General features: G+C 68.9%; 41 protein-coding genes and 1 pseudogene (1 of these 42 cut by a window edge). 26 read left to right on the forward strand and 16 right to left on the reverse strand.

Annotation, left to right across the window (positions count from 1 at the left end):
- The 4 genes from ABZ345_RS14460 to ABZ345_RS14475 all read left to right on the forward strand — a co-directional run.
- On the forward strand, positions 1 to 3,363 hold the final stretch of the coding sequence (locus ABZ345_RS14460; RefSeq protein ID WP_359847394.1) for an RHS repeat-associated core domain-containing protein. 5,535 nt of this gene lie to the left of the window's left edge; 3,363 of the gene's 8,898 nt are visible here — the last part of the coding sequence; the start codon falls outside the window, past its left edge; the stop codon is at positions 3,361 to 3,363.
- Between the two features lie 22 nt (positions 3,364 to 3,385).
- Entirely contained in the window at positions 3,386 to 3,730 is a 345-nt protein-coding gene (locus ABZ345_RS14465; protein WP_359847397.1) for a hypothetical protein, read from the forward strand.
- 29 nt (positions 3,731 to 3,759) lie between these two features.
- On the forward strand, positions 3,760 to 8,259 hold the full coding sequence (locus ABZ345_RS14470; RefSeq protein ID WP_359847400.1) for a ricin-type beta-trefoil lectin domain protein: 4,500 nt from the start codon (positions 3,760 to 3,762) through the stop codon (positions 8,257 to 8,259).
- Positions 8,260 to 8,848: 589 nt separating this feature from the next.
- Positions 8,849 to 13,321, forward strand: coding sequence for a ricin-type beta-trefoil lectin domain protein (locus ABZ345_RS14475; RefSeq protein ID WP_359847401.1), 4,473 nt, complete (start codon positions 8,849 to 8,851; stop codon positions 13,319 to 13,321).
- Between the two features lie 33 nt (positions 13,322 to 13,354).
- Here the strand turns inward: ABZ345_RS14475 and ABZ345_RS14480 are convergent, their stop codons facing one another.
- Positions 13,355 to 14,449, reverse strand: coding sequence for a YihY/virulence factor BrkB family protein (locus tag ABZ345_RS14480; protein WP_359847403.1), 1,095 nt, complete (start codon positions 14,447 to 14,449; stop codon positions 13,355 to 13,357).
- A gap of 156 nt (positions 14,450 to 14,605) precedes the next feature.
- Between ABZ345_RS14480 and ABZ345_RS14485 the strand changes: the two genes are divergently transcribed.
- Positions 14,606 to 16,291, forward strand: coding sequence for a DEAD/DEAH box helicase (locus tag ABZ345_RS14485; RefSeq protein ID WP_359847533.1), 1,686 nt, complete (start codon positions 14,606 to 14,608; stop codon positions 16,289 to 16,291).
- Positions 16,292 to 16,417: 126 nt separating this feature from the next.
- Here ABZ345_RS14485 and ABZ345_RS14490 read toward each other — a convergent pair.
- Positions 16,418 to 17,131: pseudogene (locus ABZ345_RS14490) on the reverse strand (class I SAM-dependent methyltransferase); the annotation flags it as partial.
- Between the two features lie 37 nt (positions 17,132 to 17,168).
- On the opposite strand from ABZ345_RS14490, the gene ABZ345_RS14495 reads away from it, so the two are divergent.
- The 6 genes from ABZ345_RS14495 to ABZ345_RS14520 all read left to right on the forward strand — a co-directional run bounded on the left by ABZ345_RS14495 (position 17,169) and on the right by ABZ345_RS14520 (position 22,684).
- Positions 17,169 to 17,324, forward strand: coding sequence for a pentapeptide repeat-containing protein (locus ABZ345_RS14495; RefSeq protein ID WP_359847535.1), 156 nt, complete (start codon positions 17,169 to 17,171; stop codon positions 17,322 to 17,324).
- A gap of 33 nt (positions 17,325 to 17,357) precedes the next feature.
- Positions 17,358 to 17,954, forward strand: coding sequence for a TetR/AcrR family transcriptional regulator (locus ABZ345_RS14500; RefSeq protein WP_359847405.1), 597 nt, complete (start codon positions 17,358 to 17,360; stop codon positions 17,952 to 17,954).
- A gap of 130 nt (positions 17,955 to 18,084) precedes the next feature.
- Positions 18,085 to 19,209, forward strand: a complete 1,125-nt coding sequence (locus ABZ345_RS14505; RefSeq protein WP_359847408.1) for a substrate-binding domain-containing protein — start codon at positions 18,085 to 18,087, stop codon at positions 19,207 to 19,209.
- A gap of 73 nt (positions 19,210 to 19,282) precedes the next feature.
- Positions 19,283 to 20,056 carry an ATP-binding cassette domain-containing protein gene (locus tag ABZ345_RS14510; protein WP_359847411.1) on the forward strand — a complete coding sequence of 258 codons (774 nt, stop codon included), beginning with the start codon at positions 19,283 to 19,285 and terminating at the stop codon, positions 20,054 to 20,056.
- A 20-nt stretch (positions 20,057 to 20,076) separates the two neighbouring features.
- Positions 20,077 to 21,522: an ABC transporter permease gene (locus tag ABZ345_RS14515; protein ID WP_359847414.1), complete on the forward strand. Its 1,446-nt coding sequence runs from the start codon at positions 20,077 to 20,079 to the stop codon at positions 21,520 to 21,522.
- A 4-nt stretch (positions 21,523 to 21,526) separates the two neighbouring features.
- Complete coding sequence (locus tag ABZ345_RS14520; protein ID WP_359847417.1) at positions 21,527 to 22,684, forward strand: ROK family protein; 1,158 nt, start codon at positions 21,527 to 21,529, stop codon at positions 22,682 to 22,684.
- A 70-nt stretch (positions 22,685 to 22,754) separates the two neighbouring features.
- On the opposite strand, the gene ABZ345_RS14525 is transcribed toward ABZ345_RS14520, so the two are convergent.
- The 4 genes from ABZ345_RS14525 to ppgK all read right to left on the reverse strand — a co-directional run bounded on the left by ABZ345_RS14525 (position 22,755) and on the right by ppgK (position 26,418).
- Complete coding sequence (locus ABZ345_RS14525) at positions 22,755 to 22,937, reverse strand: hypothetical protein (protein WP_045316573.1); 183 nt, start codon at positions 22,935 to 22,937, stop codon at positions 22,755 to 22,757.
- 413 nt (positions 22,938 to 23,350) lie between these two features.
- On the reverse strand, positions 23,351 to 23,893 hold the full coding sequence (locus ABZ345_RS14530; protein ID WP_052685410.1) for a helix-turn-helix domain-containing protein: 543 nt from the start codon (positions 23,891 to 23,893) through the stop codon (positions 23,351 to 23,353).
- Positions 23,894 to 24,122: 229 nt separating this feature from the next.
- The gene (locus ABZ345_RS14535; RefSeq protein ID WP_359847422.1) at positions 24,123 to 25,439 is read right to left on the reverse strand and encodes an RNA polymerase sigma factor; all 1,317 of its coding nucleotides are present in this window, start codon (positions 25,437 to 25,439) and stop codon (positions 24,123 to 24,125) included.
- Positions 25,440 to 25,656: 217 nt separating this feature from the next.
- Positions 25,657 to 26,418 carry a polyphosphate--glucose phosphotransferase gene (ppgK, locus tag ABZ345_RS14540; RefSeq protein WP_359847424.1) on the reverse strand — a complete coding sequence of 254 codons (762 nt, stop codon included), beginning with the start codon at positions 26,416 to 26,418 and terminating at the stop codon, positions 25,657 to 25,659.
- 115 nt (positions 26,419 to 26,533) lie between these two features.
- On the opposite strand from ppgK, the gene ABZ345_RS14545 reads away from it, so the two are divergent.
- Entirely contained in the window at positions 26,534 to 27,337 is an 804-nt protein-coding gene (locus tag ABZ345_RS14545) for an inositol monophosphatase family protein (protein WP_359847427.1), read from the forward strand.
- Between the two features lie 272 nt (positions 27,338 to 27,609).
- Here ABZ345_RS14545 and cei read toward each other — a convergent pair whose 3' ends face one another.
- Positions 27,610 to 28,317: an envelope integrity protein Cei gene (gene cei / locus ABZ345_RS14550; protein WP_359847430.1), complete on the reverse strand. Its 708-nt coding sequence runs from the start codon at positions 28,315 to 28,317 to the stop codon at positions 27,610 to 27,612.
- Positions 28,318 to 28,739: 422 nt separating this feature from the next.
- On the opposite strand from cei, the gene ABZ345_RS14555 reads away from it, so the two are divergent.
- The gene (locus ABZ345_RS14555; protein WP_359847433.1) at positions 28,740 to 29,039 is read left to right on the forward strand and encodes a DUF4193 domain-containing protein; all 300 of its coding nucleotides are present in this window, start codon (positions 28,740 to 28,742) and stop codon (positions 29,037 to 29,039) included.
- A 75-nt stretch (positions 29,040 to 29,114) separates the two neighbouring features.
- On the opposite strand, the gene ABZ345_RS14560 is transcribed toward ABZ345_RS14555, so the two are convergent.
- Complete coding sequence (locus ABZ345_RS14560) at positions 29,115 to 29,576, reverse strand: DUF3093 domain-containing protein (protein WP_359847436.1); 462 nt, start codon at positions 29,574 to 29,576, stop codon at positions 29,115 to 29,117.
- A 24-nt stretch (positions 29,577 to 29,600) separates the two neighbouring features.
- Between ABZ345_RS14560 and dut the strand changes: the two genes are divergently transcribed.
- Both dut and ABZ345_RS14570 read left to right on the forward strand, forming a co-directional pair.
- On the forward strand, positions 29,601 to 30,074 hold the full coding sequence (dut, locus tag ABZ345_RS14565) for a dUTP diphosphatase (RefSeq protein ID WP_359847438.1): 474 nt from the start codon (positions 29,601 to 29,603) through the stop codon (positions 30,072 to 30,074).
- Between the two features lie 4 nt (positions 30,075 to 30,078).
- Positions 30,079 to 30,693, forward strand: a complete 615-nt coding sequence (locus tag ABZ345_RS14570; RefSeq protein WP_359847441.1) for a DUF3710 domain-containing protein — start codon at positions 30,079 to 30,081, stop codon at positions 30,691 to 30,693.
- Here ABZ345_RS14570 and ABZ345_RS14575 read toward each other — a convergent pair.
- Complete coding sequence (locus ABZ345_RS14575) at positions 30,690 to 31,346, reverse strand: alpha/beta hydrolase (protein WP_359847443.1); 657 nt, start codon at positions 31,344 to 31,346, stop codon at positions 30,690 to 30,692. The genes ABZ345_RS14570 and ABZ345_RS14575 overlap by 4 nt on opposite strands.
- Before the next feature lie 84 nt (positions 31,347 to 31,430).
- On the opposite strand from ABZ345_RS14575, the gene ABZ345_RS14580 reads away from it, so the two are divergent.
- The 3 genes from ABZ345_RS14580 to ABZ345_RS14590 all read left to right on the forward strand — a co-directional run bounded on the left by ABZ345_RS14580 (position 31,431) and on the right by ABZ345_RS14590 (position 33,098).
- Entirely contained in the window at positions 31,431 to 31,796 is a 366-nt protein-coding gene (locus tag ABZ345_RS14580) for an OB-fold nucleic acid binding domain-containing protein (RefSeq protein ID WP_231114856.1), read from the forward strand.
- Positions 31,793 to 32,545, forward strand: a complete 753-nt coding sequence (locus ABZ345_RS14585) for a DUF3159 domain-containing protein (RefSeq protein ID WP_359847447.1) — start codon at positions 31,793 to 31,795, stop codon at positions 32,543 to 32,545. Before ABZ345_RS14580 ends, ABZ345_RS14585 begins: the two co-directional genes overlap by 4 nt.
- A gap of 304 nt (positions 32,546 to 32,849) precedes the next feature.
- Complete coding sequence (locus ABZ345_RS14590; RefSeq protein ID WP_359847450.1) at positions 32,850 to 33,098, forward strand: hypothetical protein; 249 nt, start codon at positions 32,850 to 32,852, stop codon at positions 33,096 to 33,098.
- Here the strand turns inward: ABZ345_RS14590 and ABZ345_RS14595 are convergent.
- Together ABZ345_RS14595 and ABZ345_RS14600 are read right to left on the reverse strand one after the other, a co-directional pair.
- Positions 33,091 to 35,655 (reverse strand): LuxR C-terminal-related transcriptional regulator, encoded by a 2,565-nt coding sequence (locus tag ABZ345_RS14595; RefSeq protein ID WP_359847453.1) that lies wholly within the window; start codon positions 35,653 to 35,655, stop codon positions 33,091 to 33,093. The genes ABZ345_RS14590 and ABZ345_RS14595 overlap by 8 nt on opposite strands.
- 95 nt (positions 35,656 to 35,750) lie before the next feature.
- A complete protein-coding gene (locus ABZ345_RS14600; RefSeq protein ID WP_359847456.1) occupies positions 35,751 to 38,303 on the reverse strand; it encodes an AAA family ATPase in 2,553 nt (850 codons plus the stop codon).
- Positions 38,304 to 38,427: 124 nt separating this feature from the next.
- Here ABZ345_RS14600 and ABZ345_RS14605 point away from each other — a divergent pair, with 124 nt between their 5' ends.
- Both ABZ345_RS14605 and ABZ345_RS14610 read left to right on the forward strand, forming a co-directional pair.
- On the forward strand, positions 38,428 to 38,928 hold the full coding sequence (locus ABZ345_RS14605; RefSeq protein WP_359847459.1) for an RICIN domain-containing protein: 501 nt from the start codon (positions 38,428 to 38,430) through the stop codon (positions 38,926 to 38,928).
- Between the two features lie 55 nt (positions 38,929 to 38,983).
- Entirely contained in the window at positions 38,984 to 39,481 is a 498-nt protein-coding gene (locus tag ABZ345_RS14610) for an RICIN domain-containing protein (RefSeq protein WP_359847462.1), read from the forward strand.
- A gap of 64 nt (positions 39,482 to 39,545) precedes the next feature.
- On the opposite strand, the gene ABZ345_RS14615 is transcribed toward ABZ345_RS14610, so the two are convergent.
- From ABZ345_RS14615 to ABZ345_RS14630, 4 genes are all read right to left on the reverse strand, one after another.
- Complete coding sequence (locus tag ABZ345_RS14615) at positions 39,546 to 41,015, reverse strand: SPFH domain-containing protein (protein ID WP_359847465.1); 1,470 nt, start codon at positions 41,013 to 41,015, stop codon at positions 39,546 to 39,548.
- Between the two features lie 95 nt (positions 41,016 to 41,110).
- The gene (locus ABZ345_RS14620; protein ID WP_359847468.1) at positions 41,111 to 41,314 is read right to left on the reverse strand and encodes a hypothetical protein; all 204 of its coding nucleotides are present in this window, start codon (positions 41,312 to 41,314) and stop codon (positions 41,111 to 41,113) included.
- Complete coding sequence (locus ABZ345_RS14625) at positions 41,314 to 41,970, reverse strand: TrkA family potassium uptake protein (protein ID WP_359847471.1); 657 nt, start codon at positions 41,968 to 41,970, stop codon at positions 41,314 to 41,316. Before ABZ345_RS14625 ends, ABZ345_RS14620 begins: the two co-directional genes overlap by 1 nt.
- Positions 41,970 to 42,632: a TrkA family potassium uptake protein gene (locus ABZ345_RS14630; protein WP_359847474.1), complete on the reverse strand. Its 663-nt coding sequence runs from the start codon at positions 42,630 to 42,632 to the stop codon at positions 41,970 to 41,972. Before ABZ345_RS14630 ends, ABZ345_RS14625 begins: the two co-directional genes overlap by 1 nt.
- 82 nt (positions 42,633 to 42,714) lie before the next feature.
- Between ABZ345_RS14630 and ABZ345_RS14635 the strand changes: the two genes are divergently transcribed.
- The 4 genes from ABZ345_RS14635 to ABZ345_RS14650 all read left to right on the forward strand — a co-directional run bounded on the left by ABZ345_RS14635 (position 42,715) and on the right by ABZ345_RS14650 (position 48,755).
- Positions 42,715 to 44,700: an APC family permease gene (locus ABZ345_RS14635; RefSeq protein WP_359847477.1), complete on the forward strand. Its 1,986-nt coding sequence runs from the start codon at positions 42,715 to 42,717 to the stop codon at positions 44,698 to 44,700.
- Entirely contained in the window at positions 44,697 to 45,929 is a 1,233-nt protein-coding gene (locus tag ABZ345_RS14640) for a class I SAM-dependent RNA methyltransferase (RefSeq protein WP_359847480.1), read from the forward strand. The genes ABZ345_RS14635 and ABZ345_RS14640 overlap by 4 nt, the downstream gene beginning before the upstream one ends.
- A 35-nt stretch (positions 45,930 to 45,964) precedes the next feature.
- Entirely contained in the window at positions 45,965 to 47,869 is a 1,905-nt protein-coding gene (gene dxs, locus ABZ345_RS14645; protein ID WP_359847482.1) for a 1-deoxy-D-xylulose-5-phosphate synthase, read from the forward strand.
- A gap of 244 nt (positions 47,870 to 48,113) precedes the next feature.
- Complete coding sequence (locus tag ABZ345_RS14650; RefSeq protein WP_359847485.1) at positions 48,114 to 48,755, forward strand: SPFH domain-containing protein; 642 nt, start codon at positions 48,114 to 48,116, stop codon at positions 48,753 to 48,755.
- On the opposite strand, the gene ABZ345_RS14655 is transcribed toward ABZ345_RS14650, so the two are convergent.
- Positions 48,756 to 49,145 (reverse strand): nuclear transport factor 2 family protein, encoded by a 390-nt coding sequence (locus ABZ345_RS14655; RefSeq protein ID WP_359847488.1) that lies wholly within the window; start codon positions 49,143 to 49,145, stop codon positions 48,756 to 48,758. It lies immediately after the preceding gene.
- Between the two features lie 145 nt (positions 49,146 to 49,290).
- Here ABZ345_RS14655 and ABZ345_RS14660 point away from each other — a divergent pair, with 145 nt between their 5' ends.
- Together ABZ345_RS14660 and ABZ345_RS14665 are read left to right on the forward strand one after the other, a co-directional pair.
- Positions 49,291 to 49,974 carry a response regulator transcription factor gene (locus ABZ345_RS14660; protein ID WP_359847491.1) on the forward strand — a complete coding sequence of 228 codons (684 nt, stop codon included), beginning with the start codon at positions 49,291 to 49,293 and terminating at the stop codon, positions 49,972 to 49,974.
- 3 nt (positions 49,975 to 49,977) lie between these two features.
- Positions 49,978 to 51,105, forward strand: a complete 1,128-nt coding sequence (locus ABZ345_RS14665) for a HAMP domain-containing sensor histidine kinase (RefSeq protein ID WP_359847494.1) — start codon at positions 49,978 to 49,980, stop codon at positions 51,103 to 51,105.
- The last annotated feature ends 349 nt before the right edge of the window (positions 51,106 to 51,454 follow it).

A 51,454-nucleotide genomic window follows, 5' to 3' on the forward strand; every position in this document is an offset into this window, starting at 1 on the left:
AAGGTCAGCCTCCCCTCGTACACGCCGCCGGGCGGACAGCCCGTCGTGCACAGCAAGCGGATGGAGTACGACCACGGCGGCAGGCTGAAGAAGTCGATCGACGGGCTGAACCGGGTCACGAGCTACGACCACGACCCCTACGGCCGGGTGACCGCGACGACCCTGCCCCAGGTCGGCGAGACGTCGGCGGTGATCAGGGCGAACTACAACCGCGCGGGTGACCTGATCTCCAGCGTCGATCCGATGGGCATCGAGACCCGGAGCACCTACGACGAACTCGGCCGGCAGGTCAGCACGACCGAGGTCGACCGCTCGTCCGGTTCCACGCTCTACTTCACCACCACGACGAAGCACGACCTCGCGGGCAACGCGTTGTCGGTGACCAACTCGATGAACGCGACGTCGAGCGCCACCTACAACGCGGCGGGCGAGGTGCTCACCTCGACCGACCCGACCGACCGGGTGTCGAAGAGCACCTACGACATCTCGGGTCGCGTGGCGACGACCACCGATCCGTCGGGACTGGTCTCCAGCCAGACGTACGACCTGCTGGGCAGGCCGGTCCGGTCGGCGAACCTGGTCGACGGCACCGAACTGCGGGCGAGCACCGCGGAGTACGACCCGGCGGGCAACGTCCTGAAGCGCACCTCGCCGCAGGGTCGCGTGTCGAGCTACGCCTATGACGCGCTCGGCCGGCTGGTCACGCAGACGGAGAAGGCCGACACGACCAAGTCGATCGTCACGTCGTTCGGCTACGACAAGCTCGGCAACCGCAGCAGGTTCGTCGACGGCCGCGGCAACGCGACGATCTACACCTACACGGCGAGCGGCCTGCCCGAGTCGACGGTCGAACCGGCGACGGCCGCCACGCCGAACGCGGCGGACCGCACGTGGACCACGGTGTACGACGCCGCGGGTCAGACCACCCGCGAGCTGAAGCCCGGTGGCGTCACCGTCGATCGGGAGTTCGACGCGCAGGGACGTCTGAAGCTGGAGCGGGGCGCGGGCGCGGAGGCCACGACGGCAGACCGCACGTTCGGGTACGACCTCGCCGGCCGGATGATCAAGATCGGTGGCCCCGCCGGCGACAGCGGCTACACCTACGACGACCGCGGCAACCTGCTCACGTCGTACGGCGCGGGCGGCTCGGCGACCTACACCTACAACGGTGACGGCACTGTCGCCACCCGCAAGGACGTCACCGGCGACGCGTCGTTCACCTACGACAAGGCGGGCAGGCTGGTCAGCTCCGCCGACCCGTTGTCGGGCCGCACGGTCGACTACGGCTACGACGCCGCGGGACGGCTCGGCGTGGTCACCGACCGCGCGGTGAGCACGTGGGCGGCCCGCCGGCTGAGCTACGACCCGCTCGGGCGCCAGACGTCCGACCAGGTCCAGCAGACGGTGGAAGGCGGTCTGCGCGTCCTCGTCGGCGCGGAGTACGGCTACGACCTCGACGGCAAGGTGACCTCGAAGAAGATCACCGACACCTCGGGTTCCGCGACCAACACCTACGGCTACGACGGCGCGGGCAGGCTCACTTCGTGGACTGGCCCGGCGGGCACGACCGACTACCGCTGGGACGACTCGGGCAACCGCGTCGGCGCGGGCACGGCGACGTTCGACTACGACGAACGCAACCGGCTCAAGTCCGGCGGCGGTGCGACCTACACCTACACGCCGCGCGGCACCCGTGCCTCGGTCACCCAGAACGGTCAAACGACAGCGTCCTCGTTCGACGCCTTCGACCGCATGGCTTCCGCGGGCGCGGTCAGCTACCGCTACGACAGCCTGAACCGCGTCACCGACCGCAACGGTGTCGCGTTCAAGTACCAGGGCCAGACCAACGAAGCCGTCAGCGACGGCAGCAGACTGGTCAGCAGACTGCCCGACGGCACCGCGTTCTCCGACAAGGCGGCCGGCAGCACCCTCAAGGGCCGCATGCTGTTCGCCGACCTGCACGGCGACGTCATCGGCCGCTTCCTCGGCGGCGCCGTCGACGGCCTGCGTTCGTTCGACCCGTTCGGCACCGTCACCAGCTCGTCGGGTGATGCGTCTCCGCTCGGCTTCCAGGGCGACTGGACCGACGGGACGACCGGCTCGGTGAACATGGGCGCGCGCTGGTACTCGCCGGGCGCCGGCCAGTTCGTCAGCCGTGACGACTGGACGCTCGACCCGTCGCCGTCGTCGCGAGGGAACCGGTACGCCTACACGTGGAACGACCCGGTCAACGGCGCCGACCCGGACGGCCACGACAACATCCCGGTTCTCTGTCCGCAGGACTGGAAGTTCAACCCGCTCAACATCAGGGACTACCGCAAGCTCAATCCCGGCTGGCAGGCGTGGGAGTCGTTCTTCAAGCAGATGACCGGCACGTCGGAGTGTCTCGCTCAAACGGCCGGCACGTGCGTTGCGACGATCTACGACGACAACGGCAACCTCTGCCCCGGCTGGATGTACTGCAACGACGGATCCACGCAGAAGATCGGCCACTGCAAGGGCTACTGGGACGACGACGCTCTCCGTCCCGGTGACTGCAGGACCTTCAAGGAGGGGTGCAAGAAGACGTCGCCGAGCGTCAACCAGCCAGGCACGAACGGTCAACGCCCGACCGTGGTGGCACCGCGGCCGCCGCCTCCGCCGAAGTGGTGGCGGGACGCGCACCGGTACCTGCCGCGTCCGCAGTTCGACGTGAACCTCCTGCCGCGATCGCCCGATGTCGTGACTCTGCCGCCTGCGGACCAGGTCAAGGACGACCGGGATCAGGACACGACGGACTCCACGGATACGACGGAGGACGACCAGAGCAACGACGCTCCTGACACGCAGCCGACGAATGATCCGAATTCGACGCCGCCACCGAACGGGATTCCTAGGCCGCAGATCGGCCTGGACAACCAGATTCTCGTCTACTGGTACGACAGGGATCAGAGGTACGGGCACCTCAAGGACCAGATCGAAGATGCCGTGATGGGACACGATGTCGTCATCTCTCCGCAGGTCATGCGGGAGTTCATCTACCTCAACACGAACAGCGCTGACCGTGATCGGTACGAGTGGTTGGAAGAGAAGCTCGGGGACCGCTGGAGGATTGGGCACACCGAGCGCGAAGACGAGGTACGTGCTCTCACCGACCGAAATCCGGTCAGGGACCCGGCCACCAAGAACAATCTGAGGAAGCTCACCGATGAAGACGCACGCGTCTACGACTCCGCGCGCCAAGAAAATCCGCCGCTACTACTGTTCACGGCTGACATGGCGCTCTGCCAACACATGCGTTACGACGGGCATCCGTTCATCTACCTCCACCCTCAGCAACAGTCGAACGGGCAAGGCAGGATGTCGATGACTGAATGCAAGTAGACGTGAACTTCGGGAGGTCTTCGTGGGTGCGTTCAACATCCTTGTGATGCCGGAGTTGGAGTGGTGGTGTCCACGATGCGGCCTCGGAAAGACTCGCTTCGTTCAATTCAAGTACGGTGCTCAGATTCAAAAGGAGTACTACGTGGGCGACACCCTGGAATGGGGGACCCTGGATCGGGGAGAGCCTGGCCTTCGTCATGTCGCGGTACTCGGATTTGGCCTCAGCTGTGTCGACTGCGGTTACCAGGATGATCAGGACTATCGCATCGACATCAGGTCCGACGTCATCTCATCGGTTGTGCCCGACGATGGGGAGCTGGATTACCTGTCGCAGGGGAACCACTACTGGTTGGTGCTCGAAAGATAGTTTGCCCGGACTATTCGGAATGGAATGAAATGAGAAGATTGCGACGTACGGCCATCGCGGCCGTGTGTTTCACGCTGGGGGCGGCTGTCGTCGCAACACCAGGATGGGCGGCCGCGCCGCCCAGCGGTGCCAGACCGGACGTGGTGAACTCCGCGGACGACGCCAGAGCCGGCCAGACGGTGCCGAAGGACGCGAAGGGCCGCAGCCTCGTCTACGTCGAGGGCTCGCAGGCGAACCAGCTCCGCGCCGCCGTCGTCAAGGCGGGTGGCACGGTCAGCGGCTCCGGGAACGGCCGCGTCAAGGCCGCGGTGCCGAAGGACAAGCTGGACCTCGTGGCGAGCCAGCCCGGCGTGACCGAGGTGCGGCTGCCCGACCGGGCGGTTCCGATGGCCATCACGTCCGAGGGCGTGGCCGCGGCCAAGGCGAACCTGTGGCACGACGCCGGCAAGAAGGGCGCCGGCGTCAAGGTCGGCATCATCGACGTCGGCTTCGGTGACGTGGCGGCGTCGCAGGCATCCGGCGACCTGCCGGCGAACATCACCATCAACAACGACAACTGCCTCGACGCCGCCGAGAAGCCTCAGCACGGCACCGGTATCGCCGAGATCGTGCACGACATGGCTCCTGAAGCGCAGCTGTTCCTCGCGTGCATCGAGGACACGTTCAGCTTCGACCAGGCCGAGGTGTGGCTGCGGCAGCAGGGCGTGCAGGTGATCTCGTCGGCGATCGGGTTCCTGGCTCCGGCCGGAAGTCGTGGTGACGGCACGGGTGACCCGGGCAGCCCGGCCGAGGTCGTCAAGCGCAGCCGGCAGGCGGGCGTTCTGTGGAGTGTCGCCGCGGGCAACCAGGCGCGCCTGCACTACGGCGGCAAGGCGATCGACTCCAACGGCGACAGCTGGGTCGAGTTCGGCGTCTCCCGGCAGAACGGTTTCCCGCTGGACTCCGGCGCCACCGCCACGGTGGGGCTGCGCTGGGACGCGTGGCCCAAGACCAGGCAGGATCTCGACCTCTACATCTCGACGTCCGAGAACCCGCCGACCGGGCTGAACGACCCCAGCCTCGTCGCGGTGTCGACGCGGTCGCAGAAGGACACGCCTGAGGGGCTGGCGCCGACCGAGTCGGTCACCTTCCGCAACAACACGGGCGCCACGGTGACCTACTGGGTGTACGTGAAGAACCACAGCGCGAGCTTCGACACGCCGATCGAGCTCTTCGTCAACGGCCCCTCTTACGGCCAGCAGCTCCAGCAGTACACCGAGGCCGGCAGCGTCGTCGAACCCGCCACCTCGCCGCACGTGATGGCGGTCGGGGCGACCCAGCCCGCGTCGGGGCGGGTGCAGGACTACAGCGGTCGCGGTCCGACGGTCGACGGCAGGCAGAAGCCGGACATCACGGGCTACGACCAGATCTCGACCAGGGCGATGAAAATCATGCGGGGCACGTCCGCGGCTGCGGCGCACGTGGCCGGTGCGGCCGCGCTGTTCAAGTCCGCCAACCCGGCTCTCGACGCCGGGCAGTTGCAGACCGCACTGCAGAACGCCGCGAACCCGAAGCAGTCCAACAACAACTGGGGCAACGGTCCGCTCAGCGTCGGGGCGCCCGGCACGCCGCCCGCCGTGCCGGCCGGGTCCGGTTTCACGGTCTCCACGCAACAGGCTCGTGTGCATTCCGAGGCTTACGCGGCGAACGAGGTGAAGACCCTCGCTTTCCCCAGCCTGCCGAGTGACACCCAGTCCGTGGCGATCACCGTGTCCGCCAGGGCCACCGCCGCCGACATCGGCGACTTCGCCATCGAGGTCGCGCCCGGTGACCCGGCGCAGCTGGGTGGGAAGGCGCCGGCGTTGAACGCCCGCGGGGACGCCGGCCAGACGTGGCAGTCGCTCACGATGTTCGCTCCGCTGGACAGCGCGCGGTCGCTCAAGTTGCGCAACCGCGGCAACGGGAACGTGTTCGTGGTGGTCGAACTGCTCGGCTACTTCAGTCCCCAGGGGAGCACGGACACCTTCTTCGCCAACGACAAGCCCGCGCGCGTGCTCGACACGCGGGGGTTCCCGGTCGTCAACGGTGGAAGCACCCGCGCGACGTCGTTGAGCAGTGCCCCCGGAGCCGCCCCGGACTTCGTCGACCTGCCGATCCGCGGTGTCGCCAACGTGCCCCAGAGCGCGCGGGCGGTGGTGCTGAACGTGACCGCGTTCGAGGCCTCGGCGGAGTCGTACCTGGTGGCGCACAACCCCACCGCGCCGATGAGCTTCGTAACGATGGTGGTCTCTCCCGGTGACCGGCGAACGAACCTGGCCATCGTGCCGATCGGCGCGGACGGCAAGATCCGGTTGACCAACAACACCGCGACGGCCGTCGGTGCCGCGCTGGACGTCGTCGGCTGGTTCGGGCCGGACGCCGGTGGCGCGCGGTACGTGTCGCTGTCCGATGCGAGGCGTGTCGCGGACACGACCACGGGCAACGGCGTGCCCAAAGCCCCCATCGGGCACGGGCAGGTGGCCACGTTCCAGGCGAGCGGGGTGGCCGGGATCGAGTCCTCGGCCACGACGGCCGCCGTTCTGATGACCGGCAGGGACGACAACCTCGGAACCGAGCTCAGCGCTGTCGCGAGCGAGGTGGGGTGGATCTCCGCGAGCCAGGTGTCCACGCGCAAGATGGAGACCGCGACCGGGCTCGCCCTGGTGCCGCTCGGCAACAGCGGCAAGGTGGACGTGCGCAACGAACGCGGGCAGACACGGCTGACGGCCGACGTCACGGGCTACTTCGTCGGCGGCACCAAGGTCGCGGTACCGGCTGTCGCGGGCAACTGCGTCACGGCCAAGGACGGACCGGGCTTCTACAGCGCGTTCGACGGCCGGCGGGAGTCCGACCTCGGGGGCTGGCAGAGCACCGGCACCAAGATCGGCACCGAGGGCTGTGAGCTCGTGACCAGGGACGGCGCCGACGTCTCCTGGTACTCGACCCACACCTACGGCAACGACTACACGATGAAGGTCGACTGGAAGGCCACCACGGACAACTCCGGCTCCGGTGTCTTCGTGCTGATGACCAACCCCGGCACGAACAACGCCTCGCCGGGCGCGAGCGGGTACGAGGTGAACATCGGCCCGAAGAACGCCACGGGCACGCAGCAGACCGGTGCGTTCGCCGGGATCCAGGCGCCCAGCACCACCGCGCCGGTCAAGCCGACCGGTCAGTGGAACACCTTCGAGATCAAGGTCCGCTGGAACACCGCGACGGTGTTCCTCAACGGCCAGCAGGTCAACGAGTACACCTCTGCCGACTCGACAGGCGTGGGACGCAACACCTTCATCGGTCTGCAGAACGACGGCGCCAACGACAGCGTCCGGTTCCGCAACGTCCGGATCAAGCGGGACACTCCCGTGTTCTCCGGCACGTTGAAGGGCGTCAACGGCCGTTGCCTCGACATGAAGTACAACGACCCGTTCCAGCCTGTCGTGTGGATGTGGGACTGCCACGGCTTGTTCGCCCAGACGTGGACGTCGAACGAGGGCCTTCTCATGGCGGGTGGCCGGTGCCTCACGGCCAGCGACCCCGGCGGTGACGGTGCCTCGGTCGTGCTGGCCGGGTGCGCCGGCATCGACGGTCAGCAGTGGGTCCTGCGCACCGACGGACGACTGATCAGCCGTTACTCCGGGCGGTGTGCCACGCCTAACGACGGCAACCAGGGTTCCCAGCTGGTCCTGCGGGCCTGTGACAAGTCCCGCTCGGACCAGGTGTGGCAGGTGCCCGCGCAGAACGGGCGATCGGGCAAGGTCGTCGGCGTCTCCGGCAAGTGCCTGGACGTTCCGAACAATGACCCGACGCTGAACAAGGTCGTCCTGTGGCCGTGCAACGGCAGCCCGGCGCAGAGTTTCGCGGCTCCCGGAGACGGGACGCTGCGAGCCGGCGGCAAGTGCATCGACCTGACGAACTCCAACACCGCCGAAGGCAGCGCGGTGAGCCTCTGGGAGTGCAACGGAACCCAGGCTCAGCAGTGGTCCGCCCAGCCGGACGGCTCGCTGGTGAACCCGCTGTCGGGCCGCTGCCTCACGGCGGCGTCGTCCGCGGACAACGCGACCCTGTCGATCTCCAACTGCAGTGGCGCGCGCACGCAGACGTGGTCGCTGACCGCGGAATGGCTGTCTCGCGGCCCGATCGTCGGCGTCGCCACCAAGTGCATCGACGTCTACGGCAACGACCCGAACGCCAGCCGGCTGTGGCTGTGGGAATGCTTCGGCCCCACCGGGCAGCTGTGGTGGGCGCCGGGTGACGGCACGTTCCGCATCTACGGCAAGTGCCTCGACATCGGCGACACGGTGAACGGCACGGCCATCGTGAACGCGGGCTGCCACGGCGGCACGAGCCAGCAGTGGACGGCGCGACACGACGGGACACTGGTCAGCGCGCTCGCCGGTCGCTGTGTCGACGACGTCGGGTACAACGCCGACAACGGCAACCCCCTGGCGATCTACAACTGCACCAGTGACTGGAACCAGCGCTGGGCCACGTCGGTGAACCCGAGCTGAGTCCGGACGAGTCAGGGACAGCGGGGGTGGCTTCGGTCCCCCCGCTGTCCGGCCGGCTTTCCCGAGAACGAGCAGTACGGCGACAGACCCTGCCGCCGACAACAGAAACCCTGGGGGACGCGTGAAACACGCGTGGATCAATGGCGTGCCGAGACGGGTGCGTCAGCCCTACGGTCTCTCCGGCGCGCTCCCTCTCGGGGCCTCGACCACCGCACCCGAACAACGACGCTCCAGACACGCAACCGGTCGAGGACCCGTCCTCCAATCCGAACAGTCCGTTGCCGCCGCACGGGAGTTGTTGTGGGCGCGTTCAACATTCTGATGGTGCCGGATCCGGCGAGGTGTGCGAACTGTGGCCCGGAGACTTCCAGGTATGTCCAGTTTCATTTCGGAGAGCTGGCCGGCCTGGGGCACGTCGCGGTACACGGAGTGAATGTCGGCTGCCCGCGCTGGGTGATGGCGATGACCAGGAGTTTCGCATCGACATCAAGAGCGATGTGATCGTTTCGATGCGCCCGGATGACGACGACGGATTTCCTCGCTCAGGGCAACTACTACTGGGTTGTCCTCGAAGAATGAATGGAATGAAATGAGCAGATTGCGACGTGCGGCCGCTGCGGCCGTGTGCATGACGCTGGGGGCGGCTGTCGTCGCAACACCGGCATGGGCGGCCGCGCCGCCCGCCGGTGCCAGACCGGACGCGGTGAACTCCGCGGACGACGCCAGACCCGGCCAAACAGTCCCGAAGGACGCCAAGGGTCGACGGCTGGTCTACGTGGAGGGCCCGAGCCAGAACCAGCTCCGCGCCGCCGTCGTCAAGGCCGGCGGCACGGTCAGCGGCTCCGGCAACGGCCGGATCAAGGCCGCTGTGCCGCAGGAGAAGCTGGACCTGGTCGCGAGCCAGCCCGGCGTGACCGAGGTACGGCTCCCCGACCGTGCGGTGCCGATGGCCGTCACGTCCGAGGGCGTGGCCGCGGCCAAGGCCAACCTGTGGCACGACGCCGGCAAGAAGGGCGCGGGCGTCAAGGTCGGCATCATCGACGTCGGCTTCGGCGACGTGGCGGCGTCGCAGGCATCCGGTGACCTGCCGGCGAACATCACCATCAACAACGACAACTGCCTCGACGCGGCCGAGAAGTCGCCGCACGGCACCGGCATCGCCGAGATCGTGCACGACGTGGCCCCCGAGGCCCAGCTCTTCCTGGCGTGCATCGAGGACACGTTCAGCTTCGACCAGGCCGAGACGTGGCTGCGGGCGCAGGGTGTGCAGGTGATCTCGTCGGCGATCGGGTTCCTGGCCCCGGCCGGCAGCCGCGGCGACGGTACTGGCGATGCAGGTAGCCCCGCCGAGATCGTCAAGCGCAGCAAGGCCGCGAACATCCTGTGGAGCGTCGCGGCGGGCAACCAGGCGCGGCTGCACTACGGCGGCAACGCCATCGACGCCAACGCCGACGGCTGGGTCGAGTTCGGGGCCTCGCGGCAGAACGGTTTCCCACTCGACCCCGGTCGCTCCGCCACGGTGGGGCTGCGCTGGGACGCGTGGCCGAAGACCAAGCAGGACCTCGACCTCTACGTCATGAAGAGCACGAACCCGCCGAACGGGCCGAACGACCCGGAGATCGTGGCGCAGTCGACGCGGTCGCAGAAGGACAGCACCGACGGGTTGGCGCCGACCGAGTCGCTCACGTTCACCAACAACCTGGGCACCACGCAGACGTACTGGGTGTACGTGAAGAACCACAACGCGGCGCTCAACACGCCGATGGACCTGTTCGTCAGCGGCCCGGCCAACAACCAGCAGCTGCAGTACTACACCGAGGCCGGCAGTGTCGTCGAACCCGCCACCTCGCCGCACGTGATCGCGGTCGGCGCGACCGCGCCCGGTTCGGGGCGGGTTCAGGACTACAGCGGCCGCGGTCCGACGGTCGACGGCAGGACCAAGCCGGACATCACGGGCTACGACGAGGTCTCGACGAGTGCGATGGGCGTGCTGCGGGGCACCTCCGCCGCGGCCGGGCACGTGGCCGGTGCTGCCGCGCTGTTCAAGTCGGCGAACCCCTCGCTCGACGCGTCGCAGCTGCAGACCGCGCTGCTGAACGCCGCGAACCCCAAGCAGTCCAACAACAACTGGGGCAACGGTCCGCTCAGCGTCGGCACGCCGGGCACCCCCGCCGCTCCCGCCGGTGCCGGGTTCACGTCCGACGCGACGCCGACGCGCGTGTTCGACCAGGAGATCCCCGCGAACGAGACCAGGACGCTCGCGTTCCCGTCGCTGCCCGGTGACACGACCGCGGTCGCGATCACCGTGTCCGCGCAGGCGCACGCCAACGACATCGGCGACTTCGCCATCGAGGTCGGCACCGGTGACCTCGCGGCGAAGGGCGGTCGGGTGCCGACGTTGTACGCGCGTGGCGACAACGCGTGGACGTGGCAGACGTTGACGTTCTTCGCGCCACTGGACAGCGCGCGGTCGATCAAGCTGCGCAACCGCGGCAACGGACCGGCCGGGGTCGTGGTCGAGCGGCTGGGCTACTTCAGCCCGCAGCAGAGCACGGACACGTACGTCGCCCTGCCCGCGCCGGCCCGGTTGCTCGACACCCGCGGCTACCCGGTCGCCGCCGGGGGCAACCCGAGGAACACCTCGCTCGACGCCGGTGGTGACAAGACCGCCGAGGTGCAGATCCGCGGCGTCGCCGGGATCCCGCAGAACGCGCAGGCCGTGGTCGCGAACCTCACCGGCTTCGAGGCGACCGAGCAGCAGTTCCTGACCGCACACGGCACCACCGCGGTTCCGGGCGTCACGTCGGTCTCGGTCGCGCAGGGCGACCGGAGGACGAACACGGTCGTCGTGCCGATCGGGCCGGACGGCAAGATCCGCGTCACCAACAGCACCTGGCGCAGCGTCGTCGGCGCTTCGCTGGACGTCGTCGGGTACTTCGGCCCCGGCAACGGTGCGAAGTACGTGCCGCTGACCGACTCCAGCCGGGTCGCGGACACCGCCACCGGCAATGGCGTGCCCAGGGCGCAGATCGGGCACGGGCAGGTCGCCCAGTTCCAGGTGAGCGGGGTCGCGGGCGTGGCTGCCACGGCGACCACGGCGGCCGTGGTCCTCACGGGCAACGACAACAACATCGGCACCGAGCTCAGCGCGGTGGCGAGCGAGGTGGGCTGGACCGCCGCGAGCCAGGTGGTCACGCGCAAGCTGGAGACGGGGGCCGGGCTCGCGCTCGTGCCACTCGGCGACAGCGGCAAGGTCGACGTGCGCAATGAGCGCGGCCAGACCAGGTTGTCCGCTGACGTCACCGGCTACTTCGTCGGTGGCGGCAAGGTCGCGACCCCGGCGGTGGCGGGCAACTGCGTCACGTCCAGGGACGAGCCGGGCTTCGGCAGCGCGTTCGACGGCAGGACCGAGTCCGGGACCAGGGGGTGGCTGTCCACCGGTCAGGCGATGACGGCGGACGGCTGTGAGCTCCGCACCGCGGACAGCCCCGACGTCAACTGGTACACGCCGCACACCTACGGCAACGACTACACGCTCAAGCTCGACTGGAAGGCCGAGACCGAGAAGTCGGACTCGGGCGTGTACGTGCTGATGCCCAACCCCGGCAACGACGCGGGCAAGCCCAACGCGACCGGGTACGAGATCCAGATCAAGCAGGGCGGCGACCAGTGGGTGACCGGGTCCGTCGTGGGCAGGCAGGCGCCGACCACCACGAGCGCGGCGAAGCCGGTCGGTCAGTGGAACACCTACGAGATCAAGGTCAGCTGGAACAGCGTGACCGTGTACCTCAACGGCCAGCGCGTCAACGACTACACCTCGCCGGACGCGACCCAGACGGAGCGCAACACGTTCATCGGCTTGCAGAACGACAACACCGGTGACGCGGTCAAGTTCCGCAACGTGCGGATCAGGCAGGACACGCCGGTGTGGTCGGGCACGCTGAAGAGCGGCAACGGGCGTTGTCTCGACATCAAGTGGGCCGACCCGGCGCAGCAGGTCGCCTGGATGTTCGACTGCCACGGCCAGTTCGCGCAGACCTGGGCGTCGAACGAAGGAATGATCCAGGGCGCCGGACGTTGCCTCATGCCCGACACCAACAACGACGGCGCGCAGGTCCTGCTGGTCGACTGCGTCGGCGACGCCCGGTCGCAGTGGGTGCGGCGCACCGACGGGCGACTGGTCAACCGCGCGACAGGCCTGTGCGCCACACCGGCCGGCGCGTCCCAGGAGGCGCGGCTGGTCATGTCCGCCTGTGCGCCGTCGAGGACCGAGCAGGTCTGGACGGTGCCGGAGCAGCGTGGCCGGGTCGGCAAGGTGGTCGGTCCCGGTGGCAGGTGCCTGGACGTCTTCGGGCACAACCCGGCGGCGAACCAGGCGGTGCTGTGGGGGTGCAACAGCGCGGTGGCCCAGCAGTGGGTGGCGCCCGGTGACGGCACGTTGCGCGGCGAGGGCAAGTGCCTCAACGTCAACGGCGGCACGGCCGAAGGCACGGCCGTGGCCATCCTGGACTGCAACGCCCAGCCGGCCCAGCAGTGGGTCGCGCAGGCGGACGGCACGCTCCTGAACCCGATCTCGGGCCGCTGCCTCACCTCGGCGTCGACCGCGGACGGCGCGGCGCTGTCGATCACCAACTGTGCCGCCAGGAACACGCAGCTCTGGCGGCAGACGGCGGTGTGGGCGTCCCGCGGGCCGGTCGTCGGCCCTCAGACGAGGTGCCTTGACGTGTACGCCGCCAACCCGTCGGCCAACACGGTCGTCGTGTGGGGGTGCCACGGCGGCTTCGCCCAGGACTGGCGGATGTCCGGCGACGGCACGATCGAGGCGTACAACAACTGCCTCGACATCTCGGGCACCGGCAACAACGCCCCGGTCACCCTGCCGTCGAACTGTCAGCGCACCGGCGGGCAGGTGTGGGCGGTGCGGTCCGACGGCAGCATCGTGAACCCGGTGTCCGGCCGTTGTCTCGACGGCAAGCTCGGCGCCGACGGCGACAGGGCCATCGTCTTCGACTGCCACGGCGGCCTGCCGCAGCGGTTCGCGACGGCGGTCAACGGAAGCTGACCGGAAAGATCACGGCAGCGGGGGTGGCTTCGGCTACCCCCGCTGTTTTTCCTCCTCCGCCTCCGGCGAGGACCGCGGCTCCTGGATCTTCAGCGGCGCGGTCAGCTGCGTGTCGGCGGGGGAGGGCGCGGAGTACTCGGTGTTGCCGGATTCCTGCTTGGGCTGCGCGTTCTCCTCGCGGATGCGGGACGCCGCGCGTTCCATCTCAAGGCGGCGCCACCGGCGGCGCTGGCGCTGGGTCATGCGGGCTGGCCACGTTTCCTGGATGGCGCTGTTGAAGTACGCGCCGATGGTGATCGCCAGGCCGATGAAGAACACGAACAGCAGGAACGCGATCGGCGTCGCCAGGGCGCCGTAGGTGTAGCCCGTGGTGGTGATCCACTGGATGTACAGGCGCAGGCCGATGGACGACAGGATGAACACGGCCATGGCGAGGACCGCGCCGGGCAGCACGCGGTGGTACGGCAGCCTCCTCGGCAGCGCGACCTTGTAGAGCAGCGACAGCGAGAGCACGAGGAGCAGCGCGACGCCGGGGTAGTAGAAGCGGCCGACCCACGTCGTGATGTAGGGCTGCCACGACGCCGGGAAGAACTGCGGCAGGATGTCCGGGCCCAGCGCCAGCACCGGCAGGCCGACCACCAGCGCCACCAGCGAGATCATGTACAGCAGCAGGGCGAAGATGCGCTGCCAGAGCTCGTTGCGGACGCCGTACTGGCCGTGGGCGACCGTGATCGCGTCGACGAACGACGACATGGCCGACGAACCCGCCCACAGCGAGATCAGGAAGCCGACGGAGACGATCTCGCCCTTGCCGGTGGTGAGGATCTCCGCGACCGTCGGCTGGATCACGCCGTTGACCACGTCGGCGCTGAAGATCGTCCGGGTGAACCCGATGATCTTCTCCTGGACGGCGGAGACGACCTCCTGGCCGAACCAGTCGCCGAGATAACCCATGGCGCCCAGCACACCGAGCAGCAGTGGCGGGAATGAGAGGGTCTGCCAGAACGCCGCCTCGGCGGCTTCTGAGAAGATGTTGCCTTCCCAGGCTTTCGTCAGCGTGCGCGCGAGTAGACGCAGCGGCCCCTTGCGGCCGGACCTGCGTGCGTCGTTGTCGGTAGGCGCACCCATCGCAAAGACAAGCATGGTGCATGGCGCCACGTTTCGCGGCATCGGCGCCGAGAACAGGTAGAGTCACGGTGCCCTCGGCAACGGTCTGCCTGAGGGCATTACCATGTCTGACCTGCACAAATGAGGAGAAACACGTCTGTGACAGCGACAGCAGCAATGCGACCGCTGCGGGCCTGGCAGCGCCGCGCGCTGACCAAGTACCTCGCCGCGAAACCGCAGGACTTCCTCGCCGTCGCGACACCCGGCGCGGGCAAGACGACCTTCGGGCTTCGCGTGGCCGCCGAACTGCTGGCCGACCGCACGATCGAGGCCGTCACGATCGTCACGCCCACCGAGCACCTCAAGCACCAGTGGGCGAAGGCCGCCGCCGAGCAGGGCATCCACATCGACTCGAACTTCCGCAACACCAACGCGATGACCTCCCGCGACTACCACGGCGTGGCCGTCACGTACGCGCAGGTCGCCGCCCACCCGTCGCTGCACCGGGTGCGCACGGAGAACCGCAAGACGCTGGTGCTGCTCGACGAGATCCACCACGGTGGCGACGCCAAGTCGTGGGGTGACGCGATCCGCGAGGCGTTCACGCCCGCGGTCCGCCGTCTCTGCCTCACCGGCACGCCGTTCCGCTCGGACGACTCGCCGATCCCGTTCGTGCAGTACGAGGAGAGCTCCGGCGGCTTCAAGACGTCCAAGGCCGATCACACGTACGGGTACTCCGACGCGTTGCGCGACGGCGTGGTCCGGCCCGTGCTGTTCCTGGCGTACTCGGGCGAGGCGTCGTGGCGGACCAGCGCGGGCGAGGAGTACACCGCGCGCCTGGGTGAGCCGTTGACGCAGGAGCAGACCGCGCGGGCCTGGCGCACGGCCCTGGACCCGGCCGGCGACTGGATGGCCTCCGTGCTGCGCGCCGCCGACCAGCGGCTCACGCAGAAGCGCGAGAACGGCCTGCCCGACGCCGGCGGTCTGGTGATCGCGACCGACCAGACCGTGGCGAAGGCCTACGCGCAGGTGCTCCAGCGCGTCACGGGCCAGATCCCCACGCTGGTGCTGTCCGACGACCCGAAGGCGTCCGGCAAGATCGCCGAGTTCTCCGCGACGAACGAGCGCTGGATGATCGCCGTCCGGATGGTGTCCGAGGGCGTCGACGTGCCGCGGCTCGCCGTCGGCGTGTACGCGACGTCGTCGTCGACTCCGCTGTTCTTCGCCCAGGCCGTCGGCCGTTTCGTGCGCAACCGGAAACCCGGCGAGACCGCGACGGTGTTCCTGCCCTCGGTGCCGGTGCTGCTGCAGCTCGCGTCCGAGCTGGAGGCCGAGCGCGACCACGTCCTGGGCAAGCCGCACCGCGAAAAAGACGGCTGGGACGACGAGCTCATGGCCGCGGCGAACCAGACCAAGGACGAGCCCGGCGAGGACGAACGCGCCTTCACCGCGCTGGGCACCACCGCCGAACTCGACCAGGTGATCTTCGACGGCTCGTCGTTCGGCACCCCGACGCACGCGGGTTCGGCGGAGGAGCAGGAGTACCTCGGCCTGCCCGGTCTGCTGGAACCGGACCAGGTGCGCACGCTGCTGCTGCAGCGCCAGGAAGAGCAGTTGGCCTCCGCGGCCAAGCGCCCCAAGCCCGAGGTGGCGGTCCGGGAGGCCCGGCCGGTCGGCGTCCAGGAACGCCTCGCGTCACTGCGCAAGGAGCTCAACACCCTCGTCGCGATGCACCACCACCGCACCAAGAAGCCGCACGGCAAGATCCACAACCAGCTGCGCGAGTACTGCGGTGGTCCGCCGACCGCGATGGCCAGCATCGAACAGCTCGAGGAACGCATCGCCACCCTGCGCTCCTGGTAGCGCGCGCCCCGACCCCAAACCCCCTGGTAGGGCGCGCGTCCACCATTGCAATGAGTGTTTTGACTTCGTCCGCAAACGTTTTTTGCATCCGGCGAGGGCCCGGCGCGACCGCTGATATCCGATATATCAGTTGCGGGTGACGGCGACGGCGAGCGTCTCGTAGTGGGACGTGAAGCCGCCGCCGATCGCGTCGATCGCGGTGCCGACGCCGTCCATCAGCTCGGCGGCCTGCTCGGTCGTGAGCAGAGCCAGCGGGCTCATGGTGAGCATCAGGTCGAGGTACTCCGCGGTCGTGTAGGAGAGGTCCCAGGCGGCGCTCCACTGCTGAGGGCCGGAGAACTCGCCGGTGCCGACGAACTGGTCGGCGGTCCGCTCGCAGCCACCCCGATACGACGCGAGCGCCTCCTCGCGGGTGTGGCCGATGCGGAACGGCGTCTCCGGTGCGATCCGCTGGTAGACCTCGGCGAGCGCGTGCGCGACCGGGTCCGGCATCGCGAACACGTGCCACAACGCGACGAACACGCCGCCGGGACGCAGCACCCGTGCCGCCTGGCGGGGTCCTTGCTCGGCGTCGACCCAGTGCCACGCCTGGCCCGCGACGACGGCGTCGAACTCGCGGCCGGCCGGGTCCCAGGTCTCGAACTTCGACACCTCGACCGGCACACCGGTCTCGCGGGCGAACCGGGCCATCTGCTCGTCGTGCTCGACGCCGACGACCTCGAGCCCTGCGGCGATCAGCTGGCGGGACAGCTTGCCGGTGCCGCAGCCGACGTCGACCACACGCGGTCCGGGACTCGCCGTGACGATCCGCGCGACCAGTTCGTCGGGATAGGGCGGGCGGGTGCGGTCGTAGCGGGCGGCTTCCGCGCCGAACGAGGTGGCGAGCCGCTCGGCGAGTTCCGGGTCGAACTTCCCGGGGTCGGACTTCTCGGGGGCGAGATTATCTGGGGCGAGATTCTCTGGGGTGGACTTCTGCGCGTCGACCTTCTCCGGTTCTGGCTTCTCACCTAAAGTGGGCATGCGCCCACCCTAGTGGGCAAGTGCCCACTCAGCTAGGAGAACAGGCGTGCCCACCGGTGTGCATCTCCGTGACGTGCGAGGACAGCTCTTCGACGCCGCGGAACGCCTCCTGGTAGAGGGCGGCCCGAGTGCGCTCACCAGTCGTGCGGTGACGACCGAGGCCGACGTCGCCAAGGGTGTGCTGCACAGGCATTTCGACGACTTCGACGCGTTCCTCGCGGAGTTCGTCCTCGACCGCGTCGACAAGATGGACGCGCGCGCGAAGGCCCTCCTGGAATCGGCAGGTACGGGAGACGTCGTCGGCAACCTCGCGGAGGCGATCACCGCCGTCTTCACCGGAGTCGCCGTCGCGATCGTCGCCCTCGTGACCTTCCGCGACGACCTGCGCAGGCGGCTGCGCGAGACGTGGCCCGCGGGCGTGCCCGTGCTGACCGAGGCCGCGATCATGATCAAGGCCTACCTGGAGCGCGAACGGGAGCTGGGCCGCGTGAGCGACCTCGACGCCGACGGGGCCGCGCCGATGCTCATCGGCACCGGGCACCTGCTCTTCGCCGACCGGGACGCTCCGCCATCGGACAACGCGGTGCGCCGAATGGTCGCAAGTGTTGTAGCGCCGTGGTTACGCTCTCACGACTCTGGGTAGTCAAATGACGCGGAGGTTGCCGCATCGTTACGACTTAATCGATACAGTGTGGTTCCGGTCACGCATATGTCGGGCATACGTTGTGCGCCACAACATTCTCTGTGACACAGCGCAGTGAAAGGGATGGCGGATGCGCAGCAAGACTCTCGCTTCCATCGCCGTTACCGCGGGCCTCGCCCTGGCGGTCTCGGCGTGCGGCGCCAACACGTCCTCCGGCACCGGAGGAAGCACCGACACGAAATCTGGCAGCGGCAATGGCGCGAAGGTCGGCGTGATCCTTCCTGAGACCGCCTCCTCCGCTCGCTGGGAGGGCTTCGACAAGCCGCTGCTCAAGGCCGCTCTGGAGAAGGAGGGGCTCGTCCCCGACATCCAGAACGCGCAGGGTGACGTCCAGAAGTTCAGCACCCTGGCCGACGGCATGATCAACGCCGGCGTCAAGGTCCTGATCATCGCGACGCCCAACAGCGAGGTCGGCGCTTCCGTCGCCAAGAAGGCGCAGGCGCAGGGCATCCAGGTCATCGACTACGACCGCCTGAACACCGGTGGCTCCTCGTCCTACTACGTGTCGTTCGACAACGTGAAGGTCGGCGAGCTGCAGGGTCAGGGCTTCGCCGACGCGATGAAGGCCGCTCCGCAGAACGCGAACGTCATCGAGATCGAGGGCGCGCCGACGGACAACAACGCCACCCTGTTCGCTCAGGGCCAGCGCAAGGTCCTCGACCCGCTCTACAGCGCCGGCAAGCTCAAGCTGGTCCAGTCCCAGCCGATCGACAACTGGGACAACCAGAAGGGTGGCCAGGTCTTCGAGCAGATCCTGACCTCCAACGGCGGCAAGGTCGACGGCGTCGTCGCCGCGAACGACGGCCTCGCCGGCGCCGTGATCACGGTGCTGAAGAAGGTCGGCCTGAACGGCAAGGTGCCGGTCACCGGTCAGGACGCCACCCCGGACGGCCTGCAGGCCGTGCTCCGCGGTGACCAGTACATGACCGTGTTCAAGCCCATCAAGGACGAGGCCGAGGCCGCCGCGAAGCTGGCCGCAGCCCTCGCCAAGGGCGACACCGCCGCCGCCGACGCCCTCGCGACCGGCAAGACCAAGGACGACAAGGGCAACCGCGACGTCAAGTCCGTGCTGCTGACCGCTCAGCTGATCACCAAGGACAAGGTCAAGTCCGTTGTGGACGCGGCCTTCGTCAAGGCCGCGGACATCTGCGTCGCCGACACCCAGGCCGCCTGCACCGAGCTCGGCATCAAGTAGGACCGCTTGCGTCAAGGCGGGGTGCGGAACTGCGCACCCCGCCTCGGCGCGTGGTAACCACGGAGGAACCCCAGTGAGCGAGCCGATTCTCGAGCTGCGCGGCATCAACAAGAGCTTCGGTCCCGTGCACGTCCTGCACGACATCGACCTGACCGTCAACCCGGGCGAGGTCACCGCGCTCGTCGGCGACAACGGCGCGGGCAAGTCGACGTTGGTCAAGTGCATCGCGGGCATCCACCCGACCGATTCGGGAGAGGTCCTGTTCGAGGGACAGCCCACGCACATCAAGGGCCCGCGCGACGCCGCGGAGCTCGGGATCGAGGTCGTCTACCAGGACCTCGCGCTGGCCGACAACCTCGACATCGTCCAGAACATGTTCCTCGGCCGCGAACGCACCAAGGCCGGTCTGCTCGACGAGACCGACATGGAACAGGCGGCGCGCAAGACGCTGGCCTCGTTGTCGGTGCGCACGGTCAAGTCGGTGCGCACGCAGGTCGCGTCGCTGTCCGGTGGTCAGCGCCAGACCGTCGCGATCGCCAAGGCCGTGCTGTGGAACAGCAAGGTCGTGCTGCTCGACGAACCCACCGCCGCACTCGGCGTCGCCCAGACGCGGCAGGTGCTCGACCTGGTCCGCCGGCTTGCCGAGCAGGGCCTCGGGGTCGTCCTGATCAGCCACAACATGAACGACGTCTTCGAGGTCGCCGACAAGATCGCGTGCCTCTACCTCGGACGCATGGCCGCGGTCGTGGGGTCCAAGGACGTCACGCACGGCCAGGTGGTCGAGCTGATCACCGCCGGTCGTTCCGGTGACCTGGGCATCGCCCGCCCCGAGGCGGCGACGATCTGATGAGTTCCGAAGAGGCGAGCATGACCGACACCACCGAAACGCACGAACACGGGCACGATCACGACACCCCGCAGCAGCAGGGCGCGATCTCCGACTTCGGCATCGACACGACCTCCATGTCCACCGGCGAGGCGGTGCGCGACTACTGGGCCAGGGTCCGCGGCGGTGAGCTCGGCTCGCTGCCCGCGTTGCTCGGGCTCGTTGTGCTGCTCATCGTGTTCAGCTCGCTGTCCGACACGTTCTTCACCCTCGGCAACCTCGCCAACCTGCTCCAGCAGGGCGCCAGCATCACCATCATCGCGATGGGCCTGGTGTTCGTGCTGCTGCTCGGCGAGATCGACCTGTCGGCCGGTACCGCGTCCGGTGTGACGGCGGCGGTGATGGCACTGCACCTGATCCACAACGGCAACCTGCTCGGCGGCATGGGCGACACGGTGTTCTACGTGTTCTGCGGCCTGCTGGTGCTCGCGATCGTGCTCTCGGCGCTGATGAAGATCTGGGCGGGTACGGCGCTCTCGGCCGTCGCGCTGATCATCGCCGCGGTCGGCATACCGGCGAACGCCTGGCTGGAGATGCTGCTCGCGGTCTGCGTCGGCGCGGCCATCGGCTCCATCACCGGCTTCCTTGTCGCCAGGGTCGGCATCCCGTCGTTCGTCGTGACCCTGGCGCTGTTCCTCGTCTGGAACGGCGTGGTGCTGCAGTTCATCGGCCAGGGCGGCACGCTCGGCCTGCGTGACGACACGATCTTCAACGTCGCCAACGGCAACCTGAACTTCGTGGGCTCGTGGGCCCTGTTCGTCATCGCCGTCGGCGGCTACGCGGCGATCGTGCTCACGCGGCACTTCTCCCGGCTCCGCAAGGGACTCGTGGCCCAGCCCACCTCGCTGGTGCTGGCCAAGATCGGTGCCCTCGCACTGCTGGCCGCGGTGATCACCTACGCGCTCTCGCTCAACCGGGCGCCGAGCAACCTCGTGATCATCGAAGGCGTGCCGTACGTGGTGCCGGTGGTGCTCGTGCTGCTGGTGATCGGCACGTTCGTGCTCGACCGCACCAGCTACGGCCGGCACATCTACGCCGTCGGTGGCAACAAGGAAGCCGCCCGCCGCGCCGGTATCAACGTCGAGCGCATCCGGATGAGCGTCTTCGTGATCGCGTCCTCCGCGGCCGCGATCGGCGCGATCGTGTACTCGTCCAAGGTCGGCTCGGTCGACCCGAACGCCGGTGGCGGCAACACGCTGCTGCTGTCGGTCGGTGCGGCCGTCATCGGCGGCACGTCGCTGTTCGGCGGCAAGGGCCGGCTGCGCGACGCGGTCATCGGTGGCGCGGTGCTCGCGATCATCCAGAACGGCATGGGCCTGCTCAAGCAGCCCGCCGCCGTCGTGTTCATCGTGACCGGCCTGGTCCTGCTGCTCGCCGCGAGCGTCGACGCGTTGTCCCGCCGCCGGGCGGCCAACGCGGCTCGCTGACGAGGTGACAGGACCTACGTCCGGCACTCGTCCCGACGAGATCCGCAGGCACAACAGGACGGCGCTGCTGCGTCGCCTGCACATCGACGGACCGTCCACCAGGGCGTCGCTCGCGGCTGAGCTCGGGCTCAACCGCAGCACCATCAAGGCCCTGGTGGACGGCCTCGCCGAAGCCGGTGTGGTGGCCGAACGCGTGCCCGCTCAGCGCAGCGGTGCCGGCCGCCCCTCGCTGCTCGTCCTGCCCCAGCCGCACGCCGCGGTCGTCATCGCGATCGACGTGCGGGTGGAGCAGGTGGCGATGGGCTTCGTGGGCCTGGGCGGGGAGATCCTCGGGCGCGACAGCTGGAACCTGCACAACCGGACGCGTGATCCGGGAGAGGTCATCACGCACATCGTCGAGTCGGCGCGCCTCATGGCCGACGACCTCGACGTCACCGCGGTCGGGGTCGGCGTGTCGGTGCCGGGTGTCGTGCGGCGCTCGGACGGCCAGGTGCACGAGGCACCGAACCTGCACTGGACGGGCGTCGCGCTCGGCAAGCGCCTGGAGGCGGTGCTGAAGCTGCCGGTCCAGGTCGGCAACGACGCGGAGCTCGGAGCGCTGGCGGAGCACGTGCGCGGTGCGGCCCAGGCGTCCTCGGACATGGTCTACATCTCCGCGGACGTCGGCGTCGGCGGCGGTGTGATCCTGTCCGGGCAGCCGTTGCGCGGCGCGGGCGGTTACGTCGGCGAGCTCGGGCACATGGTCGTGCGTCCTGGCGGCCGTCGCTGCTACTGCGGCTGCGACGGGTGCTGGGAGACCGAGGTCGGCGAACCGGCGCTGTGCCGGGCTCTGGGGCTGCCGGACGACGCCCCTCGTGGCGCCGTCGTGGCGGCGCTGAAGGCGTTGGACGACCCGTCGCTGCTGGAGGAGTTCGCGGACTGGCTGGCACTGGGCCTCGCGAACATCGTCAACATCCTCGGCCCGGAACTGGTGGTGCTGGGCGATCTCTACACCGCGCTGCCACCGTCGCTCGTGGACTCCGTGGGAACCGTGGTGCAGCGGCGCAGTCTCGTCTCGCGCGCGGTCGGCGGGACGCAGATCGTGACGTCGCCGCTGGGCAGGGACGCGAAGCTGATCGGCGCGGCCGAGCTCGCGTTCGAACCGGTGCTGGACGCGCTGTAGGACGCCGTAGAAGCGAAGGGGGCGGAGATCCGTGAGGATCTCCGCCCCGAGCGGCGAGGTGGGGTGGAAGTCAGCCCTGCTGAATTTCAGCAGCGAGTTCGCGCAATTTCTCACTGTGCGCCCGGGCGTGGTGCCCGCAGAACAGCAGCTCGCCCCCGGACGGGAGCAAAGCGCGAACCTGGGCAGCAGCCCCGCAGCGGTCGCAGCGGTCGGCAGCGGTCAACTCGGGGCGGGTGAGTGCTGCAGTCATGATGAATCTCCCTCCGTCCCGGCAACGGAACTGGAGTGTTCCGGTGCCCTCTTACCAAGCTGCGACCACAGCGCCCCTGGCCGGTGCGCGGTGCTCGCTGGCTCCACTCTGACAGACGTTCTGGCGATAGTCAGTGTTCCCGTGTGCGTGGCGACTCGCGTCACTATGCGATTTACCCGACTGCAGCAGGCTTACACATGCATTTGCCACCGGTTCACCGTCTTGACACGCACGGAGCGCAACCGTAAACCCGCTGGTGGAGCAGCGAATTACGGCTGTTCGGTCTGTTGCGTGCGACCGGGAGTGTGATATCGGTTGCCCTTGTCCGCCCGCAGCGAACAGGTCACGAACGTCCCACGATTCGGACGCGGCACCGTGATCAAAATCCCGGTCGTGCGGCCGTTCGGAGTAGTGGATCAGCTCGCGAGGGCCGCGCTGATCGCTCGCGCGGCGTGCCCCACGGCCTCCCTCAGCGCCGTGGCGCTGCGGCCGCTGTCGAGCACAGCGGACACGGTGCCGATGACGCTGCTGGACGGTGTGCGCACCGGAGCGCTCACGAACTCCATGCCCGCCGGAACCGTGGCACCGGGACGCAGCCGCGCCACGTCCTCGGCGCGCACGATGCTCGCCGCGGCGACGAGCACCCGGTCGCGCCGGGGTACCGCGAGGATTGTCGACGTCCTGATCGTCGCGGACAACGCGCGCAACGGCTGCCGTGCCACCCGCAGAATGCCGGGGGCGGGTTCCCACGCCTGCCCGAGCCGGAACATCTGCGCGCCGATGCGGTAGCGGCCGCGGACGTTCTCGACCGCGCCGAGCACCTCCATCTGGTCCAGAAGGCGGTGCACCGTCGTCTTCGGCATCTCGCAGCGGTCGGCGAGTTGCGTGAGCCCCAGCTCACCCTCGTCCATCAGCTTGTCCAGCAGCGAGAAAGCCCCTTCGAGTACTGACCTGCCCATTTTTTCAGCCCCCCTCGTTCCGGTGTCCGGAACTGTCCCTGTGCACCCTCCGGCACAGCCACACACTGATGCTGTCGCGGATGCATAGGCGGCACATGAGTACATGGGTACTCATCTTTTGCATGCGTCCGATCACGCCTGGTCACGGCACGCGGGCGAGAAACCGGAACAAAAAAGATCCCCGCACCGAACCGGTGCGGGGATCTCTGCGTATGTCTGAATGAAAGGACTAGTCGAGGTAGTCGCGCAGCACCTGCGAGCGCGACGGGTGACGCAGCTTCGACATCGTCTTGGACTCGATCTGGCGGATGCGCTCACGCGTGACGCCGTAGACCTGGCCGATCTCGTCCAGCGTGCGCGGCTGGCCGTCGGTCAGGCCGAAGCGCAGCCGGACGACGCCCGCCTCGCGCTCGGACAGCGTCGCGAGCACGGACTGGAGCTGGTCCTGCAGCAGCGTGAACGAGACGGCGTCGACAGCGACGACGGCCTCGGAGTCCTCGATGAAGTCGCCGAGCTGGCTGTCGCCCTCGTCGCCGATCGTCTGGTCCAGCGAGATGGGCTCACGCGCGTACTGCTGGATCTCCAGCACCTTCTCGGGCGTGATGTCCATTTCCTTGGCGAGCTCTTCGGGCGTGGGCTCGCGGCCCAGGTCCTGGAGCAGCTCGCGCTGGATGCGACCGAGCTTGTTGATGACCTCGACCATGTGCACCGGGATGCGGATGGTGCGGGCCTGGTCGGCCATCGCGCGGGTGATCGCCTGCCGGATCCACCAGGTGGCGTACGTGGAGAACTTGTAGCCCTTGGTGTAGTCGAACTTCTCGACGGCGCGGATCAGACCCAGGTTGCCCTCCTGGATCAGGTCCAGGAACGCCATGCCGCGGCCGGTGTAGCGCTTGGCCAGCGACACGACGAGACGCAGGTTCGCCTCGAGCAGGTGGTTCTTGGCGCGCTCGCCGTCACGGACGATCCAGCGCAGGTCGCGACGGAGCTGCGGGGTGAGCTTCTCCGCCTCCTCCTCGGAACGGCGCACGCGCTCGGCGGCGTAGAGACCCGCCTCGATGCGCTTGGCGAGCTCGACCTCCTCCTCGGCGTTGAGGAGGGCGACCTTGCCGATCTGCTTGAGGTAGGCGCGAACGGAGTCGGCCGACGCGGTGAGCTCCGCGTCCTTGCGCGCCTGGCGCAGGGCCTCGGACTCTTCCTCGTCCCAGACGAAGTCGCCCTTGTTCTCGGGGTCCTCCGCCTCCTCCGGCTCGTCCACGACCGGCTCGTCGACGATCTCGACGTCCTCGACCAGGTCCTCGGCGCCGGGAGCGCCTTCGATGTCCTCGGGCTCATCGCCGCTCTTGGCGGTGCCCTTCGCGGCAGGATCGGCCTTGCCGGCCGTCTTGCGCGGCGCCTTGGCGGCGGCTGCGGGCTTCTTCGCTGCCGCAGCGGTCGTCTTGCGCTTCGGCTTCTCCTCGGCCTCGCCGGCCGCGGTCGCCTTGGTCGTCTTGGCGGCGCTCGCGGCGGAGCTGGAGCGTCGGGTTGCGGTTTCTGCGGCTGCCACGTACGCCCTTTCGCGACGGTCGTTCAAGGCAAACCAGAGGGCGCGAAACCTCGGTCGCCAGAGTTCAGGGGATCTCCCCGCCGATCTTGCTTGGCGGGTGTGCGTTCCATTGTAACGACGTCGGTGACGCGGTGTTGCGCCCCGAGGTCGTTCGGGGCGCTCTCACCTGCGTTCTCGCAGCTAGAACGCGTCGGACACGTTTCGGTGTCGACCAGTTCTACGGGCGCACACCGTGTGCGGCGGCCCAGGCGGCACCGACGATGCCCGCGTCGTTCTTCAGTGCGGCCGCAACTACCTCGGTGCGCACCTCGAGCAACGGCAACCACTTGTGCGCCTTCTTGCTCACACCGCCACCGGCGATCACCAGGTCGGGCCAGATGAGGTCCTCGAGCACGTTGATGTACCGCGAGACACGAGGGGTCCACTCCTCCCAGGACAGGCCCTTCTCCTCCTTCACGGAGGCGGCCGCGCGCGACTCGGCGTCGTGCCCGTCGACCTGGAGGTGCCCGAACTCGGTGTTCGGGACCAGCTTGCCGTCGAGGAACACCGCGCTGCCGATGCCCGTGCCGAACGTCAGCAGCACCACGGTCCCGTCCTTGCCAACGCCCGCGCCGAACGACATCTCCGCGATGCCGGCCGCGTCCGCGTCGTTCATCACGACGATGTCCTCGGGCTTGCGCTTGAGGCGTTCCGCGAAGAGCCGCTGCGCGTCGCAGTTGATCCAGCTCTTGTCCACGTTCGCCGCGCTCAGAGCCACTCCGTGCTTGACCACGCAGGGGAGCGTGACGCCGACCGGCCCGTCCCACTGGAACTTCTCGACGATCTCGGCGACAACCTCGGCCACCGCCTCCGGCGTCGAAGGCTGGGGCGTGGGGATCCGCATGCGTTCGCCGTCCAGTGCTCCTGCTTCGAGGTCGACCAGACCGCCCTTGACGCCGGAACCGCCGATGTCCACACCGAACCCGCGGGTGATGCCCATCCCCGTGGTCCTTCCTACTCGATCCTGCTGGTTTCGATTCAGTACTGGTGGTGCGCAGACATTAGCCTGACGTTGTCCGATAGTCCCGTGCTAGTGACGCAGGAGGGAACCGGTCGTGTTCGATCCCCGGCCACTCGTCGACATCGCCACAGCCATCGGACGGGAAGCGGGCGCTCTTGTTCAGCGCATGCGCGCTTCCGCCGTCGTCTCGTTCGACACCAAGAGCACCTCCACCGACGTCGTGACCGCCGCCGACCGCGCCTCGGAACAACTCGTCCGGACGCGTCTGTCCGAGTTGCGCCCCGGCGAGCCGATCCTCGGCGAGGAGGAAGGCGGCCCGGATGGCGGTATCGCCGAGGGACTGACCTGGGTCGTCGACCCGATCGACGGCACCGTCAACTATCTCTACGGAATCCCCTGGTACTCGGTGTCGATCGCAGCGCAGCTCGACGGCGAGTCCGTCGCGGGGGCGGTGGTCGAGCCTTCGACCGGCCGCGTGTGGACCGCCGCGCGTGGCCACGGCGCGTTCCTGGACGGCACGCCGCTGCACGTCTCCGCCACGACCGACCTGTCGTTGTCCTTGCTGGGCTACGGCTTCGCGTACCGGCCGGAGCGGCGTCAACGTCAGGCCGACACGTGGGCCGCGATGTCGACCCGCGTCCGCGACCTGCGCCGGGCCGGTGCGGCCTCGCTCGATCTGTGCTCGGTCGCCGCTGGACGGCTCGACGCCTACGCCGAGCACGGCCTGGGCCGCTGGGACTGGGCGGCCGGTGGGTTGATCGCCTCGGAGGCCGGTGCCGTCGTGCGGCTGCCCGGCTCGTCGCCGGAACTGGGGGAGGACGCGACGTTCGCGGCGGCTCCCGGCATCGCCGACGCCATGCACGACGCGCTCGTCGAGTCGGGCTTCGGCAAGGTCTGAATCAACGTCGCGGATCAACGTCGAGGTTGACTGAATCAACATCGACGTTGACTCAGTCAATGTTGACGGGTGCCCGTTCAGTCAACGTGGACAGCAGGGTGACGACTTCACGCACCTCAGGCACGTGGATCAGCTCTGCCGCCGAGGCTGAACCGCATCCATCCCAGATCCCGGCGCAGGAACACGGACCGACGCATCGGCATGCCACGCCACGCCACAGGACGCGCTTGTCCGGAAGAAGATCGACCCCATGGGGCCGAGGTAACTAGACGTCAGCCGCAGGTCACGTCGCGCGCGCCGGCCAGGTTGTCCGGGTTCAGCGTCGGCCGGGTGGCCGCCGAGGCCTGCCCGCCCTGCTGCTCCGGCTGCTGCTCCGCCCACTCCTTGAGCTGGTCGAGCACCTTGCGGGCGTCGCTGTTCGGCTTGACCTCGTCGAACTTCTTGCCGACCGCGATGTCGACGGTGGCGTCCTGGCGGTCGTCGCGCACCAGTTCCAGGCACGGTTCGAGCAGCGACAGCGTGCGGGCCGCCTCGGAGCCGGGCGCGCCGAAGCGGATCTGACCGCGGCAGCTCATGTCGCCCGCCGGGTAGATCGGGTCGTTGTCAGGCTCGGCCGCCTGCTTCAGGCCCAGTTCGGTGAACTGGGTCGCCACGGTCTTGGCGTGGTTGCGCTGGGTGGAGGCGTTGACGACCTTGAAGTTGACCTCGCCGAGCGGGACCGGGCTGGTGCGGTCGAGCGCGTCGTGGTCGAGCACGGTGCCCAGCGGTGGCGGCGGCGCCGTCGAATCGGCCTCCGGAGTGGCCGAGGTGGTGACGTGACCTGGCGCGTTGCACTTGATCGCCGCGTCCACGTCGCCCGCGCTGCCGAGCACCTTCACCCACACGAACACGGAACTGACCAACAGCACCGCGAACAGGACGAGCGCGGGCACGGGCCGACGCCGCTTGTAAGGCGACAAACTTCCCGATACGGATCCCACGTCCGAGGCCCTCCCCGTGTCCGTCCTCTGCTGATCAGCCTAGGCCCTGCCCGGCTGTCGCGCGCCCCGGCATGCGTGACCCACCGCACCGGCCTGATTGCTCACAGTCAGGACGGTACCGGCCCCGCGCCGGGTTGCACGCTGTGCCGCACGCGCTCCCGCACAGGGTATCGGTCCAGCGTACAAAGGTTGTGTCACCCGTCCGGTCGGTAAGGGGTAACCCGATGTCGAGTCACTCGGGCAATGAGCTACCCTCTGCGCGCTCCGCACACATGTGGATCAAGCCGGACGGTCACGTCACGGGGGTTGGCTTGACTCACGGGTGTGAGAGACCTACGTCACCTTGACGTGGGGCACAAAAGACGTCGCTGGAGCGTTAACCAGCGACACGAACAGTCTCCGTAGACCGCAGGGGTGAAAAGATGGCGACCGACTACGACGCGCCGCGTCGCAGCGAGGCGGACGAACTCGCTGAGGACTCCCTCGAGGAGTTGAAGGCCCGGCGGAACGAGACGCAGTCCGGCGTCGTGGACGTCGACGAGGACGCGAGCGCGGAGAACTTCGAGCTGCCCGGTGCGGATCTGTCCGGCGAGGAGCTCACGTTCAAGGTCCTGCCCAAGCAGGCCGACGAGTTCACGTGCTCGAAGTGCTTCCTGGTGCACCACCGCAGCAGGCTCGCCGAGGACCACAACGGCGTGTACATCTGCCGCGACTGCGCCTGAGCGAGAATCCGCCGATCAAGACTGGGCGCTCACCCGCACGGGTGGCGCCCAGTTGTGTTTTTCCGGACTGCTTTTTCAGGACTTGATCGCGGCGACGAGCTCTTCCGGACGCCGGGTGCTGATCATCCAGTACGGCGTCGGGTCCTCCGGGTCGTTCACCAGCACCCGCACGACCGGCTTGACCCAGCCGCGGTGCAGGACGTACGCGGCGGGGTCGAGGAACGGGCCCATGGCCTTGCGCCGGTCCTGCGGCGCGATGATCTCGGCGTCGCCCAGCAGGTCCAGCGGGATGTGGGCGTCGCCGGCCCTGAGCTCACCGCCGGACACCTCGACCTTCGTCGAGCTCCACTTCACGAGGAGCGCGACCGTCAGCGGCAGCAGGATCACGTACGGCAGCCAGGAACGGACGCCGGGGAAGCCCATGTGCACCTCGGCGGCCAGCAGCCCCGCGGCCAGCAGCATCAGCAGCCAGAACCACGGCGTCACGTACAGGCGCTCGCGGAAGGTCGTAGTGGCGGTCACGGCAGTCTCACTCACGTCGTCAGGGTAATCTCGCCCGCCGTGTCCAGCGTCGAGGTGTTGCTGACCCGGCTCGATCCGGGGGTTCCCGTGCCCGCCTACGCCCGTCCCGGCGACGCGGGCGCCGATCTGGTCACCACGTCGGACGTGGTCATTGCACCAGGCGAGCGCGCGGTCGTCGGCACCGGTGTCGCGATCGCGCTCCCGGCCGGGTACGCGGGGTTCGTGCACCCTCGTTCCGGACTGGCCGCGCGGGTCGGGCTGAGCGTGGTCAACACGCCCGGCACGATCGACTCCGGCTACCGCGGTGAGATCCGGGTTTGCCTCGTGAACCATGATCTCCGTGAGCCGATCGCGCTGTCTCGCGGCGACCGGATCGCCCAGCTCGTCGTGCAACGCGTCGAGCACGCGGTGTTCCACGAGGTCACCGAGTTGCCGGAGACGGAACGCGGTGCGGGAGGCTATGGCTCGACCGGCGGGCACGTGGTGCTCGCCCGTACGCAAGCAGAGGGGTAAGGGCATGTTCGGAAGGCGCCGCAAGCGCGGTCGTCACTCCGCGGGGGCCGTGGAGACGGGTTCGGAGCACGACGAGGTTTTCGACGACGTCGACGGCCCGTGGGACTCGACGGTGGCGCCCCATGACGACGTGCAGCGGCTCGACCTGGGATCGGTGCAGCTGCCGATGCCGGACGAGGCCCAGCTGCAGGTCGAGATGGACCAGCAGAACGGTGCCGTGCGCGCGGTGCACGTCCTCACGTCCGTTGGGCAGCTGACGGTCAGCGCGTTCGCCGCGCCGAAGTCCGGTGGCCTCTGGAAGGAGGTCGGCGCCGAGCTGATCGACGGCCTCAAGGAGGACGGCGCCCGCATCAACCGCGAGAACGGCGAGTGGGGCGAGGAGATCACCGCGCGCAACCAGGGCGTGCAGATCCTCTTCGTCGGCGTCGACGGACCGCGCTGGATGCTGCGCGGTGTCGCGGCCGGTCCCGAGGAGCACTTCGCGCAGAACTCCGAGGCGTTGCGGGAGATGCTGCGCGGCACCGTGGTCGTGCGCGGTGACCAGCCGATGCCGCCCCGCACCCCGCTGCCGGTCGAGCTGCCCGAAGCGATCGCCCGGCACATCCAGCAACAGGACTAACGCGCCCGCTGCCACGCCTGCACCGCGCGCCCCAGAGCGTGCGGGTAGGCGTCCAGCGTCGTCGTGGTCAGCACGGCCCGCGGGATGGCGTTCGCCCACTGTTCCGCGATCTCGATCGGGTGGATCGGGTCGTCGGTGCACCCGACGATTCCCGTTGGCACGTCCAAGGTCTTCAGCTCCTCGAGCGTGGGCGCCGCCGACGTGGCGGCTTCTTCGAGGTGCGGCACCAGTTGGTCACCGTAGCCGCGCCAAGCCCTCGTCAGCTCGTTGCGCAGCCAGCCGGTCGTGCCCTGAAGGGCCGTTTCGAGACCCTGGTTCGCGACGATCTCCGCGCTGATCTTCGCGGCCTGCGCTGCCGGTGCGTGCTCGGGAGTGCCCGTCCACGCGGGCAGAGCGAGGATCAACCCCGCGCACTTGCCCGGATTCCGCACTGCCCACGCGGCGGCGACGTGCGCGCCCAGTGAGACGCCACCCACCACGATCGGGTGGCCTGTGAAGGCATTTTCGAGGGCCGTCAACCGTTCACTGAGTGTGCGGACGCGCGGAGCGGTCAGAACAGCGCCGACCTGCGACAACGGGTCGGCGAACACGGATCGGACAAACACCTCGTCGGAGGCGGTTCCGGGCAGCAGGAGGACAGTCTCGGCAGGCACGCCCGAGATTGTCGGCCCTCGTGCGTACCCTCACTCTCAGACGGTCCACACCACGGGGCCACCAGAGCACTGCAGGAGTCGGGGATGAGCGGCTATTGGCGCCGCTTGGTGAAGCGCTTGACCAGCGACGTCACCGAGCTCGACGCGGATGATCTCTCGCGGAAAGCGGAGGCCGTCGGCGCGGTGAAGGCCTGCGACTGCAAGTCCGGTGAGGAGGTCACCGTCCTCGGCAGGCTCCGCAGCGTGGAGCTCTGTCCCCGGGACGCGGCCGCCACACTGGAAGCCGAGCTCTACGACGGCACCGAGGGCGTCACCCTCGTCTGGCTCGGCCGCCGTCGCATCGCGGGAATCGAGCCTGGTCGGACGATCAAGGCTCGGGGCCGCATCGCCGTGCGCGACGGGCGCAAGGTGCTCTACAACCCCTATTACGAGTTGCAGAACGCTTCATGACCTCAGCTGAGACCGAAGAAAAGCAGCCCACTCTCCTCGAGCAGATGGGCGGCGTGAGCGGAATGCTCTTCTCGTCGCTGCCCGTCGTCGTCTTCGTCATCGTCAACTTCGCCGCCAAGAACCTGATGGCCGCGATCATCAGCGCGCTGGTCGCCGCCGTCGTGATCGGCGTCGTCCTGGCCGTGCGCAAGGGCAACGTCCAGCCCGCGATCTCCGCTGTGTTCGGCGTGGGCATCGCGGCGTTCATCGCCTACAAGACAGGCGAGGCCAAGGGTTTCTTCCTCTTCGGCATCTGGCAGAGCGTCGTCTACGGCAGCGCGTTCCTGCTGTCGATCATCGTTCGCTGGCCGCTCGCCGGAGTGATCTGGACCGTCCTCAACGGCCGCGACCGCGCCTGGCGTTCCGACAAGGCCTCGGTGCGCGACTACGACATCGCCACCTTCGTGTGGGCGCTGGTCTTCTTCGCGCGCTTCGTGGTGCAGCGCTGGCTCTACAACGAGGACCAGGTCGGCTGGCTCGCCGTGGCCCGCCTCGGCATGGGCTACCCGCTGATGGCCATCGCGCTGCTCGCGACGGTCTGGGCGGTCCGCCGGGCCGACAAGCGCCTCAAGGCGGCCGAGGAAGCCGCCGAGGCCTCCACGACCGTCGACGAGGTGCTGGCCCGCACGGCGGACGACCTGCTGACGCCCGACATGGACGAGCTCAAGCGCGTCGTCGACTCCGAGGCCCGCGACAAGTCCAGAGACTGATCTGCACTACATCTGATCTCGCGGCCGGCGCCACCCCCAGGGCGTCGGCCGCGTCCTTTTCCCGGTGCGGATGGTCCTTGTTGTCCGAGGCGCACGGATCAGCTGGTTGGTCCGAGCACCGTCCGCAGTTCGTCGCGTCCCGTCACCCCGAGCACGCCGCCGAGGCCTCCGCGACTGTCGACGAGGTTCTGGCCCGTACGGCGGACGACCTGCTGACGGCCGACATGGACGAGCTCAAGCGCGTCGTCGAGTCCGGTGCCACACCTAGGGCGTCGGCCGTGTCCTTTCCCGGTGCGGATGGCCCTTGTCGTTCGAGGCGCACAATCAGCTGGTTGGTCTGAGCACCGCCCGCAGCTCGTCGCGTCCCGAGCACGCCGCCGAAGCCTCCACGACCGTCGACGAGGTGCTGGCCCGTACGGCGGACGACCTGCTGACGCCCGAGATGGACGAGCTCAAGCGCGTCGTGGAGTCCGACGCTACCCCCAGGGCGTCAGCCGCGTCGTTATCTCCCGGCGCGGATAGCCCTTGTCGTCCGAGGCGCACGATCAGCTGATCGGTCCGAGCACCGTCCGCAGCTCGTCGCGTCCCGTCACCCCGAGCACGCCGTAGATCGCGTGCAGGTGGTTGTCGACGGTCCGCTTCGACGTGTGGAGCTTCTCGGCGATCTGCTGGTTCGTGAGCCCGGACGTGGCCAGCCGGGCCACCTCCACCTGGCGCCGGGTCAGGTGGGTCAGGCCGTCCGCGCGCAACGCCGGTGTGCGGACGCCGTCGAAGTCGCGCATCAGCAACGCCTGGCGCGCCGAGGCCTGGGAAGCGGCGCGGACGTTGCCCTGGGTCCGGTGCAGGCGCGCGGCGGAGGCGAGGGCCTCGGCGGCGTACAGGGTGGCGCCCATCCGCCGGAAATCCGCCGCCACGGCCTCCAGGACGGTCGGTGCGGCGTGGGCGAGGGCGGTCGCGTGTGCCGCGTAGGCCAAGGGCAGCGGGCCGTCCATCGTGGACGTGAGGGCCGCCAGCCGCAGTGACGTGTCGACGCCGAAGCGGGCCGCGTCGTGCAGGGCCACCACCTCGCTGCCGTGCATGCCGAGCTCGGCGCACTCGTCGGCCGCCGCCATCGCGGCGTCGGCGGCGCCGCGGACGTCACCGGCGGCGGCGAGCACCCAGGAGCGGGCCAGCGACACCGAGGTCCCGGTCAGCCGCCAGGCCGGTCGGCGAGCCTTCTCGGCACGGGCCATGGCGTGCAGGGCAAGGTCTTTGTCGCCGCACAACGCCGCGGCGGTGGCGAGGCTCGCGAGCACGATCGTGTCGAAGACCAGTGGCTTTTCCCCTGTCTTCGAACTGCCTTCGCGTGCCAGGCGCAGGGCCTGGGAGCCGTGGCCACGCATGCGCGCACAGAACGAGAGCACGCCGTGGAGCGACGTCGGGCCGCTGAAAGCCAGCTCGTCGAACGACGCGTCGAGCGTCGTCAGCGCGAGGCTCTCCGCCTCGGCGAGGTGGCCGGCGTACGCCAGCGCGAAGCAGCGCACGCGCAACGCACCGTGGTCCGGTGGCGGCGAGTCTCCGCTCACCGCCCGCATCTCGGCGTCGTAGCGGTCGACCTCCTCGCCGACCTCGCGGTACCGGCCCGCCTGGACGAGGCACAACGCCCTGATCAGTCGCATGTGGAGGAACAGGTGCGGCGTGAGGGGCTGGTACGTGCTCTCCAGTACCTCGGCCACGTTGCGGCGGTGGGCCTCCTGCAGGAGCCGCGTCATCTTCAGGAAGTCCCGCAACTCGTCCGGCAGATCCGGTACGTCGACGCTGTCGAGCACCGCGGTGGCCGCCTCCGCGTCGCCCAGCGCGAAGTAGAGGTTCAGCGACCTGGTGGCGCCGAGGCGGCTCAGGTCCGCGGCCGACAACGGGCCCGCCATCACGTCGGCTAGCGTGGCCTCGGCCTGCTCCGGTGCGCGACCGTGCATCAGCACCTGGCCGAACACGTGCCCGACCCGGCTCAGCCCGCCCTCGTCGACCGCGGCACGGCACAGGCGTTCGGCCAGCGTGACGTCCTGCGCGGACCACGCCTGCTCGGCGGCCGCGACCAGCAGATCGATTGAGATCGGCGAACCGCCGTCGAGCCGCCACGTCGCGATCCGCATGAGGTCTTCGCGGCGACGTGCGCCCGTCGCCTCCAGCCCCGCCGCCAACGCGCGTTGGTGCGACTGCGCGCGCACGGGAGGACAAGTCGCCCGCAACAAGCTGCCGTACAAGGGATGCCCGAGCCGCACGACGGTCCGCCGTCCCGACGACTCGACCCGGATCAACGCGCGGGTCTCCAGGTCGTCGAGCGCCTCCTCCTGCACCAGCGACGCCAGCAGGTCCAGCTCCACCGGTTCGGAGTACGCGAGCAGCTCCAGCCCGTGCCGGTGCGAGGGCTCCAGCCGCCCGAGGTTCTCCTGCACGAGCTCGCCGAGCCGGCCGCCCAGCTCGATCGCACCGTGCCACGACCAGATGCCCTCGGCCTCGCGCAACGACCCGACCGCACGCCCGGACACCACGAGTTCCCTGAGGTACAACGGGTTTCCGGCGCTGCCCGACCACAGCAACGCCGCCGACCGCGCGTCCACCGGCCCGTCCAGCGCGCGTTCCAGCAGGAGATCGGACTCGGCCCGCGCCAGGTCCCCGAGCGGGTACCGCTGCAGCAGCCCCTCCTGCCACAGCTCGGCCCGCTCACCGGGCCGCGACGTCACCAACACGCGCGCATGTCCGTGACGGATCACGTGATGCAACATGCCGATGGACGCGTCATCGAGCAGATGCGCGTCGTCCACCACGATCGCCAACGGTTGCGGTTCAGCCAGAAGATGCTCGACGGCGCGACCGAGCGGGTTCGCCGTGCGCATGTCGGCGGGCAGCATCGCGGCGAGGGCCCCGAACGGGATGGACGACGTCGCCACGGTCGCGTAGCAGCGCCGCACGGTGGTCCTGGTCTGCTCGAGCCGCGTCACGACCTCGTCCGCGAGCCGGGTCTTGCCCACCCCGGCGGGCCCGACGAGCGCGGCGCCTTTTCCGTTCGGCTCGGTGAGAGCGGACATCACGTCCTGAAGCTCCCGCACCCTGCCCACGAACGGCCACACAACTCGCAGTGTGCCTAAGTCTCCCTCGACTGTGCACAGAGTTTCACTCGAGTCCGAGCAGGATGGGCACGAAAGTGTGGGCGTCTGCCCACGATTCATCCCTGTCCGAAGAGCGCGCGCAGCCCGCCCCGTCCCGTCACACCCACCGCCGCGTAGGTCGTGTGCAGATGGTTGTCCACGGTGCGTTTAGCGATCGCGAGCCGTTCGGCGATCTCCACGTTGGTCAGCCCCGCCACCGCCAGACGCGCGATCTCCAGCTGACGCGGCGTCAACGCGGCGAGCGTGCTCGTCACCGCCAGACCGGGCGTGGTGGCGCCGTCGAACGACTCCGCGAGCGCTGAGGCCTGCCGCTCCAGCCGTTCCGCGTCACGGGGACGGTCGTGCAGGCGCGACAACCGGCTGGCCTCCGCGAACGCCTCGGCCGCGTACAAAGTGGCACCGAACGACGTGAACGCCGCCGCCACCTCCTCAAGCCCCGCCGAGTCACGCAACGCGCGCGCCTGGGCGTGTGAGGCGTACGCGGTCGTCAGCGGATCCCGGCGCGTCTTGGCCAGCTCCAGCAGCCGTGGCGAGGTGTCCGCCCCGAACCGCGCCGCGTCGTGCAGCGACACGATCTCCTCGGAATGAGCGCCGTGAGCCCGTGCCGCGGCGGCGTTGTCCAGTGCGGCCTGCATCGCCTCGTTGACGTGTCCCGCGCCCGCGAGCACCCACGCGCGCGCGGCACCCACCGCGAACCGTGCGATCCGCCACGCCGGTTTCAGCCCGTCCTCGGCGCGCGCCAACGCCCGTTGCGCGCGGTCGGACTGACCCTGCAACGCCGCCCCGGCCGCGAACTCGGCCAGCAGCAGCACGTCCCACATCATCGGCAGGGCGCCCGACTCTGGGATGCCCTCCGCGGTGATCCGCACGGCGGCCGCGGCCTGACCGCGCAACCGCGCGCTCTGGCTCAGCAGCACCCGCGGCGGCACCTGGGTGACCGACCAGCGGTCCTCCTCGATCACCTCGGCCAACGCCTGCGCGGCCCGCGTCTCGGCGTTCACCAGGTCACCACAGCGCAGGATGCACTCGTTGCGCACCCAGTTCGCCGCGTTCGTCAGCGACGGGAACCGCCCGGCCGTCGCCATGACCGCCTCGTGGTTCGCGTCGATCCGCGACAGCGCCTCGGTGTAGCGGCCGGCGAACTGGTCCGCGAACGCCAGCACCTGCCGGCCCGCCGTCGCCGCCCAGCCGCCCTCGGCGATCAGCAGCTCACCGCCGAGCCGCGCGATCCGCAGCGGCGCGGACTCCAGCGCGAACGTCAGCGCGAAGAACAGCACGGCGTGCTCCAGCTCGGGCGGCAGGTCCTGTGCGGTGACCTCGTCGAGCACGGCGACAGCCGCGTCCTCGTCCCCGAGACCGAAGAACAGGTTGAACGCGCGCGTACAGCCCACCTGGATCACCGTGAGCATGTCGCCGCCCGCCGCCATGGTCTCGGCGAGCACCTCTTCGGCCTGTGCGCACTGTCGCTGGTACATCAGCACCAGCCCGAGCACGAGCCCTACGCGTGACGTCGCCCCACGGGCCACGGCCGCGCGCGAGAGTCGTTCGGCGAGCTCCCAGTCCTGGGCGGAAAGTGCCTGCTCAGCGGCCCGCGCGAGAACGTCCGGCGACTCCGCCGCGCCGCTGTCCAGCCGCCACGTCGCGACTCGCACCGCGTCACCGGGCCGGTCCGCGCCTTCTGCCTCCAGCCGGTCGGCCAGGGCTCTTCGGTGCGCTCTGGCTCTCAACGTCGGGCACGTCGCACGCAGGCGCGCGCTGTAGAGCGGATGCGCGACGCGCGCGCGTCCGTCGTCACCGACGCGCACGAACCCCATGTCCACGAGGTCCTGCGGGATCGGCATGAGCTCGGGCTCCAGCGGTTCCCCGTACGCGAGCAGCTCCAGCGCACGCCGCTGCGGTTCCGCGAGCCGTCCGAGCGTCAGGTCGACGAGCTCGGCGAGCCGTCCGGACAGCTCCAGCGGCCCGCTCCAGCTCCAGCCGCCCTGGGTCTCGGTGAGCACGCCCGAGTGCCGTCCCGCCGCCACGAGTTCCTTGAGGTACAACGGGTTGCCCTGGCTGTTCGCCCACACGAGGTGCCGGGTCGAGGCGTCGGCGGGCCCGCCGAGCGTGGACGTCAGCAACGCCTCCGCGCGCTCCTGGTCGAGGGCGTCGACGTGGACGACGGTCAGCCCGTCGACACCGGGCCACCCCAGCCGTGCCGTGCAGATGACCCGCGTCAGCTTGTGGCGCACAACGTGCTGCAACACCAACAACGAAGCGTCATCGAGCAGATGAGCGTCGTCGATCGACAACACCCGCCGCCCGCCGCGTGTGAGGTGCTCGGCGGCGGCACGCACCGACGACGCGGCGAGGAAACCGGGACCTGGCGCGCCCGCGGGAAGGTCCGTGGGCACGTGCGACGCGATCGCGCCGAGCGGGATCCGGGACGTGGCGACCGTGGCGTAGCACCGCACGACGGGGTGCGGCACAACGGCGAGCACCTCCGCGGCCAGACGCGTCTTGCCGGCTCCGGGAGGACCCGATAGCAGCACCGCGCCGTCCACGGCCAGCGCCCTCAGCGCGGCCCGCAGCTCAGTCTCGCGCCCGACCAGGGGCGACTGATCGCTCACAGCTGGTAAGTGCTCGCTTCCGTTGAGCAGATACCCAAGTTGAGCATGCCCATGCTCATGACGACGACATCAGGCCCTCTCAGGATGTCCTGAGTGCCGAGTCCCGGCACGAAAAGGGGGAGTCATGAAGAAGGCAGTGGCTCTGGCCGCGCTCGCGCTCGTCGGGGGAGCGGTGTTCGCGACCACGTCGTCGTCGGCGGGGGCGGCAGAGGAAGGTTCCGAGATCAGGTCGTCGTACAACAACCGGTGTTTGACCGTGGCGCACTTCAACGCGGGTGACGGCGCATCGGTGCACATGTACGACTGCAACGGAGCCACCACGCAGAAGTGGGTGAACGACCGCGGGCGCCTGCGCAACGTGTTCGGCAACAAGTGCCTGGTCCCGTCGATCGGCAACGGTGACAACGGCGCCAGCCTGAGCATGTTCACGTGCGACTTCGGCGGCAGCACCGGCGGCTGGCAGGTCTTCTACCAGTCCGGGCAGGCCGGGGAGGAGGGGCGGGTTCGCACCGCCATCGGCCCCAACCGGTGCATCGAGATCTCCGGCGCGAACTGGTGGCAGGGCGCGTCCGTGCAGCTGTGGGACTGCGCGGGTGGCAACCACCAGCGCTGGGCCGCTCTCTGACCAGTCTCGAACCAGGCGGTTGTATCAGGCGGGGCGCGGCGAGCGTCAGGACCGCATGAAACCTTTCGTGCGCAAGATCGCGCTTCTGGCCTCGCTCGCGCTCGTCTCGGGCGGTCTGCTCGTCAGCACGTCCGCCTCGGCCGGTGCGGTGGCGGGCTCCTACGTCCAGTCGAAGTTCAACGGCCGGTGCATGACCGCCGCCACCGACCAGGAGGGCGCCGGCGTCATCATGGTCGACTGCCAGGGCGCCCCGACCCAGTACTGGTACTGGGACGGGCTGAAGCTGCGCAACGGCAGCAACGGCAAGTGCCTGAGCGCCGCCTGGGGCAACGGCGACAACGGCGCGGCGCTGCAGCTGTTCAACTGCTGGGCGGGCGACAACGCGTTCCAGATGTTCTACCGCCCGGCCTCGCACGACTACGAGGTCGGCCGGATCCGGTCGTGGCTCGGCGGCAACCGGTGCGTCGAGATCGCGGGCTCGAACTGGTGGAACGGCGCCTCGGTGCAGCTGTGGGACTGCCACGGCGGCGGCAACCAGTACTGGTGGGTCTAACACCCATATCCGATATATCGCATATCGGCTGACGTGCCGATATGCGATATATCAGCGTGCGGACTCAGGCGGTGAACTTCGCCGGGATCCCGTTCTCGCTCGGCGTGATGCTCGGCGTGACGTTCTCAGGTGAGCTCTTCATGGCGTCCATGAGCTGACGCGCCAGGCCGAGCCCCGTCCCTCCCATCGAGAGCGCCTTCGTCAACAGGTCGGACACCCCGTCGGCGCCGTTGAACACGACCATGTGGTCGACGTTCCCGAACGCCTTCGACGCCGCCTCCACGATCTCCGGCCACTTCTCCGCGAGCTGCTGGGCGACGACGGCGTCGGGGTTCTCGGCGAGCGCCGCCGACCGCGCGCTGATCGCCTCCGCCTCGGCGAGACCCTGCGCCTTGCGCGCCTCGGCCTCGGCGAGACCTTGAGCCCTGGTGGCTTCCGCCGCGGCCAGACCGCGTGCCTTCGCGGCGATCGCCTCGGCCTCACCGGTCGCCCTGGTCGCCTCCGCCTGGGCAGTCGCCGCGGCCTTCACCCGTGTCGCGTCGGCCGCCGCCCGCAGTTCGATCTCGCGGGCCTGCGCCTCGGCACGCGCGATCTGGGCGTCGCGGTCGGCGTCGGCCAGCGTGCGCGTCTGGTAGGCCTTCGCGTCGGCGGGCTTGCGGACCTGCGCCTGCAGCTTCTGCTCGGCCAGATCTGCCTCGAGCTCGACCGCCTTCGTCTCCTGCACGACGACCAGCTGCCGCGAGGTCGCCATGGCGAGCGGGCCCGACTGCTCCGACTCGGCCTTCGCCCGGTCGATCTCCGCCTGGTACGACGCGGACTTGATCTGCGCGTCCCGCCACGCGGCGGCCTTCTTGGCGTTCGCGACCTGCTCCGCTTCGGTGGCCTCCTGGTCGCGCTGCGCCTCGGCGATGCGCGCGGACGCCGCGATGGCCGCCGCGTGCGGCTTGCCCAGGTTCGTGATGTACCCGGTCGTGTCCTCGATCTCCTGGATCTGCAGGGAGTCCACGATCAGGCCCAGCTTGCTCATCTCGTCCGCGGACGAGTGCCGCACCTGGGCGGTCAGCGCTTCCCGGTTGTGCAGCATGTCCTCGATCGTCAGGCTGCCGACGATCGACCGCAGGTGCCCGGCGAACAGCGAGTGCGTCTTGTCGTCCATCCGGTCCTGCTGGTCGAGGAACCGCCGCGCCGAGTTCGCGATCGAGGCGTAGTCGTCACCGACCTTGTAGATCACCACGCCGCGCACGTGCACCGGAATGCCCTGGCTGGTCACGCACGAGACCTGCAGATCGGCCACCCGCGTGTCGAGCGAGAGCCGGCGGGCGGTCTGGAAACCGGGCAGCACCAGCACGCCCTTACCGGTGACGATCTTGAACGTCAGGCTGTCGGCCGTGTCGCGCAGTCCGCGCGCGCCGAGACCGGAAATGATCAACGCCTCGTTGGGCTCGGCAACTCGCCACAACGCGCGCAGGAGCAGGAAAAGGATCAACACGGCGAAAATGACGCCGCCGATGCCGAATAAGAGAGTTTCGTCCATTTCGCAGTCCCCCTAACGATGGGGAGACCTCGCTCCGGAAGCCTCCCACGACAACAACGTCGCCGACCAGGCTTCCCGGCACACCAAGGAAAAGACTACATCGTCCGCCACCGCTGGACGTAGACCGTTCGGGGTTCTTCGAAGTCCACGACGAGGATTTGCTGACCGATTTCGATCACACTTGATTCGTCCGCGGGATAGGCGTAGAAGGCCTCCGCGCCACCCCGCACCGAAATCATCACCTCGCCCACGAGACCGGGCCCGACCCTGCCGGTCACCCGGCCCCGTTTGCCGATCATCAGTACCCGAGAGCCTTCTTGATGTCCTGCTCCACGGCCGCGGTCGTCACGAACAACAGCTCGTCGCCACCCTCGAGCGTGTCGTCCGGCTGCGGCACGATGACCCGCCCGCCGCGCAGGATCGTCACCAGAGCGGCGTCCCGGGGCAGCGTCAGCTCCGAGACCGCGCGGCCGGCGAACGGCGTCGACTCGTCGAGCGTGATCTCCACGAGGTTCGCCTGCCCCTGCCGCAACGTCAGCAGCCGCACGACGTCACCGATCGTCACGGACTCCTCGACCATCGCGGCGAGCAACCGCGGCGTCGACACGGCCACGTCGACACCCCACGACTCGGTGAAGAGCCATTCGTTCGTCGGGTCGTTCACACGCGCGACGACACGACGGACCGCGAACTCGGTCTTCGCCAGCAGCGACACCACGAGGTTGACCTTGTCGTCACCGGTCGCGGCGATCACCACGTCGCACAGCTGCATGCCCGCGTCCTCCAAAGAGGACAATTCGCACGCGTCGGCCTGCACCCACTCGGCCTGCTCGACCGAGTTCGGGTCGAAGTGCGTCCGATCCCGCTCGATCAGCATGACCTGGTGCCCGTCCTGCACGAGTTCCTGCGCGATGGACCGCCCCACCGCGCCCGCACCAGCGATCGCGACCCGCATCAGCTCTCCTCCGGTGCCTGCTGCGCCGCCGCCGCGACGTCGGTGATCGTGCCGGACAGCGCCGCCACGTAGATGGTGTCGTCGGCCTGCACGACGGTCTTCGCGTCCGGCAGCACACCCGTGCCGAACCGCATCAGGAACGCCACACGGGCGCCGATGGCCCCTTCGAGCTCGAACACGGGACGCCCGACCCAGGTCTCGGCGACCTCGACCGGCATCACCGCCACGGTGCCGGACGGGTCGCGCCACGCCGTCGACGCGCCCTCGGGCAGCAGCATCCGCAGGAACCGGTCCGTCGACCACGGCACCGTCGCCACCGTCGGAATGCCCAAACGCTCGTACACGGCCGCGCGCTTGTGGTCGTAGATGCGCGCGACGACGTGCTCCACGCCGAACGTCTCGCGCGCCACTCGCGCCGAGATGATGTTCGAGTTGTCGCCGCTGGAGACCGCCGCGAACGCGCCCGCGCGCTCCACTCCGGCCTCGATCAGGACATTGCGGTCGAAACCGTTGCCGACGACCTGCTGCCCGTGGAAGTCGCTGCCCAGCCTGCGGAACGACTGCGGGTCCTTGTCGATCACGGCGACCTGGTGGTCGAGTCGCTCCAAGGCCCTGGCCAGGGAGGCTCCCACCCGGCCACACCCCATGATCACCACGTGCACGACATGCCTCCTCAGGCGAACTCTGCGCAGAACCTACCGAGCATTAGCCCGTCCCGGTGAGTGGACCCCTTACGCTCTGGCCGTGTCCAAGCTCGCCACCGCTGCCAAACGCCTCCTGGTGGGACGGCCGTTCCGCAGTGATCGTCTCGCTCACACGCTGCTGCCCAAACGCATCGCGCTCCCCGTGTTCGCGTCCGACGCCATGTCGTCGGTCGCGTACGCGCCGGAGGAGATCTTCCTGATGCTGTCGGTGGCGGGGCTGAGCGCCTACGCGATGGCCCCCTGGGTAGGTGTCGCGGTGGTCGTGGTGATGCTCACCGTGGTCGCCAGCTACCGCCAGAACGTGCACGCGTACCCGTCGGGCGGTGGCGACTACGAGGTCGCCACGGTCAACCTGGGGCGCAGAGCGGGGCTGACCGTGGCGAGCGCCCTGCTCGTGGACTACATCCTCACGGTCGCGGTGTCGATCTCGGCGGCGGCGGCGAACATCGGGTCGGCCATCCCGTTCGTCGCGACGCACAAGGCTCTGTTCGCGGTGGCGGCCATCGTCATCCTCACGGCGATCAACCTGCGCGGCATCCGCGAGTCCGGCAGCGCGTTCGCCGTCCCCACCTACGCGTTCATGATCGGCATCATGGCGCTGATCGCGTGGGGCCTGTTCCGCGGCTTCGTGCTCGGTGACGAGATGCGCGCGGAGAGTTCCGGCTTCGAGATCCACGCCGAGCAGGACCACCTGATGGGACTCGCGTTCGTGTTCCTGGTGCTGCGTGCGTTCTCGTCCGGCTGTGCGGCGCTCACGGGTGTCGAAGCGATCAGCAACGGCGTGCCCGCGTTCCGCAAGCCCAAGTCCCGCAACGCCGCGACGACGTTGCTGATGATGGGCACGATCTCGGTGACCATGCTGATGGGCCTGATCGTGCTCGCCCAGCTGACCGACGTGCGGATGGCCGAGTTCCCGCAGGACCAGATCTCGAACGCTCCGAAGGACTACGAGCAGAAGACGATGGTCGCGCAGGTCGCCCACGCGGTCTTCGACAACTTCCCGCCCGGCTTCTACTTCATCGCCGGCGTCACCGCGCTGATCCTGGTGCTCGCCGCGAACACCGCCTTCAACGGCTTCCCGGTGCTCGGCTCGATCCTCGCCCAGGACCGTTATCTGCCGCGCCAGTTGCACACCCGCGGCGACCGGCTGGCGTTCTCCAACGGCATCCTGTTCCTGGCCGGGTTCGCGGTCGTGCTCGTCATCGCGTTCGACGCCGAGGTCACCAGGCTGATCCAGCTGTACATCGTGGGCGTGTTCGTCTCGTTCACGCTGAGCCAGCTCGGCATGATCAGGCACTGGAAGCGGTTGCTCAAGACCGAGACCGACGTCCAGACCCGCAGCCGGATGCGGCGCTCGCAGGCCATCAACACGTTCGGTCTCGTGATGACCGCGACCGTGCTGATCGTCGTGCTCATCACGAAGTTCACCAAGGGCGCGTGGATCGCCATCGCCGCGATGGCCGCCATCTACGCGTTGATGACGGCGATCCGCAAGCACTACGACACCGTCGCCGAGGAACTGCGCCAGCAGGAGCGCGTGCGCACGATGCCGGCGCGCAACCACGCGATGGTGCTGGTGTCCAAACTGCACATGCCGACGCTGCGGGCGTTGTCCTACGCCAAGGCCACGCGGCCGGACGTGCTGGAGGCCGTCACGGTCAACGTCGACGACGGCGACACGCGCAAGCTCGTCGCGGACTGGGAGAGGGAGAACTTCAAGATCCCGCTGAAGGTGATCGAGTCGCCGTACCGCGAGATCACCAAGCCCGTTCTCGACTACGTCAAGCGAGTCAAGTCGGACAACCCGCGCGACGTTGTTACGGTGTTCATCCCCGAGTACGTCGTCGGTCACTGGTGGGAGCAGCTGCTGCACAACCAGAGTGCGTTGCGGCTCAAGGGAAGACTGCTGTTCCAGCCGGGTGTGATGGTGACGAGCGTGCCGTGGCAGCTCGCGTCGTCGGTGAAGGTCCGCGACAAGGACGTCATCGCACCGGGCGCTGTCCGAAGGGGACTTGACGACCGATGAGCGTGGCCAAAGAAGACTGGACCGGACGGACGTTCGAAGTAGAGATCGGTCCAGTCGCGCACGGCGGGCATTTCGTCGCACGGCACGAGGGCCGCGTTCTGTTCGTGCGGCACGCACTGCCCGGCGAACGTGTTGTGGTGGCTGTCTACGAGGACAACGGCGGGTCGTTCTGCCGTGCGGACGCCGTGGAGATCCTGTCGGCGTCGCCGGACCGCGTGGAGCCGCCGTGCCCGTTCAGCGGACCGGGGATGTGCGGTGGCTGCGACTTCCAGCACGTCTCGTGGGACGCGCAACGGGAGCTGAAGGCCCAGGTCGTCCGCGAGCAGCTGGCGAGGCTGGCCAAGATCGAACGCGACGTCGTCGTCGAGGCGCTGCCGGGCGGCCCGCTGGAGTGGCGGACCCGGATCCGGATGGCCGTCGACAGGGACGGACGGCCCGGTTTCCGCGGCACCCGTTCCCACGATGTGATCCCGATCGACCACTGTGTGATCGCCCGGCCGGGCATGGTCGAGGCGGTCGCTGACCGAAAGTGGCGGGCACAGGAGCTCACCATCGTCCAGGACGGTGACGGCAACCGTCATGTGGGTGAGGTGCGCGGCCGACACACCGCGCGACGCGCCGGAACCGGTACGGCCGTTGAGACGGCCGCCCAACGAAAGTGGCGAATTTCTGCTGACGGTTTCTGGCAGGTCCACCCGGCGGCCGCGGACACCTTCGCCACCGTCGTGGGCCAGTGGGCTGCTGCTGAGCCGGGGCAACGCGCGTGGGATCTCTACGGCGGCGCGGGGCTCTTCGCGTCCGTGCTCGGACGGCAGGTCGGCGAGGCCGGATCCGTGCTGGTCGTGGAGTCTTTCCCCGGTGCTGTGGAGGACGGCCGGCGCAACCTTCGCCGCATGTCTCAGGTGGAGTGGGTCGCGGACAAGGTGGAGCACGCCGTGACGCGCCGACTGCCCGTTGAGAACCCTCATGTGGTGGTGCTGGACCCGCCTCGCAAGGGTGCGGGCAAGGTCGTTGTGGCTGAAGTCGCACGACGCCGTCCCGAACGGGTCGTCTACGTGGCCTGCGACCCTGCCGCACTGGCACGCGACCTGGCTGAATTCACAGTTCAGGGGTATCGGCTCGAGCAGCTGCGGGCGTTCGACGCGTTCCCGATGACCCATCACGTGGAGTGCATCGCCCTGCTCGTCCCTGAGACCACGCGGGACAGCGTCTCAGTCGAGTCTCCGTAGACTGAGCCGAAGTCTTCAGGAGTGAGGTGGGCGTGGTGACCCTGCTGGAGTCCGTGCACGGACCGGCTGATCTGAAACGGATGAACGAGGCGGAGCTGAGGCAGCTCTGCGACGAGATCCGGCGTTTTCTGGTCGACAAGGTCTCCAAGACCGGCGGGCACCTCGGCCCGAACCTGGGCGTCGTCGAGCTGACCGTGGCACTGCACCGCGTGTTCGACTCGCCGCAGGACCCGATCGTGTTCGACACGGGGCACCAGTCGTACGTGCACAAGATCGTCACGGGCCGCCGCGACGGCTTCGACCGCCTGCGCCAGCAGGGCGGCATGTCGGGCTACCCGTCGCGGTCGGAGTCCGAGCACGACGTGCAGGAGAGCTCGCACGCCTCGACGGCGCTGTCCTACGCCGACGGCCTGGCGAAGGCGAAGCAGATCACCGGCGCGCACGGCCACGTGGTCGCGGTCGTCGGTGACGGCGCGCTGACCGGCGGTATGTGCTGGGAGGCGTTGAACAACATCGCGGCGGACAAGACGCGTCCGGTCGTGATCGTGGTCAACGACAACGGCCGCTCGTACTCGCCGACGATCGGTGGTCTGGCGGACCACCTGTCGTCGCTGCGCCTTCGTCCCGGCTACGAGCGCGTGCTGGAGAAGGGCAAGAGCGCCCTGCAGCACACGCCGTTCTTCGGCAAGCCCCTGTACGCCGCCCTGCACGCCGCCAAGCGCGGCATCAAGGACGCGCTGGCGCCGCAGGCGATGTTCGAGGACCTCGGCCTCAAGTACATCGGCCCGGTCGACGGCCACGACCAGGCGACGCTGGAGTCCGCTCTGCAGCGCGCGAAGTCGTTCGGCGGCCCGGTGATCGTGCACGCGGTCACCCGCAAGGGCATGGGCTTCGCGCCCGCCGAGAACCACCAGGCCGACCAGATGCACGCCACGGGCGTCATCGACCCGATCACCGGCGAGGACGTCAAGCCGGCCGGCCGGACCTGGACGCACGTGTTCTCCGACTCCCTGGTGGAGATCGGCCGCGAGCGCTCCGACCTCGTGGCGATCACCGCCGCGATGCAGGGACCGACCGGGCTGGACGCGTTCGCCAAGGCGTTCCCGGAGCGCTTCTACGACGTCGGCATCGCCGAGCAGCACGCGCTGACCTCCGCGGCCGGTCTCGCCATCGGCGGCCTGCACCCGGTGGTCGCCGTCTACGCGACGTTCCTGAACCGGGCGTTCGACCAGCTGCTGATGGACGTCGCACTGCACAAGCAGGGCGTCACCGTCGTGCTGGACCGCTCGGGCGTCACCGGTCCGGACGGCGCGTCGCACCACGGCATGTGGGACATGTCCATCTGCGGTGTCGTCCCCGGCATCCACGTCGCCGCGCCGCGCGACGCCGGCACGCTGGCCGAGGAACTGCGCGAGGCCGTGGCGATCTCGGACGCGCCTTCCGTGATCCGCTACCCGAAGGCCTCCGTCGGCCCGGACCTGCCCGCTCTGGAGCGCGTGGGTTCCGTTGACGTGCTTCGGCGGTCGGGTTCCGACGTGCTGTTGGTGACGGTCGGAGCGTTGGGCGAGCTTGGTCTTGAAGCCGCGCAACGGCTGGAAGACCAGGGCATCGGCGTGACGGTCGTCGACCCGCGGTGGATCTACCCGATGTCCGAGGACCTCGTGTCGATGGCCGCGTCGTCCAAGCTCGTGGTGACCGTTGAGGACGGTGGCCGGCACGGTGGTTTCGGTTCGTCCTTCGCGGCCGCGCTGCGCGACGCCGACGTCGACGTGCCGTTGCGCGACATCGCTCTGCCGCAACAGTTCCACGACCACGGCTCGCGTGGTGAGGTGCTGGCACTGCTCGGCATCACCGCGCAGGACGTGGCGCGCCGCGTGACGGAGTGGGCTTCGCGGCTGGAGTGCCTGTCCGTCGAAATCGACGAGCCCGCCGACAAGTGATGGGCTAGCCTTCCGTCTTACGCCCGCCTTTTGCGGCCCGGCAGGCCTTCCTGTCCGGGTCCCGCGTTCTGAGACGGGTGCTGGGTGCCTTTGGAGCAGCAGGTTTCGATACCTGATTGCCACGACCCCGGTCGCACGAGGGGATGTCAGGCTCTGCGAGTCCACTGTCCATCAAGGACAGGGGACTCCCGCCTCGACGTTCTGCCGGCCGGGGTCGTGGTCTGTCCGGATGGGGGTGGAGACGATGAAGCACACGTTGTTCCCTTGGGAGCGAGGTGTCCGGTTCGACCGTGGCGTGCTGGTGGGTGAAGTGGAACCCGGTGAGCACAAGCTGCCGCGGCACGCCGTGCTGCACCGTGTCGACGTTCGTCCGCGCTCTCTCACGCCTGCCGCACAGGACGTGCCGACCTCTGACGGCGTGCTGGTCCGTGTGACCGTTGTCGTGCGTTGGGCTGTGGCTTCCGCAACGACGTTCGTGGTGGCGTCTTCCGGACCTGAGGCTGAGCTCTACACGGCCGTGCAGCTCGCACTGCGCGGTGCTGTTCTGACGCGCGCACACTCGGCCGTCGACGCTGAGCGCGAAGCCATCGCCTCCGAGGTGCTGGCCGGTGTGGCCGCTCGTGCCGCCGAGCTGGGTGTTTCCGTGTCCGACGTGGCCGTGCGCGACGTCGTCATGCCCGGTGAACTGCGCCGGGCTGCGTTGGCCGAGCTGGTCGCGGCTGCTGAGGGACGAGCGGCTTTGGAGCGCGCGCGGGGCGAGACGGCCGCGCTGCGGTCGTTGCTGAACGCGGCCCGGCTGGCGGAGGAACACCCGGCCTTGCTGGAGCTCCGCGCATTGCAGAGCGCCTCGACCGTCGTCGTGGATCGGCCAGCACGGAAGTCCTGATCAGCGCATCCAGAGGAGCCTGGTCCGCGACTCGCTGAGCCGCCAGCCGTCCGGCGTCCTCGTGGCGGTGCAGGCGAGTCGCAAGCCGCTCGTTCGGTGAGGTGCCTCGTCGGCGCGGAAGAAGTAGACGACCGAGTTCGCCGAGGCGGTGGCCTGGTCGCCGTCGACGTCGACGATGACGTCGGTGGTGACGTGCTGGGTGTGCTCGTCGGCGACCTCGGCCTGGCGCATGAACGCGGCGAGTTCGGCACGGCCGCGGATCTCGCCGTTGCGGGGCGAGTACACCGCTACGTCGCTGGTGAAGACGGTGTGCGCGTCGTCCCAGCGCTTGTCGTCGAGCAGGTGGTTGAGACGGCTGAACAGGTCGGTGATCTCGGTGCGGTCGTTCACGTCGGCCCCCAGGTCCATTGGTGGTGCCGACGTTACCGATCTTCATCGGCCGCGTCGCACGACACCGATCGTGGCTGCGGTCATCGACAGGCCGCGTGAAGGTGCCGTTAAGCGTGGTCTCAGGTGAATGTGGCACCTTGGTGGCGTGCGGATTCTGGTAGTCGAGGACGAGGCACCTCTGGCCGACGCGATCGCTCGCGGGCTGAGGCGCGAAGGTATGGCCGTGGACGTCGCCTACGACGGCGAGACCGGGCACGAGAAGTCGACCGTCACGCGGTACGACGTCGTGGTGCTCGACCGCGACCTGCCTGGGATGTCCGGCGACGAACTGTGCAAGGAGATCCTCAGCTCCGGCGCGCTCACCAGGGTCATGATGCTGACGGCCAGCGGGTCCATCGAGGACCGCGTGTCCGGGTTGTCGCTGGGCGCGGACGACTACCTCGCGAAGCCGTTCGCGTTCCCCGAACTGGTCGCGCGCGTACGGGCGTTGGCTCGGCGCGCGACGCCGGCGACTCCGCCCGTGCTGTCGGCTCAGGACGTCGAGCTGGATCCGGCGCGACGCACCGTGTCGCGCGGTGGGCAGCCGATCGAGCTGACGCGCAAGGAGTTCGGCGTGCTCGAGGTGCTGCTCGCGGCCAAGGGCTCGGTCGTCAGCAGCGAGGAGCTGCTCGAGCGGGTGTGGGACGAGAACGCCGACCCGTTCACCACGACCGTGCGCGTCACGGTGATGACGTTGCGCAAGAAGCTGGGTGAGCCGGGCATCATCGACACCGTCGTGGGCTCCGGGTACCGGGTGCCGAGTGCTTCGATCGGACCAGCTGAGGACTAAATCATGCGTAGGCGCGGACCGGGGCTTCGTCTCCGGATCACGCTCCTCACCACCGCGCTCGTCGCGGTGGTGAGTGCTGTGCTGCTCTTCCTCGGCTGGTCGCTGGTCGGGAGGGTCTTCGACTCGTCGCCGTCGTTCCCCACCGGCAGCCAGGTCACCGTGGACGGCGTCAACGTCGACGTGACGGTGTTGACGAACGCGTTGACGGCGGCGGCTCGCAAGGACCTGCTGCAGGCTGGGCTCATCGCGTTCGCGTGCATGGTGGTGGCTGCCGCGGTGCTCGCGTGGACGTTCACGGGTCGTGTCTTGAAGCCGCTGCACGACGTGACGGATGCCGCGCGCCGGTTGTCGGCGGAGTCGTTGGGCGCGCGGTTGCGCCTGGAAGGGCCGCGGGACGAGGTCGCGGAGCTCGCGGACACGTTCGACGCGATGCTCGACCGTCTTGAAGCGGCCTTCGACTCGCAACGCCGGTTCGTGGCGAACGCGTCGCACGAACTGCGCACCCCTCTCTCTGTGGTGCGCACGGAGCTGGACGTGACTCTGTCCGATCCGGACGCCGACGTCGAAGAGCTGCGTCGCATGGCCGGAGTCGTGCGTGCCGCGGGGGAGCGTGCGGAGCAGTTGGTGTCCGCGCTGCTGCTGCTTGCTCGCACGGACGGTGTTGGGCTCGCGGTGCGTGAGCCGGTCGATCTCTCTGCGGTTGTCGAGTCCGCGTGGAAGGCCGTGCGCGCGGAAGCCGAGGCACGGAACCTGCGCACGGTGTTCCGGTGCGTGCCGGCGCTCGCGGTCGGGGATCCCGCACTGCTGGAGCGCATCGCGGGGAACCTGCTGGAGAACGCCGTCCGCCACAACCACGTCGGCGGGTGGATCGAGACCGTGGTGGAAACCGGGCCCGAGTGGTCGGTGCTGCGGGTGTCGTCGTCCGGTCAGCTCATCCCGCCGGACCGCGTCGAGGAGCTGTTCGAGCCGTTCCGCCGCGGGGTCAAGGACCGCACCAGCCAGTCCGGCACGGGTCTGGGGCTCTCGATCGTGCGGGCCGCGGTGTCCGCGCACGGCGGGTTTGCGCAGGCAGTGGCTGTGCCGACGGGTGGTCTGTCGGTGACCGTGCACCTGCCCGTTGCACCTCGTTGAAGCCGGATACGAGATTGTCGACGTGGTCCCGGTCACACTGCGCGTCGATCTTGGCTGGTTTAGGCCGTCCGCGTAGCGTCTGACCTGCGGTTACGCCGTAAGTGACCCCCGATTTGGATCTCATGAGGCGCCCGTGTAAATTTCTCCATGCCAGCACGGAACGGGCCGGGAAACACAGCCGGAACGGAGTGCGGCAAAAGACTTCTAAGCCTGACACAGCCCCGGAAGTGACTCTCCTCGGAGACTAGCTGCGGTGAGCGCGTGTTCTTTGAGAACTCAACAGCGTGCCGATAACACAGCCAGTAATATATGAATTACCTCCTCGTCGAGGTAGTTCCTTTGAGAGTAA

It is taken from the genome of Lentzea sp. NPDC005914, assembly GCF_040629405.1.
In the GTDB taxonomy this organism is placed as follows: Bacteria; Actinomycetota; Actinomycetes; order Mycobacteriales; family Pseudonocardiaceae; genus Lentzea.

Excerpts from the sequence above, each read along its gene's own strand:
- ABZ345_RS14470 (WP_359847400.1), top strand. The coding sequence starts at position 3,760 with ATGAGAAGATTGCGACGTACGGCCATCGCGGCCGTGTGTTTCACGCTG.
- ABZ345_RS14475 (WP_359847401.1), top strand. The coding sequence starts at position 8,849 with ATGAGCAGATTGCGACGTGCGGCCGCTGCGGCCGTGTGCATGACGCTG.
- ABZ345_RS14480 (WP_359847403.1), bottom strand. The coding sequence starts at position 14,449 with ATGGGTGCGCCTACCGACAACGACGCACGCAGGTCCGGCCGCAAGGGG.
- ABZ345_RS14485 (WP_359847533.1), top strand. The coding sequence starts at position 14,606 with ATGCGACCGCTGCGGGCCTGGCAGCGCCGCGCGCTGACCAAGTACCTC.
- ABZ345_RS14505 (WP_359847408.1), top strand. The coding sequence starts at position 18,085 with ATGCGCAGCAAGACTCTCGCTTCCATCGCCGTTACCGCGGGCCTCGCC.
- ABZ345_RS14515 (WP_359847414.1), top strand. The coding sequence starts at position 20,077 with ATGACCGACACCACCGAAACGCACGAACACGGGCACGATCACGACACC.
- ABZ345_RS14530 (WP_052685410.1), bottom strand. The coding sequence starts at position 23,893 with ATGGGCAGGTCAGTACTCGAAGGGGCTTTCTCGCTGCTGGACAAGCTG.
- ppgK (WP_359847424.1), bottom strand. The coding sequence starts at position 26,418 with ATGGGCATCACCCGCGGGTTCGGTGTGGACATCGGCGGTTCCGGCGTC.
- ABZ345_RS14555 (WP_359847433.1), top strand. The coding sequence starts at position 28,740 with ATGGCGACCGACTACGACGCGCCGCGTCGCAGCGAGGCGGACGAACTC.
- ABZ345_RS14570 (WP_359847441.1), top strand. The coding sequence starts at position 30,079 with ATGTTCGGAAGGCGCCGCAAGCGCGGTCGTCACTCCGCGGGGGCCGTG.
- ABZ345_RS14580 (WP_231114856.1), top strand. The coding sequence starts at position 31,431 with ATGAGCGGCTATTGGCGCCGCTTGGTGAAGCGCTTGACCAGCGACGTC.
- ABZ345_RS14585 (WP_359847447.1), top strand. The coding sequence starts at position 31,793 with ATGACCTCAGCTGAGACCGAAGAAAAGCAGCCCACTCTCCTCGAGCAG.
- ABZ345_RS14605 (WP_359847459.1), top strand. The coding sequence starts at position 38,428 with ATGAAGAAGGCAGTGGCTCTGGCCGCGCTCGCGCTCGTCGGGGGAGCG.
- ABZ345_RS14610 (WP_359847462.1), top strand. The coding sequence starts at position 38,984 with ATGAAACCTTTCGTGCGCAAGATCGCGCTTCTGGCCTCGCTCGCGCTC.
- ABZ345_RS14615 (WP_359847465.1), bottom strand. The coding sequence starts at position 41,015 with ATGGACGAAACTCTCTTATTCGGCATCGGCGGCGTCATTTTCGCCGTG.
- ABZ345_RS14620 (WP_359847468.1), bottom strand. The coding sequence starts at position 41,314 with ATGATCGGCAAACGGGGCCGGGTGACCGGCAGGGTCGGGCCCGGTCTC.
- ABZ345_RS14625 (WP_359847471.1), bottom strand. The coding sequence starts at position 41,970 with ATGCGGGTCGCGATCGCTGGTGCGGGCGCGGTGGGGCGGTCCATCGCG.
- ABZ345_RS14640 (WP_359847480.1), top strand. The coding sequence starts at position 44,697 with ATGAGCGTGGCCAAAGAAGACTGGACCGGACGGACGTTCGAAGTAGAG.
- ABZ345_RS14650 (WP_359847485.1), top strand. The coding sequence starts at position 48,114 with ATGAAGCACACGTTGTTCCCTTGGGAGCGAGGTGTCCGGTTCGACCGT.
- ABZ345_RS14665 (WP_359847494.1), top strand. The coding sequence starts at position 49,978 with ATGCGTAGGCGCGGACCGGGGCTTCGTCTCCGGATCACGCTCCTCACC.